Source organism: Ruegeria profundi (assembly GCF_020171505.1).
GTDB lineage: Bacteria > Pseudomonadota > Alphaproteobacteria > Rhodobacterales > Rhodobacteraceae > Ruegeria > Ruegeria profundi.
In genome coordinates this window covers 167,761-223,906 of record NZ_JAIUZS010000007.1, presented here as the reverse complement: position 1 = coordinate 223,906, position 56,146 = coordinate 167,761, and the positions used below count along the sequence as shown (strand labels likewise).

General features: G+C 57.8%; 58 protein-coding genes and 1 tRNA gene (2 of these 59 running past the window's edge). 24 read left to right on the top strand and 35 right to left on the bottom strand.

Features of this window, described 5'->3' with window-relative positions:
* Nucleotides 1–465, top strand: the 3' portion of a protein-coding gene (locus LCM21_RS16670) for a class II fructose-bisphosphate aldolase (RefSeq protein WP_224891603.1). Its footprint begins 375 nt before the window's first position; only the last 465 of its 840 coding nucleotides appear in the window; its start codon lies off the left edge, out of view; its stop codon occupies nt 463–465.
* Nucleotides 466–469: 4 nt separating this feature from the next.
* Here the strand turns inward: LCM21_RS16670 and LCM21_RS16665 are convergent, their stop codons facing one another.
* The 10 genes from LCM21_RS16665 to LCM21_RS16620 all read right to left on the bottom strand — a co-directional run bounded on the left by LCM21_RS16665 (nt 470) and on the right by LCM21_RS16620 (nt 11,046).
* Entirely contained in the window at nt 470–1,249 is a 780-nt protein-coding gene (locus tag LCM21_RS16665) for a TIM barrel protein (protein ID WP_068338308.1), read from the bottom strand.
* Nucleotides 1,250–1,271: 22 nt separating this feature from the next.
* The gene (locus LCM21_RS16660) at nt 1,272–2,030 is read right to left on the bottom strand and encodes an SDR family NAD(P)-dependent oxidoreductase (RefSeq protein WP_224891602.1); all 759 of its coding nucleotides are present in this window, start codon (nt 2,028–2,030) and stop codon (nt 1,272–1,274) included.
* On the bottom strand, nt 2,027–2,833 hold the full coding sequence (iolB, locus tag LCM21_RS16655) for a 5-deoxy-glucuronate isomerase (protein ID WP_224891601.1): 807 nt from the start codon (nt 2,831–2,833) through the stop codon (nt 2,027–2,029). Before iolB ends, LCM21_RS16660 begins: the two co-directional genes overlap by 4 nt.
* A 211-nt stretch (nt 2,834–3,044) precedes the next feature.
* Entirely contained in the window at nt 3,045–3,947 is a 903-nt protein-coding gene (gene iolE, locus LCM21_RS16650) for a myo-inosose-2 dehydratase (protein ID WP_224891600.1), read from the bottom strand.
* Nucleotides 3,944–5,776, bottom strand: coding sequence for a 3D-(3,5/4)-trihydroxycyclohexane-1,2-dione acylhydrolase (decyclizing) (gene iolD / locus LCM21_RS16645; protein WP_224891599.1), 1,833 nt, complete (start codon nt 5,774–5,776; stop codon nt 3,944–3,946). The genes iolE and iolD overlap by 4 nt, the downstream gene beginning before the upstream one ends.
* 88 nt (nt 5,777–5,864) lie before the next feature.
* Nucleotides 5,865–6,683, bottom strand: a complete 819-nt coding sequence (locus tag LCM21_RS16640; RefSeq protein WP_068338300.1) for an ATP-binding cassette domain-containing protein — start codon at nt 6,681–6,683, stop codon at nt 5,865–5,867.
* Between the two features lies 1 nt (nt 6,684).
* Nucleotides 6,685–7,791 carry an ABC transporter permease gene (locus LCM21_RS16635; RefSeq protein ID WP_224891598.1) on the bottom strand — a complete coding sequence of 369 codons (1,107 nt, stop codon included), beginning with the start codon at nt 7,789–7,791 and terminating at the stop codon, nt 6,685–6,687.
* A 66-nt stretch (nt 7,792–7,857) separates the two neighbouring features.
* A complete protein-coding gene (locus LCM21_RS16630; RefSeq protein WP_224891597.1) occupies nt 7,858–8,778 on the bottom strand; it encodes a sugar ABC transporter substrate-binding protein in 921 nt (306 codons plus the stop codon).
* 123 nt (nt 8,779–8,901) lie between these two features.
* The gene (gene iolG, locus LCM21_RS16625) at nt 8,902–9,915 is read right to left on the bottom strand and encodes an inositol 2-dehydrogenase (protein ID WP_224891596.1); all 1,014 of its coding nucleotides are present in this window, start codon (nt 9,913–9,915) and stop codon (nt 8,902–8,904) included.
* A 252-nt stretch (nt 9,916–10,167) separates the two neighbouring features.
* Nucleotides 10,168–11,046 (bottom strand): LysR family transcriptional regulator, encoded by an 879-nt coding sequence (locus LCM21_RS16620; protein ID WP_224891595.1) that lies wholly within the window; start codon nt 11,044–11,046, stop codon nt 10,168–10,170.
* Between the two features lie 162 nt (nt 11,047–11,208).
* On the opposite strand from LCM21_RS16620, the gene LCM21_RS16615 reads away from it, so the two are divergent.
* Together LCM21_RS16615 and LCM21_RS16610 are read left to right on the top strand one after the other, a co-directional pair.
* A complete protein-coding gene (locus LCM21_RS16615) occupies nt 11,209–11,823 on the top strand; it encodes a nitroreductase family protein (protein WP_224891594.1) in 615 nt (204 codons plus the stop codon).
* Between the two features lie 9 nt (nt 11,824–11,832).
* On the top strand, nt 11,833–12,801 hold the full coding sequence (locus LCM21_RS16610; RefSeq protein WP_224891593.1) for a DMT family transporter: 969 nt from the start codon (nt 11,833–11,835) through the stop codon (nt 12,799–12,801).
* A 28-nt stretch (nt 12,802–12,829) separates the two neighbouring features.
* On the opposite strand, the gene LCM21_RS16605 is transcribed toward LCM21_RS16610, so the two are convergent.
* The 3 genes from LCM21_RS16605 to LCM21_RS16595 form a co-directional block, all read right to left on the bottom strand.
* Nucleotides 12,830–12,907 (bottom strand) — tRNA-Arg (locus LCM21_RS16605).
* A gap of 217 nt (nt 12,908–13,124) precedes the next feature.
* Nucleotides 13,125–13,589, bottom strand: coding sequence for a GNAT family N-acetyltransferase (locus LCM21_RS16600; protein WP_224891592.1), 465 nt, complete (start codon nt 13,587–13,589; stop codon nt 13,125–13,127).
* A complete protein-coding gene (locus tag LCM21_RS16595; RefSeq protein WP_068338286.1) occupies nt 13,590–13,901 on the bottom strand; it encodes an ETC complex I subunit in 312 nt (103 codons plus the stop codon). It lies immediately after the preceding gene.
* A 150-nt stretch (nt 13,902–14,051) separates the two neighbouring features.
* Here LCM21_RS16595 and uvrB point away from each other — a divergent pair, with 150 nt between their 5' ends.
* Nucleotides 14,052–16,238 carry an excinuclease ABC subunit UvrB gene (uvrB, locus tag LCM21_RS16590; protein WP_224891591.1) on the top strand — a complete coding sequence of 729 codons (2,187 nt, stop codon included), beginning with the start codon at nt 14,052–14,054 and terminating at the stop codon, nt 16,236–16,238.
* A 4-nt stretch (nt 16,239–16,242) separates the two neighbouring features.
* On the opposite strand, the gene LCM21_RS20890 is transcribed toward uvrB, so the two are convergent.
* From LCM21_RS20890 to LCM21_RS16570, 4 genes are all read right to left on the bottom strand, one after another.
* Entirely contained in the window at nt 16,243–16,689 is a 447-nt protein-coding gene (locus LCM21_RS20890) for an NYN domain-containing protein (protein ID WP_224891632.1), read from the bottom strand.
* A gap of 371 nt (nt 16,690–17,060) precedes the next feature.
* Nucleotides 17,061–17,414 (bottom strand): MmcQ/YjbR family DNA-binding protein, encoded by a 354-nt coding sequence (locus LCM21_RS16580; protein ID WP_224891590.1) that lies wholly within the window; start codon nt 17,412–17,414, stop codon nt 17,061–17,063.
* Nucleotides 17,415–17,462: 48 nt separating this feature from the next.
* The gene (locus tag LCM21_RS16575; RefSeq protein WP_068338279.1) at nt 17,463–17,753 is read right to left on the bottom strand and encodes a hypothetical protein; all 291 of its coding nucleotides are present in this window, start codon (nt 17,751–17,753) and stop codon (nt 17,463–17,465) included.
* Between the two features lie 98 nt (nt 17,754–17,851).
* On the bottom strand, nt 17,852–18,274 hold the full coding sequence (locus LCM21_RS16570; protein ID WP_224891589.1) for an excalibur calcium-binding domain-containing protein: 423 nt from the start codon (nt 18,272–18,274) through the stop codon (nt 17,852–17,854).
* 121 nt (nt 18,275–18,395) lie between these two features.
* On the opposite strand from LCM21_RS16570, the gene LCM21_RS16565 reads away from it, so the two are divergent.
* A complete protein-coding gene (locus LCM21_RS16565; protein WP_224891588.1) occupies nt 18,396–18,899 on the top strand; it encodes a HugZ family pyridoxamine 5'-phosphate oxidase in 504 nt (167 codons plus the stop codon).
* Here the strand turns inward: LCM21_RS16565 and LCM21_RS16560 are convergent.
* Entirely contained in the window at nt 18,884–19,291 is a 408-nt protein-coding gene (locus LCM21_RS16560) for a universal stress protein (protein ID WP_068338372.1), read from the bottom strand. The genes LCM21_RS16565 and LCM21_RS16560 overlap by 16 nt on opposite strands.
* Before the next feature lie 65 nt (nt 19,292–19,356).
* Entirely contained in the window at nt 19,357–19,683 is a 327-nt protein-coding gene (locus tag LCM21_RS16555) for an antibiotic biosynthesis monooxygenase family protein (RefSeq protein ID WP_068338276.1), read from the bottom strand.
* Between the two features lie 179 nt (nt 19,684–19,862).
* Here LCM21_RS16555 and LCM21_RS16550 point away from each other — a divergent pair, with 179 nt between their 5' ends.
* Entirely contained in the window at nt 19,863–20,492 is a 630-nt protein-coding gene (locus LCM21_RS16550; protein WP_224891587.1) for a hypothetical protein, read from the top strand.
* A gap of 44 nt (nt 20,493–20,536) precedes the next feature.
* On the opposite strand, the gene LCM21_RS16545 is transcribed toward LCM21_RS16550, so the two are convergent.
* The 5 genes from LCM21_RS16545 to phhA all read right to left on the bottom strand — a co-directional run bounded on the left by LCM21_RS16545 (nt 20,537) and on the right by phhA (nt 26,276).
* Nucleotides 20,537–22,825: a glycosyl hydrolase family 28-related protein gene (locus tag LCM21_RS16545; RefSeq protein ID WP_224891586.1), complete on the bottom strand. Its 2,289-nt coding sequence runs from the start codon at nt 22,823–22,825 to the stop codon at nt 20,537–20,539.
* Between the two features lie 142 nt (nt 22,826–22,967).
* Nucleotides 22,968–23,369, bottom strand: a complete 402-nt coding sequence (locus LCM21_RS16540) for a DUF4864 domain-containing protein (RefSeq protein ID WP_224891585.1) — start codon at nt 23,367–23,369, stop codon at nt 22,968–22,970.
* Between the two features lie 48 nt (nt 23,370–23,417).
* Entirely contained in the window at nt 23,418–24,992 is a 1,575-nt protein-coding gene (locus tag LCM21_RS16535; RefSeq protein WP_224891584.1) for a lysine--tRNA ligase, read from the bottom strand.
* Between the two features lie 122 nt (nt 24,993–25,114).
* Entirely contained in the window at nt 25,115–25,468 is a 354-nt protein-coding gene (locus LCM21_RS16530) for a 4a-hydroxytetrahydrobiopterin dehydratase (RefSeq protein ID WP_224891583.1), read from the bottom strand.
* Nucleotides 25,469–25,475: 7 nt separating this feature from the next.
* The gene (phhA, locus tag LCM21_RS16525) at nt 25,476–26,276 is read right to left on the bottom strand and encodes a phenylalanine 4-monooxygenase (RefSeq protein ID WP_224891582.1); all 801 of its coding nucleotides are present in this window, start codon (nt 26,274–26,276) and stop codon (nt 25,476–25,478) included.
* 108 nt (nt 26,277–26,384) lie between these two features.
* On the opposite strand from phhA, the gene LCM21_RS16520 reads away from it, so the two are divergent.
* Both LCM21_RS16520 and LCM21_RS16515 read left to right on the top strand, forming a co-directional pair.
* On the top strand, nt 26,385–26,852 hold the full coding sequence (locus tag LCM21_RS16520) for an Lrp/AsnC family transcriptional regulator (RefSeq protein WP_224891581.1): 468 nt from the start codon (nt 26,385–26,387) through the stop codon (nt 26,850–26,852).
* A gap of 83 nt (nt 26,853–26,935) precedes the next feature.
* On the top strand, nt 26,936–27,358 hold the full coding sequence (locus LCM21_RS16515; protein WP_068338262.1) for a tellurite resistance TerB family protein: 423 nt from the start codon (nt 26,936–26,938) through the stop codon (nt 27,356–27,358).
* Nucleotides 27,359–27,360: 2 nt separating this feature from the next.
* On the opposite strand, the gene dacB is transcribed toward LCM21_RS16515, so the two are convergent.
* The 3 genes from dacB to LCM21_RS16500 all read right to left on the bottom strand — a co-directional run bounded on the left by dacB (nt 27,361) and on the right by LCM21_RS16500 (nt 30,029).
* Nucleotides 27,361–28,839, bottom strand: coding sequence for a D-alanyl-D-alanine carboxypeptidase/D-alanyl-D-alanine endopeptidase (gene dacB, locus LCM21_RS16510; RefSeq protein ID WP_224891580.1), 1,479 nt, complete (start codon nt 28,837–28,839; stop codon nt 27,361–27,363).
* A 66-nt stretch (nt 28,840–28,905) separates the two neighbouring features.
* Nucleotides 28,906–29,526: a nicotinate-nucleotide adenylyltransferase gene (locus LCM21_RS16505; RefSeq protein WP_224891631.1), complete on the bottom strand. Its 621-nt coding sequence runs from the start codon at nt 29,524–29,526 to the stop codon at nt 28,906–28,908.
* A 32-nt stretch (nt 29,527–29,558) separates the two neighbouring features.
* Nucleotides 29,559–30,029 (bottom strand): MOSC domain-containing protein, encoded by a 471-nt coding sequence (locus LCM21_RS16500; RefSeq protein ID WP_224891579.1) that lies wholly within the window; start codon nt 30,027–30,029, stop codon nt 29,559–29,561.
* A 137-nt stretch (nt 30,030–30,166) separates the two neighbouring features.
* Here LCM21_RS16500 and ettA point away from each other — a divergent pair, with 137 nt between their 5' ends.
* The 5 genes from ettA (at nt 30,167) to LCM21_RS16475 (ending at nt 34,731) form a co-directional block, all read left to right on the top strand.
* Nucleotides 30,167–31,834, top strand: a complete 1,668-nt coding sequence (gene ettA / locus LCM21_RS16495; RefSeq protein WP_068338255.1) for an energy-dependent translational throttle protein EttA — start codon at nt 30,167–30,169, stop codon at nt 31,832–31,834.
* A 32-nt stretch (nt 31,835–31,866) separates the two neighbouring features.
* Entirely contained in the window at nt 31,867–32,577 is a 711-nt protein-coding gene (locus tag LCM21_RS16490) for a hypothetical protein (RefSeq protein WP_224891578.1), read from the top strand.
* 230 nt (nt 32,578–32,807) lie between these two features.
* Complete coding sequence (locus LCM21_RS16485) at nt 32,808–33,563, top strand: sulfotransferase family protein (RefSeq protein ID WP_224891577.1); 756 nt, start codon at nt 32,808–32,810, stop codon at nt 33,561–33,563.
* Between the two features lie 212 nt (nt 33,564–33,775).
* Entirely contained in the window at nt 33,776–33,982 is a 207-nt protein-coding gene (locus tag LCM21_RS16480) for a cold-shock protein (RefSeq protein WP_068338249.1), read from the top strand.
* Nucleotides 33,983–34,170: 188 nt separating this feature from the next.
* Nucleotides 34,171–34,731 (top strand): L,D-transpeptidase, encoded by a 561-nt coding sequence (locus LCM21_RS16475; protein WP_224891576.1) that lies wholly within the window; start codon nt 34,171–34,173, stop codon nt 34,729–34,731.
* On the opposite strand, the gene LCM21_RS16470 is transcribed toward LCM21_RS16475, so the two are convergent.
* Nucleotides 34,732–35,370, bottom strand: a complete 639-nt coding sequence (locus LCM21_RS16470) for an arylesterase (protein ID WP_224891630.1) — start codon at nt 35,368–35,370, stop codon at nt 34,732–34,734.
* Nucleotides 35,371–35,417: 47 nt separating this feature from the next.
* Between LCM21_RS16470 and LCM21_RS16465 the strand changes: the two genes are divergently transcribed.
* Together LCM21_RS16465 and LCM21_RS16460 are read left to right on the top strand one after the other, a co-directional pair.
* Nucleotides 35,418–36,113 carry an ABC transporter ATP-binding protein gene (locus LCM21_RS16465; protein ID WP_224891575.1) on the top strand — a complete coding sequence of 232 codons (696 nt, stop codon included), beginning with the start codon at nt 35,418–35,420 and terminating at the stop codon, nt 36,111–36,113.
* A complete protein-coding gene (locus tag LCM21_RS16460) occupies nt 36,110–38,638 on the top strand; it encodes an ABC transporter permease (RefSeq protein WP_224891574.1) in 2,529 nt (842 codons plus the stop codon). Before LCM21_RS16465 ends, LCM21_RS16460 begins: the two co-directional genes overlap by 4 nt.
* Here the strand turns inward: LCM21_RS16460 and LCM21_RS16455 are convergent.
* Nucleotides 38,635–39,081: an RrF2 family transcriptional regulator gene (locus LCM21_RS16455; RefSeq protein ID WP_224891573.1), complete on the bottom strand. Its 447-nt coding sequence runs from the start codon at nt 39,079–39,081 to the stop codon at nt 38,635–38,637. The two genes, LCM21_RS16460 and LCM21_RS16455, sit on opposite strands and share 4 nt — an antisense overlap.
* 93 nt (nt 39,082–39,174) lie before the next feature.
* Here LCM21_RS16455 and LCM21_RS16450 point away from each other — a divergent pair, with 93 nt between their 5' ends.
* Nucleotides 39,175–39,744: a gamma-glutamylcyclotransferase family protein gene (locus LCM21_RS16450; RefSeq protein ID WP_224891572.1), complete on the top strand. Its 570-nt coding sequence runs from the start codon at nt 39,175–39,177 to the stop codon at nt 39,742–39,744.
* A gap of 51 nt (nt 39,745–39,795) precedes the next feature.
* Here the strand turns inward: LCM21_RS16450 and gltX are convergent, their stop codons facing one another.
* Entirely contained in the window at nt 39,796–41,121 is a 1,326-nt protein-coding gene (gltX, locus tag LCM21_RS16445) for a glutamate--tRNA ligase (protein WP_224891571.1), read from the bottom strand.
* 190 nt (nt 41,122–41,311) lie between these two features.
* Here gltX and LCM21_RS16440 point away from each other — a divergent pair, with 190 nt between their 5' ends.
* Nucleotides 41,312–42,244 carry an MBL fold metallo-hydrolase gene (locus LCM21_RS16440; protein WP_224891570.1) on the top strand — a complete coding sequence of 311 codons (933 nt, stop codon included), beginning with the start codon at nt 41,312–41,314 and terminating at the stop codon, nt 42,242–42,244.
* A gap of 4 nt (nt 42,245–42,248) precedes the next feature.
* Here LCM21_RS16440 and LCM21_RS16435 read toward each other — a convergent pair whose 3' ends face one another.
* The 3 genes from LCM21_RS16435 to LCM21_RS16425 all read right to left on the bottom strand — a co-directional run bounded on the left by LCM21_RS16435 (nt 42,249) and on the right by LCM21_RS16425 (nt 45,946).
* Nucleotides 42,249–43,577: an NAD(P)/FAD-dependent oxidoreductase gene (locus LCM21_RS16435; protein WP_224891569.1), complete on the bottom strand. Its 1,329-nt coding sequence runs from the start codon at nt 43,575–43,577 to the stop codon at nt 42,249–42,251.
* Nucleotides 43,578–43,736: 159 nt separating this feature from the next.
* Nucleotides 43,737–43,970: a hypothetical protein gene (locus LCM21_RS16430; protein ID WP_068338230.1), complete on the bottom strand. Its 234-nt coding sequence runs from the start codon at nt 43,968–43,970 to the stop codon at nt 43,737–43,739.
* Nucleotides 43,971–44,287: 317 nt separating this feature from the next.
* Nucleotides 44,288–45,946: an NAD+ synthase gene (locus LCM21_RS16425; RefSeq protein ID WP_068338228.1), complete on the bottom strand. Its 1,659-nt coding sequence runs from the start codon at nt 45,944–45,946 to the stop codon at nt 44,288–44,290.
* 146 nt (nt 45,947–46,092) lie between these two features.
* Here LCM21_RS16425 and LCM21_RS16420 point away from each other — a divergent pair, with 146 nt between their 5' ends.
* Nucleotides 46,093–47,529, top strand: coding sequence for an MORN repeat-containing protein (locus LCM21_RS16420; RefSeq protein ID WP_224891568.1), 1,437 nt, complete (start codon nt 46,093–46,095; stop codon nt 47,527–47,529).
* Between the two features lie 4 nt (nt 47,530–47,533).
* On the opposite strand, the gene LCM21_RS16415 is transcribed toward LCM21_RS16420, so the two are convergent.
* Nucleotides 47,534–48,199: an SDR family NAD(P)-dependent oxidoreductase gene (locus tag LCM21_RS16415; RefSeq protein WP_224891567.1), complete on the bottom strand. Its 666-nt coding sequence runs from the start codon at nt 48,197–48,199 to the stop codon at nt 47,534–47,536.
* A 287-nt stretch (nt 48,200–48,486) separates the two neighbouring features.
* Here LCM21_RS16415 and LCM21_RS16410 point away from each other — a divergent pair, with 287 nt between their 5' ends.
* Nucleotides 48,487–50,061 (top strand): 2-isopropylmalate synthase, encoded by a 1,575-nt coding sequence (locus LCM21_RS16410; RefSeq protein ID WP_224891566.1) that lies wholly within the window; start codon nt 48,487–48,489, stop codon nt 50,059–50,061.
* A gap of 135 nt (nt 50,062–50,196) precedes the next feature.
* Here LCM21_RS16410 and LCM21_RS16405 read toward each other — a convergent pair whose 3' ends face one another.
* A complete protein-coding gene (locus LCM21_RS16405; protein ID WP_224891565.1) occupies nt 50,197–50,988 on the bottom strand; it encodes a 23S rRNA (adenine(2030)-N(6))-methyltransferase RlmJ in 792 nt (263 codons plus the stop codon).
* Nucleotides 50,989–51,142: 154 nt separating this feature from the next.
* Here LCM21_RS16405 and LCM21_RS16400 point away from each other — a divergent pair, with 154 nt between their 5' ends.
* The 5 genes in view from LCM21_RS16400 to rodA are tightly spaced (at most 56 nt apart) and all read left to right on the top strand, a layout consistent with a single transcriptional unit that may run on beyond the window.
* The gene (locus LCM21_RS16400; protein WP_039523195.1) at nt 51,143–52,189 is read left to right on the top strand and encodes a rod shape-determining protein; all 1,047 of its coding nucleotides are present in this window, start codon (nt 51,143–51,145) and stop codon (nt 52,187–52,189) included.
* A gap of 56 nt (nt 52,190–52,245) precedes the next feature.
* The gene (gene mreC / locus LCM21_RS16395; protein ID WP_068338220.1) at nt 52,246–53,148 is read left to right on the top strand and encodes a rod shape-determining protein MreC; all 903 of its coding nucleotides are present in this window, start codon (nt 52,246–52,248) and stop codon (nt 53,146–53,148) included.
* A complete protein-coding gene (locus LCM21_RS16390; RefSeq protein WP_224891564.1) occupies nt 53,141–53,671 on the top strand; it encodes a rod shape-determining protein MreD in 531 nt (176 codons plus the stop codon). The genes mreC and LCM21_RS16390 overlap by 8 nt, the downstream gene beginning before the upstream one ends.
* The gene (mrdA, locus tag LCM21_RS16385; protein WP_224891563.1) at nt 53,671–55,620 is read left to right on the top strand and encodes a penicillin-binding protein 2; all 1,950 of its coding nucleotides are present in this window, start codon (nt 53,671–53,673) and stop codon (nt 55,618–55,620) included. Before LCM21_RS16390 ends, mrdA begins: the two co-directional genes overlap by 1 nt.
* Nucleotides 55,617–56,146: the start of a rod shape-determining protein RodA gene (gene rodA, locus LCM21_RS16380; RefSeq protein ID WP_224891562.1), read on the top strand. 610 nt of this gene lie beyond the right edge of the window; only the first 530 of its 1,140 coding nucleotides appear in the window; its start codon is at nt 55,617–55,619; the stop codon falls past the right edge of the window. The genes mrdA and rodA overlap by 4 nt, the downstream gene beginning before the upstream one ends.

Below are 56,146 nucleotides of genomic sequence, written 5' to 3'. Positions count from 1 at the left end.
GCCGCTGAGATTTCATGCGAAGGGGAAATCGGTTTTGTCGGCTATTCCGGGGGCGAAGGGTCTAATGGCACCGATCCAGTCGAAGCCGCTCAATTCTCAAAAGAAACCGGCGTGGATGCGATGGCGATTTCAGTCGGCAACGTCCATTTGCAGCAGAACAAGGAAGGCGGTCTGGATGAAGATCGCATCCGTCAGATCGACGCCATGACCGATGTGCCACTGGTTATCCATGGCGGGTCCGGCGTTCCGGTCGAGCAGCGCAAGCGCCTCGCTCGCGAAACCTCGATCTGCAAGTTCAATATCGGGACCGAGCTGCGTATGGCGTTCGGCAACGCCTTGCGTGACGCCGTCAACCGCGATCCGGAAAGATTTGACCGCGTCTCAATCCTGAAGGAGACCCAAGACCCGGTCGAGGCCGCGGCCCGCACCGTGATCCGGGCGTTCGGGGCACCACCGCAAAAATGAACAGTCAGAGTGTAAACGCATCCCGAAAGGCTGCAAGCGCGGCCTCGGGTTCACCGGAGGCAAACGCCTCCATCGCAACCGGTCCTCGGTATCCCATATCGCTCAGCGCCTGCGCAACACAGGCATAGTTGATTTCACCTGTTCCGGGCTGACACCGGCCCGGGTTGTCGGCAACCTGCACTTCACCGATCCACGGCAGGCACTTTTGACACCAGCGGATCAGGTCGCCCTCTCCGATCTGAGTGTGATACAGGTCCAGGTTGATACGCAATTGTGGGCGGTCGATCACAGAAACCAACGTCAGAACATCATTGGTTGATCCAAAGGGGCAACCCGGGTGATCCAGCATGTTCAAGTTCTCTAAGGTGAAAATGACACCCTCTTCTTCGGCCAGATCGCAGATGCGGTTCAGGGTGTCCTGTGCTTTCAACCACATTGCTCCGGTCACAGTGTCGTGCTGCCAGATCGGAATCCCACCGTCGCCCAATCCAGTCCCATGCAGGTTCAGACGATCCACCCCCAAACGTTTGCCAATCCGGGCCGTTTCCCGAGCGGAACTTAGCAACATACCCGCGCCGTCGTCATCGGCCAGACGGCCCTTGAGATAGCCGTTCATGATCGTGAAGTTCGCGCCAATGCGTTCTAGCTTTTCAAGATCAAGATCCGGCCAGTTCCACAGGCCCACTCCGAACCCCAACTCTGTCAAGCGAGCAACGCGCCACTCCATCGGCTTGTCCAGCCAAAGCATTTCTGCACAGGCCGAGAGTTGAAACGGTAGACGCATACAGCCCCCAAATCTTCGATTTCTAGATTGAGCCACCCTCGACCATGAAATTGCCTGCGCTGCACATCGCGGCATCGTCAGAGGCCAGAAACACCACCATGCGCGCCACATAGACCGGATCGATCGGATCAGGCAGGCACTGGCGATCGATCTGTTTGGCCAAAGCTTCGGGTGTGACCCACAGGTCTTTCTGACGTTTCGTCATGATCCAGCCGGGAACAACGGTATTCACCCGGATACGGTGATCGCCCAGCTCGCGCGCCATGGTGCGGGTCAGTCCGTGAACTGCGGATTTGGCAGTGGCGTAGGCCGGGAACCCGGCGCCCGCCTCCCACCACGAGTTTGATCCCAGGTTGATGATTGAACCGCCGCCGCGTTCAATCATGGCGGGTGCTGTATGCTGGATGGCAAAAAACATGTGGCGGATATTGGTTGCCATCCTTTCGTCCCAATAGTCCGGCGTTACCGTGCGCCAGTCATGTCTGTCGTCATGAGCGGCGTTGTTGACCAGAACATGCGCTGAACCCAGTTCCTTGGTCAGTTGGTCTAATGCCGACCGCAGAGCATCTATGTCGCGCAGGTCGCATTGGGCGAACGCGTGATCGCCGTGAAGATCAGCCAGCAACGTTTGTCCGGCAGTGGCGTTGATGTCCACAAACCCGACCTTTGCCCCCTGCGCAGCAAAGGCACGCACGGTCTTTGCGCCAATGCCACCGGCCCCTCCGGTAATGAAAACGGTTTTTCCCTTCAGGCTGGGGTAAGTCGCAAAGTTTTGGCTCATCCATCACGCTCCATGATCCATTCGACCTCAGGGGCCGCAACAAAGCGCCATTTCCGCAAAGGTCCGGCCATGACGTTCAGGTAGTACATCTCAAACCCGTAGGGTGCGCCGCAAGGGTGATGGCCTTTTGGAACCGTCACAACGTCGCCATCGGACACGGCCATCGTCTCGTCCAATTGTCCATCATCAGTATAGACCCGCTGAATGCCGAACCCATTGGCCGGATTGAGCCGGTGATAATACGTTTCTTCCAGATAGGTAATCCTGGGGAAGTCGTCTTCGTCATGACGGTGACTGGGATAGGACGACCAATGCCCGTTTGGCGTGAATACTTCGGTTACCAGCAGGCTGTCGGCATAGTCTTCCGCTTCCATCGCGATGTTGTTGATGTAGCGTGTGTTCACACCCTTGCCGCGTTCGGTCAGCGTGATCCCCTCGGGGCCGATGCGACGCGCCTTGTGCCCACCTTTGCCGGGGGCGGAACAGACAGCAAGGACGCAATCGGTTTCGGCAACTGCACGCCACTCAGTTCCATTTGGCAGATAAAGGCAATGGGGCGCCGTCTTTTCAAAAACCTTCATCCGATCGCCCAGAATGCCCCAATCCTGCCCAGCGCCAGTGATCTGCGCCTTGCCCTCGACCATGACCAAGATAACCTCGCGGTCTTCGGTGGCTTCGGCGACTGTGTCACCGGCACGCAGGTGATACAGACCGAACCCGACATAGCGCCACCCAGCATTTGCCGGAGTAATGTCGTGCACCTTGCCGTGGCGACCGGTTGGTTTCTTGAGCAGATCTGCCATGTCTACCTCCGTGGGGCGGTCATATCACCTGCCCGGTTCTTGCTTCAGAACATTTGCTTTGAGCGCGAGGTCGAAAGTTTCTGACCGGTCAAGCGCTTGAGTTCCTTTCGATCACAGGCCGCCCGGTTTAGACCGCGGACATATCCAAGCCTGTGGTTCACCATGACATCGCCCTCTCGTGTTGTTGCCGCGCTGCGCTGACCGGACGGCCTTATCCCGCTGCTATCTGCAACCCGGCCGTTCCGCAGACTTTGACGATGTGGTCATAGCCCATTTTGGAGTAGTCGTAGGGCGGTGCCTTGGCCGGATCCTGTTCGGCTTCGACCACGATCCAGCCGTCATAGTCCATCGCTTTCAGCCCATTCGCAACTGCCTGAAAATCGATGCAACCGTCACTGGGCACGGTAAAAGCACCTGCGATAACTGCATCGAGGAAACTGAGGTTGTTCTCGCGGGCGTCCTGCACAATGGCCGGGCGGATATCCTTGAAATGGACGTGATGGACACGATCACCCCAACGGTTCAGGGTCGCCAGAACATCACCGCCGCCGAACAGCAGGTGGCCAGTGTCAAAGCACAGCTTCACCTCTGGTCCCGAACCCTCCATCAGCCAGTTCACATCATCTTCGCTTTCGATGATAGTGCCCATATGATGATGATAGGCCATTGGCATGCCTTGATCGGCCATCCATTTCGCCAGCTCGGTGATCTTGGCGGCATATGCCAACACGTCGTCTTTCGAAAGTTTCGGCCTGTCATTGACCGGAGTCCCAATCTGCCCCTGAACCGTGTTCGAGCATTCGGCATAAACAATGCACGGGCTGTTCAGGGCCACAAATTGTTCGACCTGTCCGCGCACAGCTTCGCGTTCGGTCGCGAAATCATTGACCAGCGATGCACCGGAACACCAGCCGCCGCACAACGCGATATCGTTTCCCTCAAGATAGGCGCGCAGCCCTTCGGTATCGCTGGGCATCCGCTGGCCGCGCTCAACACCGGTATAGCCGATCTCGCGCGCTTCTTTCAGGGCCTGCTCCATAGTAAAGGCCGCCGTAAGATCCGGCAGGTCATCATTCTGCCATGCGATCGGAGAGATTCCGATTTTCACGCTCATTTCGCGTTTCTTTCCTTGAGCGCGACCTCGTAAGTCGCACGTTTTTCGTTTACTTCGGGGCGGGTGCTGACCTCGGGCACAGCCACTTCCCACCACGTGCCGCCAAATTCGGTGGATGGGTACGGGTCAGTATCGATGACCACAACATAGGGGCCATTGATGTCGCCCCGTTTGGCCATTGCGTCTTCAAATTCGGCGATAGAACTGACTTTGACCGAGGTCGCCCCCATCGCCGCCGCGTGGGCCGCAAAGTCGATTGCCGACGGTGTTTGATGCACTGCGTGATCCAGCAGGTTGTTAAACTCTGCCCCGCCAGTGCCCATCTGCAATCGGTTGATGCACCCAAACCCGCGATTGTCGGTAATGACCACGGTGAACGCGATACCCATCATCGCCGCCGTCGCCATTTCCGAATTCGCCATCATATAGGTGCCGTCACCGGTAAAGCAGATCACGTCACGATTCGGCTGAGCCATCTTGATGCCCATCGCGCCCGCGATCTCGTACCCCATGCAGCTAAAGCCGTATTCCATATGATAAGCCCCGGGCCGCGGCGCTTTCCATAGCTTGTGAAGCTCACCGGGCATCGTACCCGCCGCGCACATCACAACCGTATCGTTATTCGAGGCCCGCTGAACCGCGCCTACCACCTGCATGTCGGTTGGTAGCGCGTTGCCCTCGCCGGGTGCGTCGGTCAGTCTGTCGACCTTGCCGAACCAATCGGCCTTCAGGGTGTCGGCAACGGACTGTGCGCGATAGCCCTTCAGACCTGCACTCAATTCCTCAAGCCCCACACGCGCGTCGGATTGCAGCGGCATGGCACCGTGTTTTTCGGCATCGTAGGCGGACGTATTCAGGCAGATCATCTCGCGAACTGGGTTCGAAAACAGGCCCCATGAGCCGGTTGTAAAATCTTGCAATCGTGTGCCCACAGCCAACACCAGATCAGCCTCGGTGCTGACGGTGTTGGCGGGTTCTCCTCCGGTCACACCAATGGGGCCAAGGTTCAACGGATGGTCCCAGGCCAGCGACGACTTACCTGCCTGTGTCTCGGTTATCGGAATGTTGTGCGTTTCGGCAAAGCTTTGCAGCGCATCAGTGGCCCCCGAGTAATGCACTCCGCCCCCCGCCACGATCACGGGGCGCTTGGCTGCCTTGATCGCGGCGACCGCCCGGGCCAGCTCGGCCTCATCCGGGCGGATACGGCGCTGATACCAGACGCGCGGCTCAAAAAAGCTTTCGGGATAATCATAGGCTTCGGCCTGTACGTCCTGACAGAAGGCCAGCGTCACCGGGCCACAATCGGCCGGGTCGGTCATCGTGCGGAAGGCACGCGGCAACGCGGTCAGCAAATGCTCGGGCCGCGAGATACGGTCAAAATACCGGCTGACCGGACGGAAACAGTCGTTTGCGCTGACGGTTCCATCGGTGAAATCCTCGGTCTGCTGCAACACCGGATCGGGTCCACGTGAGGCGAATACATCACCGGGCAAAAGCAGGACAGGCAGACGGTTCACATGGGCCAGCGCGGCAGCGGTAACCATATTGGTGGCACCCGGTCCTATCGACGAGGTCACGGCCATCGCGCGGGTGCGCCGCATCTGCTTGGCATAAGCAATCGCGCAATGCGCCATGGTCTGTTCATTGTGACCGCGGTAAGTGGGCAGGCTGTCTTTTACGGCGTGCAGCGCTTCACCCAACCCGGCCACATTGCCATGACCAAAGATGGCCCAGACGCCTGCGATAAACGGCTCTCCGGCTTCGTTCATCTGCGCACCCAGATAGCGCACCAAAGCCTGCGCTGCGGTCAGTCGGACTGTCTTGCCCATTGTGATCCCTTTCAACACAAGGCCGTTCTGGCCATTCTTGTGATTTTAGTCATTTTTGAACCGAAGAACGGAAAAGGTAGAAACGGAGTTAAACCGTTCCGCCCAGAGACCCTTCCAATTCGGCCATTTCCTGACCGCCTGCCATGAGGTCCTGTAGTTGTTCGGGCGTGATTTCGCCTCGTTTCGCGGTGCCCAAGGTCTTGCCCCTGTTCAAAACAGTGAAACGATCCCCAACCGCCAAGGCGTGCCGTACGTTGTGGCTGATGAAAACAACACCAACGCCCTGACTGCGCACCTTGTCGATGGTTGCCAGAACGTTCGAGGTCTGACGTACCCCAAGGGCCGAAGTCGGTTCATCGAGGATCAGAATCTTGGCACCGAAATACACCGCGCGGGCGATGGCGACCGTCTGACGCTCGCCACCTGATAAGGTGCCGACAGCCTGGTCCGGTCCCCGCAGGTTGATGCCCATGTTCCGCATCTCTTCCATGCAAACCTCATTGGCGGTGTCCACGTCAAAGCGCTTCAACAGCCCCTTTCCCTTGGTCGGCTCGCGACCCATGAAGAAATTGCGCGTCACACTCATCAGCGGGATCATGGCAAGATCCTGGAACACGGTTGCAATGCCCGCCTCCATCGCGTCGCGCGGAGTGTCGAAGTGCAGCGGTTTGCCTTCGAAAAAGATCTCGCCCTTGGTGGGTTTGTGAACCCCTGACATGGTCTTGATGAAGGTCGATTTGCCCGCACCATTGTCGCCCAGCAGGCAATGGCACTCGCCCGGTTTTACGTCAAAGCTGACACCCGCCAGTGCGATGATATTGCCAAAGTGCTTTTCGATGTTTTTCATTTCAACGATGGGGGCTGCGTCGGTCGCATCGCCGTGATGGAACTTGGTATCTTCGGTCATATCAGCGCTCCCCGGTTACGCGCTTACGGATCGCGTTGTTGAACAGAACAGCGATCAGCAGCATCGCACCCAGGAACACCTGGAACCAGTCCTGATCAAAGTCGGTATAGGTCAGGCCGATGACGACCATGCCAAAGATGATCGAGCCAAAGAATGCCCCGATAGCCGAGCCATAGCCGCCGGTCAGCAGACAGCCACCGATCACAGCTGCGATGATCGCTTCGAATTCCTTTTGGAAACCGCGGCGCGCGTCGGTTGACCCCGCGTCCATCACGGTGATGATCGCCACCAATGCGGCGCAGCAAGCCGTTAACATGAACAGCGAGACCTTGACGCGGTTGACCGGCACGCCTGAGTTTGACGCAGCAATCCTGTCGCCACCTGAGGCAAAGATCCAGTTCCCCGCAGGGGTACGCAGCAGAACATAAGTGGCGGCTAGCGCCAGCGCGATAAACCACAGAATTTCGACCGGGATTCCCGGCACTTTCGGCGCACCGCTTTTGAACGTATCGATCAGGCCATTGGCCGCCAGCCAACTGAACAGGCCTCCAAACGCTTCGCCGGCAAAAAACGGTGCCAGCCAGTCATTTTCGGTGGCATCGCGCACTCCACGCAATTGGGTTGAGCCACCGGTTGCCATTTTCAAACCAACCAGAGACAGGCCGCGCAGGATAAAAAGAAACGCCAGCGTCACAATAAATGACGGAAGACCAGATCGGATCACAATGTTGCCGTTGACCGCGCCGACCATGGCCGCAAAAACAAAAGTCATCGGGATGGCAGCCATCAGCGGCAATTGCCAGGTGACCACGCAAACACCGAAGAACAGGCCAGAGAATGCCACCATCGACCCAATCGACAGGTCGAATTCTCCGCCGATCATCAGCAGCGCGGCCCCAATGGCCAGAATACCAAGCTGAGCGGCAGGCGTCATGAAATTCATCACACCGGCGAGGGTAAACATGGACGCATCGGCGGTGATTGCGAAGAAGATGAACACCAGGATTACACCGGCCATTGCGCCGAGTTCGGGGCGTTTCATCAATTTGGTCAGAAACGGTTCGCTCTTGACCCTTTCGTCAGCTGCGACGGGCGCTGATTGGCTCATGCTCTCCTCCCACTTAGGTTGAAACGGCGCAAGCCACGCCGTTTCCATTGTCACAGACCAAAAGGCTTAGCGGATGCCTTGCGCTGACAGGTCAATCACCTGCGCAGCCTTTTCCTGAGTGACCAGGTTTGGACCCGAGGGCACATTGCCGCCGGGCATAAGACCGTACTTGGCGTGCAGCCCCATGAAGTTCACCGCAAGGTAGCCTTGCAGATACTGTTGCTGGTCAATCGCAAAAGCCGCATCGCCATCCGCAATCGACTGCAGGAAGTTTGCTGACAGGTCAAAAGAAGCGACGTTCACCTCGCGGCCCGATCCTTTGACAGCCGCGACAGCAGGCTCACCCGCCGAACTGGCACCCAGCGCCATCACGGTGTCCACGGCCTCGTTCGAAGCCAAAGCTGCGGAGACCTTGGATTCGATTTCCGATGGGTCGTTTGACGTTGGAAGCACCTCAACCTCTCCGCCAAACCCTTCAGCGAAGCCTTCACAACGCAAGTCCAGCGCGACGTTGCCTACTTCGTGGTTGACGCAGATCGCTGTTGTGCCGCCCATCGCGGCCAGCGCCTCGCCAGCGGCCTTGCCAGCATCGAATTCGTCCTGGCCAACATGCAGCAACGCACCCAACTCCTTGGACACGTCAGACCCCGAGTTGATCGAGATCACCGGAATTCCGGCCGCGACCGCGCGTTCAATTGACGGCCCCAGCGCGTCTGCATCCGGGATCGAAACGATAAGTCCATCGGGTTCCTGGTTCACGGCAGCGTCGATCAGCTGCGACATGGCCACCATGTCAAAAGTTTCAGGCGCGCGATATTCCACGTTCACGCCGACATCCTTGCCGGCCTGCTCGACCCCGTTCTTGACGACGTTCCAAAACGCGTCATTTGCCTGACCGTGCGACACAACCACGATTTCCTGCGCGTATGCCGGCGCGGCCAGAGCCAGAGCACCGGCAGCCAGTGCGCCTTTTACGAACTTATTCATTTGGTTTCCTCCCATAAGAACAGTCTGTCTTTTTTGTGGGGCGTCAGCCCCAATCATTCGGACGAACCGAATCTCCTCTGCTCCGGAAGCTGGCGGAGCTTGCCTCAGTTTCCGGATATCCCATCATTTTGCAACCGGTTTCAATATCTCCTCCATGGCAACCGGCCGACCTGATTGCATAGAACGGGTCGCGGCCTCAGCCATGGCAAGGCCGGCTACGCCATCCTCAAGCGTCACGGGCATCGCCGAACCCGCCTGAACGGCCTGCACAAAAGCATCCCATTCTGCGCGATAGGCGGGCATATAGCGTTCTAAGAAAAAGTAGGTTGGCTTCGCTGCCGTGACGCCATCAGCGGTGGATTTTACAACCGCGTGTTCCAGAATATTCTGCGCTTGAAGCAGGCCGCCCGATCCCAACATCTCAATCCGCTGATCATAGCCATACACCGCGCGACGCGAGTTCTTGATTACCGCAATCTGACCGTCGGCGTATGTCATGGTGACAACAGCAGTGTCCACGTCACCAGCGCGCCCGATTTCGGGGTCGACAAGCGACGAACCAACGGCGGAAATCTGTACGGGCAAGCGACCCATAAGATAGTTCGCCATGTCAAAATCATGGATCATCATATCCCTGAACAGCCCGCCGGAGACCTCAATATAACTGACCGGAGGGGGCGCGGGATCGAAAGAGGTGATCGAAAGCATCTCGGGCGTGCCGATCTCACCCTGATCCACGGCGGCTTTCAGCGTCGAAAAGCTGGGATCAAAACGGCGGTTAAATCCCACCATCACCGGCTGATCAGTGTTTGACACTGCCGCTTGACATGCAAGCGCCCGCTCAAGATTCAGGTCAATGGGCTTTTCACACAGAACGGCCTTTCCGGCCCGTGTTGCGGCCTCGATCAGGTCAGAATGTGTGTCTGTCGGCGTCGCAATCAGGACGGCATCAATCGACGGATCGGCAATGATGTCATCAGAGGTACTTACCCAGCCACCCTGTTCGGCAACCAGGCTTTCAGCCGCATCCGAGATCGCATCAGAGACTGCGCAAAGCCGACTTTGAGGATGCGCAGAAATGGTCTGTGCGTGCACCCGGCCAATCCGCCCCGCGCCAAGCAGTCCAATTCTGAGCATGCGATCCTCCTGATTCTTCGATTGAATACACCATGGGTACTTTTGCAACCGGTTGCAAGATTTTTCCTAAGCTGGCTAAACAACATCGCAAAAACCGCGCGGACACAGCAACAAAACCGGAATGAACTGAGGTCAATTGCGGACCCGTTCCGCTAAAGCGTGATTAGCCCTGCGCCATACCCAACGCATGCAAAAGATGCGGTTATTCCGCATCACGTGGTGGCAAGCCAATCGACCAGATTGCGCCTTGGATCACGCACTCATCTCATCGACCAGAAAGTCGAGAAATACCCGAACCTTCGAGACTATAAAGCGCCTTGAGGGGTATACCGCATAGAGCGACGTTTCATTCGGTGTCCAGTCTTGCAAAACCGGGCAAAGCCGTCCTGCGGCAATATCCTGTGCGATATACATTCGGGGAATGACGCTGATGCCGAACCCCGCACACAAAGCGTCGCGGACGGCAAGGCTGGAGGAAACCTTGTAGCGCCCGCTTATGGGCACGCTCGCCGTTCGTTTACCATTGCGAAAGGTCCATTTCGTAGCATGATCTGACAAGCTGAATTGAATGCAATTGTGCTGTGCCAGGTCCTCGGGCTGCTGGGGCCGACCATGCGTTTCCAAATACGATGGAGCCGCGCAAAGCACATGATCCATTGTGGCCAACTTGCGTGCGATAAGGCCCGAATCTTCCAGGTTGTCGCTGCCGCGCAGAGCAATGTCGAAGCCTTCTTCAACAAGGTTCACCCGACGGTCATCAAGCCTCAAATCCAACGAAATCTCAGGATAGCGGAGCAGAAATTTCGGAATTGCGTCCGATAGGCAGACAAGCGTGACTGTCATCGGGGCACTGACGCGCAACAATCCCGTGGGCGTGTTCTGCGCGGCCTGAAGCATGCCGTCTGCTTCCGCGAGGTCGTCGAGTGCCTGCACCACGCGCTCAAAGTAAAGGGTTCCGGCCTCAGTCAGACTCATACGCCGTGTGGTGCGGTTGATGAGGCGGACGGAAAGATGCGCCTCCAACTCGCTTACATTTTTACTGATCGCAGCGGGCGACAAGCCCAACTGCCGGGAAGCCGCTGCAAAGCTGCCAAGCTCAACCACGTTTCGAAAGACGGTCAGTGCGGTCATACGATCCATCGTCATTCACTAACAGTGAATGATGCTTTCACCAAACACTGCATTCTCCACTCGGCGCAACGAGCGTATTTTTGATCATGACGGTGGCGGGGCATTTCAACCGCATACCACACGCCGAACAATCAACACCCGAAGCATTAAGGAGAGTTTTGAATGCAAGCCGCAAGAACCCCTCATCACCCCGTTGAACCTATTTTCCTGTCGCGCTGGTCGCCGCGGTCCTACGACGCCTCTGCAATGCCCGAACAGGACCTTTTGACCATTCTCGAAGCAGGCCGTTGGGCGCCGTCCGCCTATAACGTGCAGCCGTGGCGGTTTCTCTATGCCCATCGGCAAGACGCGCACTGGTCGACCTTCATCTCGCTGCTTGATCCGTTCAATCAGCAATGGGCGGCAGAGGCTTCGGCGCTGGTCTTTCTGGTGTCGGATACCGTGATGCCCGGCGACGAAACCCGGCCTGATGCGGTCTCGCATTATAACAGCTTCGATTCAGGCGCTGCCTGGGCGCAGATCGCGCTTCAGACTACGGCACTTGGATATGCAGCTCATGCGATGGCGGGTCTTGCCTTTGATCGCGCGTCCGAGGTGCTGGAACTGCCGGACCGATTCAAGGTGGAAATCGGGATCGCAATCGGGCGTCAAACCGATGCCAGCCGCCTTCCCGAAGACCTGCAAACTCGTGAGGCCCCCAGCGACCGGATGCCACTGGAACAAATTTCATTTTCGGGCCCATTCCCAAGCCGGTTCAACCCGATAGCAGCGGAGTAGGAGGTTGAAATGCCGACGCAATTGAGTAACCCCGTCTCAAAATCCAGAACCGGCCTTGACCTGCCGGTTCACGGATTGATGCTGGTGGCGACATTTCTGGTCGCCACGTCTTTTCCGGTCGCGTCGGCCATCACCGCCGGTCTCGACAGCGTTGTGCTAACGCTGATCCGGTTTACCCTTGCGACCCTGTTGTTTGCGCCACTTGTTGTCTGGCGCTACGGGCTTGTGCTGCCGACGCTGCGCGATTTGCTGCGGTACGGAGTGCTGAGCCTTTTGATGGTTGCGTTTTTCTGGTGCATGTTCGCCGCGTTGCGCACGACCACACCGCTGAATACAGCGGCGATTTTTGCCTTGCACCCGATCATCACGGCCACCATGGCTGCGATCCTTTTGCGCGAGAAGATGTCGCTTTCGGCGCGCGTGGCCTTACCCATCGGAGCCGTCGGCGCGATCTGGGTCATTTTTCGGGGGGACCCGCACGCTTTCCTCGCGCTTGAAGTCGGCCAGGGTGATTTGGTGTTCCTGGCAGGTACATTCGCGCTCGCGGCATACAGTACACTGGTGAAAGTACTGCACCGAGGTGAGCCGATGGCCCGGATGACCTTTTGGATTCTGGCGACTGGCGCTGTCTGGTTGCTGTTGCTGTCCCTTCCTCGACTGGCCGAGGTGCAATGGTCTTCGATCCCGACGCAGGTATTTACCGGAATCGCTTACCTGTCGGTGTTCACTACGATTGTAACGTTCTTCATACTTCAGTGGAGCACCACACGGATCGGGCCAACGCGTGTGGCGTCTTACACCTTCCTAAACCCGGCCCTTGTTCTGTTTATCGGACTGGCTTTGGGGGAAAACTTGCCGCCAATGGCGACATGGCCCGGTGTTATGCTCGCGATTGTTGCAACACTTGTTCTGCAAGCGAACCTGAAAGCCCGCAGCGATGACGCAAAACCTGTAAGGCACCCAAACCAACAAACCTGAACCTGTCGGGATGAAATGACCAGAGAAGTGGCGAGCCGTGGAGGACTCGAACCCCCGACCTGAGAATTAGAAGTTCCCTGCTCTAATCCAGCTGAGCTAACGGCCCACTCGTATTCGCGCTATATCAGGCAATTGTTATGGATTGTCAACTTGGTGAAGAGCAGGGAAACCTTGGTGATTTGTCACCGTTTGACTTAAGCAATCGATACCGGTGATAAGGTCTTTTTGGAGCGCAGGTTAGCAAAAATACGACCCCGGGTATGTGCAACCAGAACCCCACGGTCTGAAGTCCAAAGCCGATATGGGGCGCTTGATCTTCGATCCTAAAGAGCCAACCGCATAAAAGCGCTGTTCGGATCTTCCTCGTACCCGATGATCGGACCGCAGTAAGCGTAGCCCAATCCTTCATACAGTTTCAGTGCGGCATCGTATTCCGGAAGATGGGCCGCGCCGGTTTCCAGGACCAAGGCTGAAACACCCTCAGATCGCGCTTGATCTGCCAGGTGTTTCATCATCTGCCTTGCCAGACCGCGCCCGCGCATCTGCGTCAGAATATGTACCGACTTTATCTCGGCCGTACCGTCCGGCAGTGCCTTGAGCGCACCGCATCCAACTGGCTGACCATCGTGGTAGATCGCCCAGACCCTAACATCAGGACCGGCCAACGCCAGCGCATCCATCGTGTGATTGCTTTCTGCAGGCCCCGCCGTCTGGCTATGGGCAAAATGGGCCGTGATCACCGGGCGCAACGCGTCAGAGGTCGGGTCAACGCGCCTTATCTCGATCATTCAGTGCGTCCAGGCACCACGCCGGTCAGGAGCAAAGTTTTCGCCATACCCACGGGCGCGCAGGTTTGGTTTGCGCTTGTGCGGCTCGCTGACCTGCACCTCAATCCCGTTATCCTTGGCGTAGTCCAGCGCCTCTTCCTTGGTGTCAAACTTCAGGCGCACTTGGGTTTGCGTGTCACTGGACGAGGTCCACCCCATAAGCGGATCAACCTCACGCGCCGAAGCAGGGGCATATTCCAGAACCCACTTGCGGGTTTTGGCCATCCCCGAGGTCATCGCATTCCTGGCAGGCTTGTAGATCCGTGCGCGCATGTCGCCTCTCCGTACTCACTTGGCTATTGCTGTATATGCGCCAGACACGCGGCGCGGACAAGTCCGCAATTGTCGCAATTTCGATGATTGGAGATGCCCCCTTGAACAAGAACAAAAACAGACCAAAATCAGGCGCGAAAGGAATCCCCTATGGCATACGCTCATTCCGACAAGACCCAGCTGACCGCCGATGACGTTCGCGCCCGCCTGAAGCTGGAAGGCGGCAAGTCATTCGTGATGCACACCGAGTTCAACCCGGCAGGCGATCAGCCGACAGCGATCAAGGAACTGGCCGGCGGTGTTCTGGACGGTGAGCGTGATCAGGTGCTTCTGGGCGCGACCGGGACGGGCAAAACATTCACCATGGCCAAGGTGATAGAGGAAACACAGCGCCCCGCTATCATTCTTGCGCCCAACAAGACACTCGCGGCGCAGTTATACGGCGAATTCAAGGGCTTCTTTCCCGAAAACTCGGTCGAATACTTTGTTTCATACTATGACTATTACCAGCCCGAGGCTTACGTGCCGCGGTCCGACACGTACATAGAAAAAGAATCCCAGATCAACGAACAGATCGACCGGATGCGCCACTCGGCCACCCGCGCGCTGTTGGAACGCGATGACGTGATCATCGTGGCCTCGGTCTCGTGCATCTACGGCATCGGCTCGGTCGAAACCTACGGCGCGATGACGCAGGATCTGAAGGTCGGAAAGGAGTATGACCAGCGACAGGTGATGGCCGATCTGGTCGCGCAGCAATACCGCCGCAACGATCAAGCGTTCCAGCGCGGTTCGTTCCGGGTGCGGGGCGATTCACTGGAAATCTGGCCTGCCCACCTTGAGGATCGCGCGTGGAAGCTGTCCTTCTTCGGCGAAGAATTGGAACAGATCACCGAATTCGACCCGCTGACCGGCGAGAAAACCGACACGATGGAGCAGATCCGCGTCTACGCCAATTCCCACTACGTAACGCCAAAGCCAACGATGCAACAGGCGATCATCGGGATCAAAAAGGAACTGCGCATCCGGCTCGACCAACTGGTCGGCGAGGGCAAACTGCTTGAAGCGCAACGTCTGGAACAACGCACCAATTTCGATCTGGAAATGCTTGAGGCCACCGGCGTATGTAACGGGATCGAGAATTACTCGCGTTATCTGACGGGTCGCGCGCCGGGTGAGCCGCCCCCGACCCTGTTCGAATTCATCCCCGACAACGCCATCGTGTTTGCAGATGAATCCCACGTCAGCGTCCCGCAGATCGGCGGCATGTACCGGGGCGACTATCGGCGTAAATTCACACTGGCCGAACACGGGTTCCGTCTGCCCTCCTGCATGGACAACCGCCCCCTCAAGTTCGAGGAATGGGATGCGATGCGCCCGCAATCCGTCTTCGTCTCGGCCACCCCTGCCGCGTGGGAGCTGGACCAATCCGGCGGTGTTTTCACTGAACAGGTGATCCGACCCACCGGCCTGCTGGACCCCGAGGTTGAAATCCGCCCCGTCTCGATGCAGGTGGACGATCTGCTGGACGAGGTGCGCAGGGTCGCCGCCAATGGCTATCGCACGCTGGTCACGACGCTGACCAAACGCATGGCCGAAGACCTGACCGAATACCTGCACGAACAGGGCATCAAAGTCCGCTACATGCACTCGGACATCGACACGATTGAGCGCATAGAAATCCTGCGCGACCTGCGATTGGGCGCATTTGACGTACTGGTCGGCATTAACCTGTTGCGCGAGGGGCTCGATATCCCCGAATGCGGGCTGGTCGCCATTCTGGACGCGGATAAAGAGGGCTTTTTGCGATCCGAAACCTCGCTGATCCAGACCATCGGCCGTGCCGCGCGCAACGCCGATGGTCGGGTCATCATGTATGCCGATAAGATCACCGGTTCGATGGAGCGCGCGCTGAACGAAACCAACCGCCGCCGCGCCAAGCAGATCGCCTATAACGAGGAACACGGCATCACGCCCGCAACGGTGAAAAAGAATGTCGAGGATGTTCTGGCCGGTCTTTACGAAGGCGACGTGGACATGAACCGCGTCACCGCCACGATCGACAAGCCGATGCACGGAGCGAATCTTGAGGCCCATCTGGACGGGTTGCGCGAACAAATGCGCAAAGCCGCCGAGAACCTTGAGTTCGAAGAGGCCGCCAATATCCGGGATGAAATCAAACGTCTCGAAGCAGTCGACCTCGCCGTCGCCGACGACCCAATGGCGCGTCAATGGGCGGTCGAGAAAGCCTCGGAAGACGCGGTGAAATCACGCGGACGGTCAACGGCTGGGAGGCCGGGGCAGCGGGGTGGGAATGTGAAGCGGAGGAAGCGATAGCACTCTATCTTAAGCAGACTTGATTGTTTTTTATTCTCCCCCGCAAAAACGCGTCCTGCTTTGTAACTCTGGGAAAATGCTCTTGCCAGTCTCTAAAGCGATCATTTGTGACGATAAGTGCCCTCAACCTTTCCGCATCGCTGATCAAGAGCGGATCGGCAGGTGTTCCTTTTGGCGAAACTGTAATTCGACGCGCCGGATATCGAAGAGCTTTTGATAGACTGGCGGAATTCATGTATCGGCCAGAGACCAAGTAACCGACGTTTGCATCGAACCACAGTACTGGCTCAAAACCATCTAGAACCAATTTTTGAATGACCAATCTGACCGAGTGCAAATTAGGTTCGTCTTTGTCCCAATACAGCACATTCGATCCGTCAACTATAACCCAGTTTGTTCGTTTGCGGAGTTTGAATCTCAGTAGCAAAATTGAAGCTACGACGGTTCCCATTGAACCCAACAGCAGTGGCAGTGTCAAATTCGGGCCGAAAGTCACTACAGACCAAAATGTGAGACTTGCTGAAATAAGCAGAAGAAGAGATGATCCAATCATTCTTAGGTTGATAGCAAATTTACAAGACTCTGCAATACAACGATTCTACCGCTTCTGTAGCCCAATCACACCTCAAACCTGCAGCTCTGCATTCCCCCTTTCCATAAAAAATCATAGATCGCATTCCCGTACGGTTTCCATGACGAATCTGGACAACCTTCTCAGCACGCATGAAGCCCAAGGCTCAATAATCCGAGAACGCAGCACACACGTAGTGCCGGCGGAAGATTTACGCGACGCGAAGCACCCAGCACCTAGTATCACCCACCCTAAACCCCCAGCTCTGTCCTCATCTTCTTGGTCAGCTTGGCCACGACCAGATCATAAGACGTCAGGATATGTTCGCGCAGGGACGCGTCGCTCATCCCGCGTTCTTCGTAGACCTGTAGCCATTTCATCCCCCGTGAGGCCAGATAGGGGGCGGGGCGGATGCCGGGTTCATCCTGAAGCACCTCGAAGGCCAGATCGGTGGCTTTGAACGTGAAGGCATCGCGCCCCTCGTTCCAACCGCAGATAGCAAACACCTTGCTGCCCACTTTCCACACATCCGCATTACCCCATTGCACCACGTGAGACGTGGCTTTGAGGCTGGCGCAAAAACTGTTGAACTCATCGCGTGTCATCGCCCAAAGATTGGCGATTGATCGAAATAAGGCAAGCTGTGTCGGGCTTTATCCCTTGTCCCAATGGACAACTACGTCAAACCCGGCAGGCGATGGCGGGCCTTCGAGGAACTCAGCAAAATGGCCCCACAGCTCGGCCACTTTTGGCGCGTTTGCGTTCGATTTCTCCTCGCTTTGCACGACAGCAACAACAAAACCGGTGCCGTCTTCATTCATGACATTGGTAAAGCTGTGCATACCGTCCATGCCCATGATCTGATCTTTCAATTCGTTCATTTTAGCCTCGGCAGCATTGCGCATGCCGGGCTTCATTTTGAACTGAGTAATGCGTGCAAACATGTCTTTCCTCCCTGTCAGGGCGAAACCCCCAATGACGGCCAAAACGGCGCGTCAGGTGCAGTGTAACATACCCTCGGGGATTCTCTCAAAGTTCGGGATCAGGGCCGCACGAACTTGGCGGTTCCGACCCTGCGTGCTGCGGGTGCCTCGGTGTGCTGCGGCGGCGCGCTTGGTTCGAAAACCACGCTGCGGGTGTCGCAGGCCACGCCATCGCCATCCGGGTCATTGCGCTTGTGATAGCCTGGCCCACCGGCCACAAAGGGTCCTGGCACGATGTTTTCGACCGCGTTACATCCAGCTAAGGCAATCAGGTGCAGCAACGCCTCATCATGTTCGAATTCCGAGGTCCGCAGATAAACACCGACCGCGATGCCGATAGTGGTCACAGGCAGCATAAGAACCATGAGCATGATTCTAATCGGCGACAGGGCACGCTTGCGCAAGGCCTCTGCCCGTCGCTGGCGTCGCGAAACTTTCAGGGCGGGGGTGTCCATGTTTTCTATGCGCGTCTTGTAGGACATGGCATTCTGTTAAACCGAGTTTGTGGCGAAACCGAGACGTAAGACCGGCCGGAAACCAGCCCTCGCACAGACCCACGGATGCGGCTATCGTTTGAGCTCTGGAAACAGCGAGACAGAAGACATGAGCCGAACCGACCCCTTCCGCCCGGTCGACGATATTGCCCGTACGTTAGCCCGCGAGTTGATCGATGGCGCGTGCCATGCCGCCCTTGCTACCTTGCGACCGGACCTTGGGCTGCCTTCGGTATCGCGCATCGCGCTGGCCACGGATGAATCAGGCGGACCGGTGACGCTGATCTCGACTCTGGCGGATCATACCCAGGCGCTGCGCACCAACCCGGCCTGTGCGCTGCTGGTCGGGGACCCCGGCAAAACCGGTGATCCCCTGACCCATCCTCGGTTGACGCTGCACGCCACAGCCCGTTTCATTTCACGCGAAAGCACTGACCACACTGCTTTGCGGTCGCGATATCTGACCTTGCGGCCGAAAGCGAAACTCTATGTCGATTTCGCCGATTTCGGTTTTGTTCGGTTCGACATCTCAGATGCCTTGCTAAATGGTGGATTCGGCAAAGCGTGGCGGCTTACCCAAGCAGATCTGTGGCGCGATCAGCGCACCACGTGAACCGCGCAGGCGGCATGACGCACCACATGGTTGGTGGTCGACCCCAGCAGAAGGTCCTGCATGCCCGGCCGATGTGACGCCATGATAATCAGGTCCGGTTTGTGAGTTTCCGCCCAGTCCAGAATGGTGCGTCCGGAATGCCCCTCAACCACCTCACCGGTTGCATTGGGCAGTTTGGCCGCCAGGTCATCCAACTCGACCTTCAGGGCCTTGCGGGCCTCGGACAAGTATTCGGGTGGCATATACGAAATCGCATAGCTTGGTATGTGTTCGACCACATGCAATAGCGTGACCCTTGCATCTGGCGTCGAGAGCAGTTCAGCCAGTTTTAGCGGTCCGGAAATGTCCCGTTCAGCATCAAAGGATATGGGGACAAGAATATTGTGGTACATGGCGCGCGCCTCCGTTTTCGTTTCTGCAACCTGGATGGCGCGGCGCGCCAAGTCATTGATCTAGGTCAGAAACTGCCGAATGTTTCAGCCACATCATACATGACCGGCTCAAAGCTTTTGCACAGCTCGTTGATCTTGCGGTTGCGATCCCGCATTTCAGGAGTGCGCAGCATAGCCAGAAAATCTTCGCGCCGGGTCCATTGCGAATAGTTGGCAATTCGCGTCTGTGCATCATTGACGTGCAGACCAGCGGCAACGAACCCTGGCTGTTTCGAAATGAACTCGGAATAGGCATCGGTCAGCGCCTCAAGCAGGTCTTGGCAGGTGCCCGGAGTCATTTCAAAAGTGGTGATGACCGTCTGGACGCTCGCATTCTCGGAAATTTTCGGCATCTGGATACTCCCTTATCTATCCCAAGACTAACACAGTAATTGGTAAGGTCTTGCGTTTCGCTGGATGACACTGCCACTTTTGTTGGTTTCCAAGAAATAAACAAAATACTAACCATCCGTTAACCACACTGGCCGATGCTCTGCGCATGTGCCGAGTCGTTTTTCTTTTTTTACTCCTAATGGCTGCAGCCCCGGCTTGGTCCGGCGCTTGGCTACGTGAAAAGGATGCTGCATTCACTGCGGCCTCGGTTACGGCTTTCAAAGACCCTGATGGCAGCTACAATTACAAAACCGCGCTGTATGCCGAATATGGGCTTAGGCCAAAGGTGACAATCGGTTTGGATTTGGAACAAAACCGGGACTACTTTGGCCACGCGCTTGTATTCGCGCGTGTTCCGGTTGCTGATTTCGATGACTGGGGGCGGTTTGCAGCAGAGTTCGGCGCTGGCGCGCACTACAGGCTGCTTGGGTCCTGGGCGATGTACAAATTGACCCTGTCTTACGGCAAAGGGTTCCAGACCGGGTTGGGCAACGGATGGTTGGCGGTTGACGCGGCATGGGAGAACCGCACGCATGATGCAGTGTTCCGCAAGCTCGACATTACCACTGGCCTGTCCGGGGACAGGCTGCTTAATCCCATGATGCAAATTGAAACGAGCTACACGCCTGAAAGCTCACTGTTTTGGACTGTTCGGCCTTCGGTCCTGATTCGTGGGCGAGACAACGGAAGGACCTGGGTGCTGGGCTTTGAACGCAATAAGGCACGCAACGACACGGGTGTTAAATTTGCACTCTGGAACACTTTCTGAAGTCAGCGAAGTGGCCGCCCGTGCGGGGGCGGCCACAAAAGGCATTAGCTTTCCATACGAATGAGGGTTGAGACTTCCCCACTAACAGCCTCGGGCCACCGCAGGTTGATGGCGTCTCTCGACGCACCTTGCTCCAGCTCAACATACGGGGTCGCATAGGTCGTCAGACCAAATACGTTTTTCAGCGGCCCCAGTGCGGTGACAGCATCGCAGCTGCGTGCGTAGCCACCAAATGGCAACTCTCCCACAGTCTGAATTGACCAAGCCTGCGATGCGGAACCTTGCGAATACGTCACCCGCAAGGGATTCGCGACTTTTTGGTCCACCCCGTGAAATGTATTGTTTTCGAACATGACATTCCGATGCGCATAGCTGTTCAGGCTGGCAAAAGAGGTATCCACCTGATCTACCCGATTGATGCTTCCGCTTGTGGACCGAAATTTGTTCCCTGTGACAACAACACCATTCAAGAAATGCCCCGCGCCATGCGGGCGGATGGTGATGTAGCTGAACCAGGGCGCAACTTCACTGGAATAGAAAATATTGTCGGTGATTGCCACCGAACTGAACGAAAACCCAGCTCGGTAGACAGGATCTGCATCCCTTTCGTTAGTCCACTGGATAAAGCAGTTGTCGATGTAATTCCCCGAGATGGTCGAGCTGTTATACGTGCCGATCATGATCAATCCGGGACTGCGAACGCCTTGCGGAATGCTGTCACCCTGAAAAAAGTGATTGCCAAGGATCATGTTGTTCGTACCACCGAGAACGGCAAAATGCAGGAACCGCACGGCCCTATTGTGGCGCAGCTTTACATCATTGGCCGTGGCATTCAGTGCGATGGACTTGCGATCCGAAACATTGAAAGATTCCTCGGTGGACAGGAACTGGCAAGTGTCGATCAACATTCCCTGACATCCCGTCCCGATCGAGGTGATCCCGCGGTCTTTGGGGCGGCTGATAAAACAGTTCGCCAACGCGAAGGTGCTGCCCGACGGAGCCAAACGGATGGCGCTGCTGCGGCCGTTGCACTGGAACTCGATCTGTTCCATTCCGAATTTGCGCAGGGTGCTGAAACCACTGAAATCCAGCAAATATTTGAACGATAAAAAGGTGAAGGTCTGCGTTCCGGCAGCATCATAGATAGGCGCGTTCAGCGTAATCTCACCCGCGCCCTCATTCTTCGAGCGGACATAAATCTCGCGCCCGACGCCGCTGCCCTGCACAAGCGAACCGACCGGGATGTTGGCAACATTGGCCACGTTCACCAGACGCGTGGGGTCGTTGGGGTTGTATGTTGCGACCGAGGTGAAAGTCTCGGTATCCCAGGCCGAGCTGTTTTGGACGTCGAATTGTCCATTGCGGATCACACGGCGGGTTGAGAAACCGGATTGCCGGTTCGGAACCGCAGCAGCCATATCAATCGGTTCGGTGACCGACACCTTGCGCCCACCCATATCCAATGACTCATGGTCCGAATTGTTCAGCAACGCCTGAAACGCTTTTTTAAACGCCAGCATTTCGTTGCCAAAAGCATTGATGTAGGTTGGCAGGTCAAAGCTTTTGGTCAAAAGCAGCATCTTATCGTCCGGCATCGTAACTGTGCCCTCGAAATCAATCTCAGATGCCATTGAGGTGTTCTGCGCCAGAAAATAGGTCCCTTCGGGAACAAACACCCGACGACCGTTGGCCGCCTGATCCGCAGCTTCGAACGCGGCGGAGTCATCTGTTACCCCATCCCCAACAGCACCAAAATCACGGACGTCCACCAGGCTGATCAGGTTTCGCAGAAACACGCCGGTGACGTCTGTGATCTCAATATCATCGACACGCACCACGGCTCCGTTCGCGCCGTCAATGTCGATACCGAAATGGCCGTACAGCGCCTCAACGCCCCAAGGCATGTCGACACCGGGCCGTTGGCCTGTACCGACAATTGCGGTGATTTCATGCACGGTGCCGTAACCGGATAGCTGCGTTGCCGGTCCCTGCTCAACAACACCGGTGACCTGCACATCTCCGGCACCGCCGGCCCACGCGGCGATGCGCACGTCGGGCAGCGGGCCGCTTATGGCTTTGACGCGTGCTTTGATCTGCAGGTAGCAGCCCGGCAATAACGGGGTCTGGCCCATGTAGCGCAAACGCTGCGTTGCGTTGACTTTCAAGATTTCGAGGCACCCGCCAAAATCCGCATCAGCGGGTACAAAAACGCCGGTTCCCGACCCGTCATAGGTCGGAGAACCCGGCGTTCCATCGCCACTGGACCACACATTCAGGCCATTCGCGAAAGCAGGCGGCATGAACACGATGCCGTCGGTGATTGCCTTATTCATAGAAATCCCTTTCCCAGTTGCGCCAGCGGCGGCCCGCCACGCGCATGAACCCAGTGTCCGGGGCGACACGTCCCGAACGCAAAAGCCTGAGTACTGAAAAGGGATTAACCGCCGATCATGTCACCGTGACGGTGATGTTGCGTCAGGCCGCAGGGTCGGAATTGCCCAAAAGCTGTACGCCGTTGATTTTCCACCCATTCTCAAGCGGAACCATTTGGTAATCGAGAATATGCACCTGGCCATCAATGTCGGTGATCATGACCTTTTGCCATAGCGATCCGGCCACGTCTCGCAGCTCCAGAAACCGCACTTCGGACGGACGCCAGACCATCGGATATCCACGCTTCACCATCACGCCGAAATTCTCGGGCGTCTGGAACAGGCGCTGGATACCGGGGCTGGCATAGGTAAAGGCTGTGGCAAAGTCATCAGCCTCAAACGCCTGAATTTGGGCTGCGATGTTTTTTTCGATCTCATCGCTCTGGGCGAGTGCCCCCGACGCCAGACCGGCACAAAACGAAATAGCAAGCAATAAACGACGCATGGGGCTACCTCCTGAACCAAGAGTAGCCCCACGTGATGTCAGGTCAAATCAGACCAGTTCACCGGCCAATGCCTTGTTGATCAGGTTGATCGTTTCGCTCACGCCGTATAGCGCGATGAATCCACCAAATCGCGGCCCCTGCGAGGCACCCAGCAGCACTTCATACAGCGCCGTGAACCAACCGCGCATCGGATCGAACCGCTCGCGCCCGATCGAGTAGACCACCGATTGCAGCGCCTCGTCTTCGATAGGCCCGTCATAGGACTCCAAAGCAGCCTTCAACGCCTCAAGCGCCTCACGCTCCTGATCCGTAGGCGCACGGTGCTGACGCGTTGGCTTGACGAAATCGTTGAAATAGCGCACCGCGAACCCGGCTGCCTGATCGAGGTCGGGATGACTCTCGGCTGTGGCCTCGGGCGCATAGCGGCGGATAAAGCCCCAAAGCGCCTCTTTGTCCTCGGCACCAGAAACCGACGCAAGGTTCAGTAGCATCGCGAAGGGCACGATCAAGGTCGACTCTGGAACATCACCGCCATGGATGTGCCAGACCGGGTTGTTCAACTGAGCCTTCAGGTCTTGCCCCGGATACGCACGCAACTGCTGGTGATACTCGTCATAGGCTTTCGGGATCACATCAAAATGCATCCGCTTGGCCGTCTTGGGCTTTTGATACATGAAATAGGCCAACGACTCGGTCGGCGCATAGGTCAGCCATTCGTCAATCGACACACCATTGCCAGAGGACTTGGATATCTTCTGACCGTTCTCATCAAGGAAAAGCTCATACGAGAAATGCTCGGGCGCCCGCCCGCCCAACGCGCGACAGATCCCATCGTAAATCTTTTCGTTGGTCGCGTGCTCCTTGCCATACATCTCGAAATCGACGCCCAAAGCCGCCCAACGCGCACCAAAGTCCGGCTTCCACTGAAGCTTGACGTTGCCACCGGTGACGGGAACGGTCCATTCCTTGCCATCCTCGTCATCGAAGGTAACAGTATAGGTCTCGGCACAGACCTTTTTCATGGGCACGTACAGAACCCTGCCCGTTTCCGGATGGATTGGCAGGAAGATCGAATATGTTTGCTGCCGCTCTTCCCGCAGGCTTTTCAGCATGATGGCCATCACGTCATCATATTTCTCGACAGCGCGCTTCAGGATTTCGTCGAACTGACCGGACTCGTAGAACTCTTTGGCCGAGTAAAACTCATACTCGAAACCAAACGTGTCCAGGAACCGGCGCAGCATCGCGTTGTTATGCTCACCAAAGCTGGGATATTCGCCAAACGGATCAGGGACCGAGGTCAACGGGCGCTGCAGATGTTCTTCCAGCTTCTCGGGATTGGGCACGTTGCTGGGAACCTTGCGCATACCGTCCAGATCGTCCGAGAAACAGATCAGCTTGGTCGGAATGTCGGACAGTGCCTCAAACGCGCGCTTGACCATCGTGGTCCGCGCCACCTCACCGAACGTTCCGATATGCGGCAATCCCGACGGGCCGTACCCTGTTTCAAACAGCACGTATCCCTTTTCCGGAGCACCTTTCTGATAGCGTTTGAGCAACCGGCGCGCCTCTTCAAAAGGCCAGGCCTTGGACGACATCGCGGTTTCGCGCAGTTCAGACATATTTATTTGCTCCATCGGGAAAAACAGCGTCAGCCGCCGCATGCAACCGACCGGCCCCTCCTATTGTGCCGGTGCAGCATGAGTCAATAAAGCCCGCTGTTTTTCGTGATGGAACGGCTATTTTACGCAGTCATCTGGTCCAGTTTCGCAGCCCAGATAAAGTCATTCTCACTCAGGCCACCGATTTCATGCGTGGTCAGCTTGACGTCAACATAGCCCCAGCCAAAAGTTACATCCGGGTGATGCCCCTGCTGATCTGCCAGCCACGCGTAGAGATTGGCCAGATAGGTCGCCTTGGCGAACCCTTTGAATTTGTAATGACGGCTCAGCTCTTTGGTTTCGGCGTCCAGTCTCCAATCAGGCGCGAGTTTGGCCATATGCGTTTCGGCCTCGGCTTGGGTCAAAGCCGGAACGCCACCGGAACAGGGCACACAGGTTCGGTCGGACAGGCTGCTGGTCTCTGCTGATTGTGGCATTACGGCTTCACTCCGCTGCGGTTGACTTGGGTGGGAACTTGTTTGGCAGCAATCCAAGGGATTGCGCCTGATGTACATCTGCCAGCAAGTCACGCTCGGCGGCTGCAAACAGCTCCTCGGGTGAGTTTAACACGAAGTAACCCATCTGATGCATGTCGATCCGATACGGCGTGCGCAGAATAGTCAGAACATCGAACGGGTCGCGGTCGGGAATATCGCTTTCTACGGCGTAGACAAGTTCCGTAGGCGATGACGCAAGCCCCGACCCCAGCGCCTTGATCTCACCATCCTGACGGCGCAGCCCGAATTCGATTGAGAACCAGTAAAGCCGGATCAACCAGGCATAGTCTTTTTCGCGGGCCTGTACGCCCGCCTTTCCGATCGCATGGCTGAACGCTGCAAAACGTGGGTCGCTAAGCAATGGGGTGTGGCCGAAAATCTCATGAAAGATGTCGGGCTCTTCGATGTAATCGAAATCCTCACGCGACCGGATGAAGGACGCGGCGGGGAACACCCTGTCCGCCAGCATACCAAAGAAGGTCTTGAACCCGATCAGCGCCGGAACGGGCTGCACCCGCCAACCCGTCAGGTCCAAAAGCCGTTCCGAGATGTCCGCACAAGACGGCACGCGGGTTTTTGGCAAGTCCAGCCGACCCAGCCCGGCAAGATAGTCGCGGGCCATGTAACGCTGCACATTCTCTTGCTGCGCGGCGTAAAGATCAGCCCAAACGGCGTCTTCCTCGGCTGTATAGGTGATGTGGCCGCGTGCATCGGCCACTTTGGAAACATACTTGGTCGACTTTGGCATCACTTTTCCTCCGGTCAGAAAGTGTAGCCAGGAAACCCGGTGGTTTTCGTTTGAAACCTCAAAGAAGTTAGGTCATTTTGACATATATATTTCGCGGGGTCAGATTAAATGAAACAAAATCTCCAATCCGCTGATATTGCCATCCTGCGCCAGCTTCAGATTGATGGCCGATTGTCGATGCAAGAGCTTGCGGACCGTACCGGCCTATCTGCCTCGCAATGCTGGCGTCGCGTGCGCGATCTCGAAGCGTCTGGTGTGGTGTCCGGGTATACTGCGCAGGTACGAGCCAAATCCGTAGGTCTCGACGCCATCGCATATGTCCATGTCGCGCTGCGCGATCACCAAGAGGAAAGCATCACGTCGTTTCAGCGGCTTGTTGAAACAGAACCGCAGATCGTCGAATGCGCCTCAATCACCGGCGATCATGATTTCATTCTGAAGGTTTATGCCAAAACACCCGAAAACCTGGAACACTTCATCATGCAGCGGCTGCTGAAATCCGGCTTGGTGCGCGATACCCGCAGCAATTTCGTGCTGCGCCAGACCAAAACGAGGGGACCGTTGCCGATTCTCTGACCGGGTCGAGGGCAAAATCCGTTGAACCTGCCTTTCAGTCCACCTATCGTGCGGGTGCAGAAAAGCCCAAGCAGGACGACACCATGACCCAACAAGTAGCTCACCCAATGTCCCCACAGGATTGCCTTGTTGCGATCATGGTCGCGATCTCTGCGTCAGATGAAACGATCCGGACGGCCGAATTGGTCAAGATCGAAGGCGCAGTCAACATGCTGCCGGTTTTCGCGGAATATGATGCTGACCGTACGCGGCGCGTATCCCAAGTCGTGTTCGACCTTTTCGAACAGGAAGACGGGCTCGACGCCCTGTTTGGCCTGATCCGCGACAACCTGCCGGACCGGCTGCATGAAACGGCCTATGCGCTGGCCTGTGATGTCGCCGCGGCGGATGGGTCCCTGGCCGAGACCGAGCTTCGCCTGCTGGAAGAAATCCGCTATGAGTTGAACATCGATCGCCTGCACGCAGCGGCCATTGAACGCGGTGCCCGGGCGCGCCACACGACCTGAGCTTAACTGCCCTGCAGCGATCCCCACCGTTCGATCAAGGCACGTTGCAGCTTGCGGGACCTGCGGTTCCAGCTGCGGGCGCCGTCGGGTCGTTCGCGCAGCGCGCGGGGGATCGTCGCACGGTGGCCGACATCGGCGGTAAAGATTGCAAACGCCAGTTCCGATCCATCCGGAGCTGTCATGAACCCGCCCAGCCCTGACACGAAATTCAGTGTTCCGGTTTTGGCATCCACCTTGATTGGATGATCCCTGACCGGACGACCCTGACTGTCGACTAGGGCGAACTTCTTCAGCAGCGGTCGCAGTACGCCGTCCTTTCGGGCAGCGACCAAAGCTGTCACCAGATCTTCCGGTGCCACGCGGGACGCATCACCCAACCCCGAATGATCCACCATCGCAATCCCGGTCGCGCCGTAAGTTTCATTAGCCCATCGATTCATCTCGGCCGCCGAATCCGCCAGGCCTTGAATGTCCACCCCGCGCGCTCTGGACGCCGCCATGCCCACCATTTCTGCGGTGATATTGGTTGAGTATTTCAGCATCCCCCGCAGGATGCTTTCCAACGGATCACTCCGGTGGACAACCAAAACCTGCCCCTGGGGCGTTTCCCGCGTGATTTGAACACGCCCAAGAACAATCCCGTTAGACCGAGCCAGCGTCCGGAACACATCTCCTGAATAAAGCGCAGGTTTGCGGACAGGTAGCCAACGCGCGCCACCATTGCCCAACGCAGCGCGGGCGACTGTCCAGCGATCCTGCCGCGCGCTTGGCTGATAGGTGTAGATAGGCAAGTTACGTTTCTCAACACGCATCGCGGCCGTATCAACGGACGGTCTGTAGCGGGCAGTTCGGGCGTCCATGGTCACATCATACCCGTTGCCGGCCCGCTTCCACTCAAAATGGACACGGTTGAAATTCAGCGAAATGCCACTGATCGACGGGCTGTATCCCAGATGATCCGGCTGCCCCGGATCAATGCTGAACACATAGGGCAAAGCGCCGTCATACACCTTGAACGCCCCGCGCACCTCGGTAATGCCGGCTTCACGCAGGTTCGCGGCCATGTTGGCAAGGACATCGGTGTCCAATAACGGGTCCGCGCCACCCACCAGGATCAGATCCCCCTTCAACACCCCATTTTCAATGGGACCATCAGCCATCAAAGCGGTTTCAAATCGGTGGTCCGCACCCAGAACATCCAACGCATACAGCGCGGTCAAAGCTTTACCGACACTCGCGGGTGGCAAGCCCTGATTACCGCCAAACGCCTCAAGCTGTGCGCCGGTTTCTACATCGGCCACGGCAAAGACAACCTCGCCTCGTAACCTTGCGGCCTGTATAAGGCGCTCTGCCCCACTGGGCAGGTCGCCCCGCATCTGTGGCCGTAAGGAATGCACAGGTGCATCGGCCAAAGCCTGACCCGACAGGACAGAGACCCCAAGACCTGTAAGAAACAGACGTCGCGAAATACGTTCAACCATGGGTCAATTAAAATCCCAGAGATCACAGGCGCACAACCATTGAATAAGATTATGCGCCGATAGGGGCTATTCGGGCAACACCCTGCCGCTCCAATCGCCGCGACTTCTGATCTCGGTCGAGCTGACATTGATCATCGGTGCGTTGATAAAACACCACGCCGGAGCCTGCGCCCGCCCCAGCAAGTGCCGCGCCTGCCCGTCGATGCGATACTTTGCGTAAATCCGCGCTGCCGGAGACATCCTTGCGGAAATCCTGTCTCCCGGTCGCGCGACTACGCCCACGGGAACGCTGTCCATGATCAAACGCCAGTCTTTCCATTTGTGGAACTGCGCCAGATTGTCAGCCCCCATAAGCCACACGAATTTCACGTGTGGGTAAAGGCGTCGTAACGCCGCCAGCGTGTCAGCGGTTGCCCGTGTCCCGGTTAAGGCCTCCAGGTCAGTGACTTCAACGCGCGGATGCCTCATCACCGTCTTGGCCGCATTGACCCGTCGCGCCAGCGGTGCCGGCCCACGTTCCTTCAAAGGATTGCCCGGCGACACCAGCCACCATACCCGATCCAGTCCAAACGCCTTCATCGCCTCAAGCGTGACATGCACATGCCCCGGATGCGGCGGATCAAATGACCCGCCGAACAATCCCACCACCTGCCCGGACCGCGCATATGGAATAGAGCTTCGCAACATCCCTTGCTGTTGTTCAGAACTGCGGGTCGTTGTCAATCAACAGGTTGCACCTTATCGCCTAGCTTGACCCGCCCGGGCCGCACCACTTCGGCGCACCATCCCCCGTGCCCACGGACGGCGGAATAGGCGCCCTTTCCCAGCGCCTCTTCCATCCGGCTGCAGGGCGCGCAGATGACGGTAAAGCGCAAAACCGCCTCGCCCACCCGTACCTCGCGCCCCTTGAGCGCCGACAGATTAATCCCCGATACCACCAGATTGCGCCGCAGAATGTCCGGCGCGACCGGCCCTTGCCCCAGATACGAGCCAATCGCTGAAAGATGCTCTTGCTGGATCAGCGTCACCGCCCGCTTGCCCGCGCGGCCCCGGTCGCCATCAAGCCCATTTGCAGTAAGGGCAAGCTCTTCCACTACAGTCATGGGCGCGCGCCGATCCGGCCGCACACCGATCCATTCGATCCGTCCAGGCTGTGCCCAACCTGCGATCAATTCAGCCAATTCCGACAAATCACCCCCCTATTCCGTGTCGCCAACCTAGCCGACACGTGTGAGCGGTAAAAATCACAAAACCTCCAGCTTGCCCCGCCCGCCCGGCTTGGATATCTAGCGTTGCAACCTGAATTCCCCGACCCAAAGGACGCGACATGGCCGCCTATCAATATGTCTACCACATGCAGGGTGTCTCGAAGACCTATCCCGGTGGCAAGAAGTGCTTTGAAAACATCCACCTGAGCTTTCTGCCCGGCGTGAAAATTGGCGTTGTCGGCGTCAACGGCGCGGGTAAGTCGACCCTGATGAAGATCATGGCGGGCCTCGACACCGACTACACGGGTGAGGCATGGGCGGCTGAGGGCGCAAAGGTCGGCTATCTGCCGCAGGAACCGCAGCTGGATGAATCCCTCACCGTTCGTGAAAATGTCATGCTGGGCGTGGCCGGGAAAAAGGCCAAGGTTGATCGCTTCAACGAAATCGCCATGGAGATCGCCGAGAATTATTCGGACGAGCTGATGGAGGAAATGACCACCCTGCAGGACGCGATCGACGCCGAGAACCTCTGGGACCTCGACAGCCAGATCGACGTCTCGATGGAGGCGCTGCGCTGTCCGCCCGACGACGCTAATGTCGAAACGCTGTCAGGCGGTGAAAAACGCCGCGTTGCGCTCTGCAAGCTGCTGCTGGAAGCGCCCGATATGCTGCTGCTCGACGAACCGACCAACCACCTGGACGCCGAGACCATCGCCTGGCTGCAACAGCACCTGATCGACTACAAGGGCACCATCCTGATCGTCACCCACGACCGCTATTTCCTGGATGACATCACCGGCTGGATTCTGGAGCTCGACCGTGGCCGCGGCATTCCTTATGAGGGCAACTATTCCTCATGGCTGGAACAAAAGGCCAAACGGCTGGAGCAGGAAGCGCGCGAGGACAAGTCCAAGCAGAAGACCCTGCAGCGCGAACTGGAATGGATGCGCCAAGGTCAAAAGGCCCGTCAGGCCAAATCCAAAGCCCGGATCAACGCCTATAACGATCTGGCCGAACAGTCCGAGCGGGAAAAGCTGACCCGCGCCCAGATCGTCATACCCAACGGCCAGCGCCTTGGCGGAAAGGTGATCGAGGTCGAAGGCCTGTCGAAACACATGGGCGACAAGCAACTGATCGAAGGGCTGGACTTCGCCCTGCCCCCCGGCGGCATTGTCGGTGTCATCGGCCCCAACGGTGCAGGTAAATCGACCCTGTTCAAGATGCTGACCGGTCAGGAACAACCCGACAGCGGCACCATTACGCTGGGCGACACTGTGCAGCTTTCTTATGTCGACCAGTCGCGCGACGACCTCAAGGACAACGACACCGTGTGGGAGGCGATCACAGGCGGCGCCGAGGTCATCCAACTGGGCGATGCACAGGTCAATTCCCGCGCTTATTGCTCATCCTTCAACTTCAAGGGCGGCGACCAGCAGAAGAAGGTCTCGCTGCTATCAGGTGGTGAGCGTAACCGCGTCCACATGGCCCGCCTGCTGAAAGAGGGCGGCAACGTGCTGCTGCTCGACGAACCAACCAATGATCTGGACGTCGAAACTCTACGCGCACTGGAAGACGCCCTCGTCGATTTCGCCGGCTGCGCCGTGGTCATCAGCCACGACCGCTTTTTCCTCGACCGGATTTGCACGCATATTCTGGCCTTTGAGGGCGACGCGCATGTTGAGTGGTTCGAGGGCAATTTCGAAGATTACGAAGAGGACAAGAAGCGCAGGCTCGGCCCGGACGCACTGGAGCCCAAGCGGTTGAAGCACAAGAAGTTTGCGCGGTGATCGGCTTTATCAAAGCCCGCAGGGAAAAATGGATGCGGAGCGTCCGAAAAAGGCTCGCGCCGCTGCAATTGCGGCGTCTGCTGCAAAATGCCCCGGAAAACTGTGTCATTGTCGCAAGCAATGGCCGGTCAGGCAGCACGATGACTTTCCTGGCTCTTTTAAAATCATTGAAAAAAATCAAGCCCAGAGCCGTGAAACACTCGAGCTTTGTCGCCCGCATGAATGACGCGACATTTCGTGCACCCTGCGTATACAAAACACATGACTTCCCACAGTCCTTGTCCTCTTGGCCGGAAAACACACGTGTCGTGTTCTGCTTTGGACCGGCCAAGGATTCCGCGTTTTCCGTCCATGCCGCGATGGAAGGATATGGTCCAGACTGGATCGAATCGCACTTCTATCACCTGCACGCCAATGGAACCTACGACGAACTGTTCGAGCGCGACGTGCTTCAGCAGGCGCGTCAAATCAAGGAATGGGTGACTTTCGAAGACGTTCCTGTTTTGTGTGTCCACTATGACGCGATTTGGGAATACCAGGATACCATCTCGCGCTTTACCGGGCTGGATTTCAAACCGCCTGAACGACGGGACCGCGCACCCAAGGACATTCCGGCTGACCTGAAGGCAAAAGCAGATCGTGTATATGACCCGATCGACGAGGTGATCGATCAGTTACCGCGCTGTTTTATTGCGTCCAAACGATACAGAACAACGGTTCAAGATCTGCCGGTATCCGATTAAACGCCATTGCATGCGGCTTCCTGTCCTCGCGCTGAGCCCCCAAAAATGCGCGCGCGACGGTCTTTGGCTTGATCCGAAACGCGCCTGAAACACGCCGGGTATCACGCGTTGCGCCGCCCCCCCCTTTTTGTTTTTGCCACAGCTTGCAAGCTTGGCAACGCGACCAAACTGTTTCAGTGTGCGTCTGTTGGCCAACACCACCGCAGACAGACAGCCAAAGGATCAAATTTGTGAGAGTACTTTTCTCCAAGGGCCTTGTTTTCATATCCAAACCGCGATGTGGCTCTACATCTATTCGTAAACATCTTTGGCCCTACATTTCCAAGAAACACGGGGACTTTGCAGTCGACGTAGCCGGTCAGGTCAAAAATTTTCACCCCCACGATACGGCGCCCTATGTCAAAGCTAAGCTGGCAGAGCTGTACCCCCATCACCCAAAGCTCAAATTTTTCATGACCACCCGACATCCCGCCGACATGCTGTGGTCCTATTATCGGTTTTTCCAACCAGACTCCGACAGCAACTACAACTACCAGCCCACGTGGGATGAGAACTCCAAGATGGACTTCGAACACTGGATTCAATTCGGCTCGGTAGGCATGGACCCGGCTTGGCAAGAGCTTGCACCCAGTTGGATTTCTACCGACAACCTGTCCCCACTCAGCCTTGAAGCCCACGTCTTTGATCGCGCGGGCAACAACCATATCAACCGTCTGTTTCGGCTAGAAAATACAGAACAGTTGAACCGGTGGTTGTCACGTCAAATGGACGACCGAAGATTTCCTGCTTTAGCCGAAGCGATACAAACTCGTAGTTTGAAAGCGCTTTCTCGCGCCAGAAAAAATCAAAAACAGCTTCCGCATGTCAACCAGTCGGAAGGAGCTGAAAAAACAGAGAAGGACAAAAAACCACTGGTCCTTTCGGAAAACAGCCTAAGAGCGATCCGAAAGATGTTCCCGATGGAAAGCAAGATGTACAATATCTGAACCAGCCCTGCTACGATCGGCTGTTTGTTGCCCAGACTGCACTTCCGATAGACGCCACTTGCCCTGCGCCTTTACCAATGGCATAAGAACTGCGCTTACGTTTTTCTACTTCGACCTACTGTCTCCTTTATCGGCGCTCAGTCATTCGATCCAGACGACGACGCCGGGCTGCCGCAACCCCGTGGGCAGCATTAAAACAGGAGAAAACGGATATGCCCGCAGGCACCGTTAAATGGTTCAACACAACCAAAGGCTTTGGCTTCATCGCACCCGAAGAAGGTGGCAAGGACGTGTTTGTGCACATCTCAGCCGTCGAGCGTTCGGGCCTGACCGGTCTGGCCGACAACCAAAAAGTCACGTTCGAGCTGCGCTCGGGTCGTGACGGCCGCGAAAGCGCTGACAACATCGAGCTTGTATAAGCAGCTCTAAGGGCAGAGCATTCCTCTGCCCTATCCTGCCCTGACAGTTTCACTGCATCGTTTTGCTGCCCGCAAGTGTGGCCGCGAGATGACATCAAATGCAGGTTACTTACTGCAGCGATTGACCAAATCGGCTATCCTCTCGACATTATGTCTAGGTTTATTCAGTTTTGTCGAAGAGAGCTGCCATGTTCACGCGTCGTACATTCCTGACAGCATCTGCCGCTGCCGTCCTTGTGCCCGGCATTGCAACGGCAAAGAACCAAGCTGTCGAATACGATCCCACGCCGCAATACGTGCGGATCAAGAAAGACTTTCTGCCGGGCCAGTTGCTTGTGGTGCCACGGTCCTTCTACCTTTACTTCGTGACCGAGCCACGCAAGGCGATCCGCTACGGGTGTGGTGTCGGCAAAGCCGGGCTCGAGTTCACGGGCACCGCCACGATTGACGTCAAGAAAGAGTGGCCAACATGGCGCCCCACCGACGAGATGATCGAGCGTGAACCCATCACCTATGCCCGTTTCAAGGATAACGACTATGTGCAGCCCGGCGGAAGCGACAACCCGCTCGGCGCACGGGCGCTGTATTTGTTCCAGAACGGGATCGACACTTATTTCCGCATTCATGGCACAACTCAGCCGCAAACCATTGGGCGCGCTGCGTCAAACGGCTGTATCCGGATGCTGAATTCGCATGTGATAGATCTGTATGCGCGCGTGCCGATCGGCACCGTGGTCACGGTCGTCTGATCACTTCTGTGTAGTGCGCGCAAGGTCCAGCACATAGGGGCCAAGGGTTTCTACGATCAAGGCCACGCCTTGGGCGTTTGGATGAATACCATCCGGTTGCATGAATTTCCGGGCGGCATCCGGATCGCCTTCGGCAGTCAATCCGGTGAAGAAACTTGGGGCATAGCCTGTTTCATAGGCTTCAGCCAATTCTGGGTACATCGCGTCAAACGCCTCTTTGTAATCGACCCCATAGTTTCCAGGTGCCTGCATCCCGATCAGCAAAACCTCGACATCTGACGCATCGGCGGCCTGGATAATTGCCTCGAGATTGGCGCGCGACACCGCCGGGTCGATCCCCCGCAGCAAGTCGTTTCCACCCAGCGCAACGATCATTCCATCGACCTCGGACGTCAGGGTCCAGCCTACCCGCGCTGCGCCGCCTGCAGTCGTATCGCCCGACACCCCTGCATTGATCAAGCGCACATCTTCACCCTGCGCCTGCAACCATCGCTCCAACTGAGGCACAAATCCGTCCTGTTGCGGCAGCCCGTACCCTTGTGTCAGCGAATCTCCCAAAGCGGCGATAACGACCTGCTCGGCTGTGGCTGCGATGCCGCAGCACATAAACAGCACCGACATCAAAGCCTTGCGCAACATCAGAACTGCTCCATATCCCAAGTGATCACTCCCATTTGGACAGACTTATGACAACACCCGTTCTTTCGCTTCAAAATGCCGCTTTGTCGCTGGATGGCAATGCCGGGCGGGTGAATATCCTGCACGATATCACTTTGACGGTATCGCAAGGCGAAACACTGGGGCTGGTCGGGCCTTCGGGGTCAGGCAAATCCTCGCTGCTCATGCTGCTGGGCGGGTTGGAAAGGGCTACGGCTGGCGTGATCACCGCACTGGGCCACAACCTGACCGATATGGACGAAGACGCGCTGGCCCGCTTGCGACGCGACGCGATGGGGGTCGTTTTCCAAAATTTCCACCTGATCCCGACGATGACGGCACTTGAAAACGTGGCTACGCCGCTGGAACTGGCCGGACATCGCGATGCGTTTGATCGGGCAGGCGCAGAGCTTGAAGCCGTTGGTCTGTCGCATCGCCGCGATCACTATCCGGCGCAACTTTCGGGGGGCGAACAACAACGGGTGGCCCTGGCGCGGGCATCCGCGCCGCGGCCTCAGATTTTGCTGGCCGATGAACCAACCGGCAATCTGGACGAGACAACCGGTGCCGCCATCGTTGATTTGCTGTTCGATCTGCGCGACAGGCACGGGGCTACTTTAGTTGTGGTCACACATAGCCACAGTTTGGCACGCAAATGCGGCCGGGTCGTTCGGCTAAGAGACGGAACCATTGCCGAAGACATCCAGCAAGAGGCCGCAGAATGAGCCTGCGGCTGGCGGCTCGTCTGGCGCGCCGCGAACTGCGGGGCGGCCTACCGGGCTTTCGGGTGTTTCTGGCTTGCCTGGCGCTTGGTGTTGCCGCCATTGCTGCCGTCGGATCGGTGCGTCAAGCCATCCAGACCGGCCTGACCCAGGAAGGTGCGGCATTGCTGGGTGGCGACGCCCAAATGGAGTTCACGTACCGCTTCGCCAGTCAGGAAGAACGCGACTGGATGTCTCGGACCGCGACGGAAGTCTCCGAGGTGGTCGATTTCCGGTCGATGGCAGTGGTGCGGCGGGGCGAGGAACCCGAGCGCGCGCTAACACAGGTAAAATCAGTGGATGCGGCCTATCCATTGTTGGGCCTCCCCCGGCTTGATCCGGAACAGCCCTTATCCACCGCTTTGGATGGCGCGCAGGACTTACCCGGCGCAGTCATGGACCCGGTGCTGATGGATCGGCTGGGCTTGTCCGTCGGAGACCGCTTTGCCCTTGGCACACAGGATTTCGTGCTGATGGCTGCCCTGATCCACGAACCGGACGGTGCGGCAGATGGATTTGCCCTTGGGCCGCGCACACTGGTTCGGACCGAAGACCTGCGGGCATCTGGCCTGTTGGCGCCGGGAACGTTGTTTTCCACTAAGTACCGTCTGGCACTGCCACCTGACACCAACTTGGACAACCTGTCAGCCGCCGCGCGGCAGAGTTTCGACGGCACCGGCATGCGCTGGACCGACGCGCGCAATGGTGCACCGGGGATTGCCGAGTTTGTCGCCCGCCTAAGCGCTTTCCTGATTCTTGTGGGGCTATCCGGGCTTGCAGTTGGGGGTATTGGTGTTTCAGCCGCCGTCCGGGCCTATCTGGCGCAAAAGACCGAAACCATCGCGACGCTAAGGACTCTGGGGGCAGATCGCGCAACGATCTTTCAAACCTACATGATACAGATCGGCGTCCTGTCTGGCATCGGCATCTTTTTGGGACTTGTATTGGGTGGTGTGCTTCCTGTTCTGCTGGCCCCGCTGATTGAGGCTCAATTGCCGGTGCCTGCAGTTTTTGCGCTTTATCTCCGTCCCTTGGCCGAGGCCGCACTTTACGGAGCGTTGACAGCTTTTCTGTTCACGCTCTGGCCCCTTGCCCGCACGGAAGAGGTACGCGCAGCGACACTGTTCCGGGATGCGCTATCTTCGGCGCGCACCCTTCCCCGCATACAGTTCGTGTTGGCAACCGGCATCGGGCTGGCGCTTCTGGTCGCATCAGCAGCATGGTTCAGCGGCTCGACCCGCTTGACACTCTGGACCGGCGGAGGGCTGGTGGGAGCGCTACTTCTCTTGGCCTTGTCTGCCGTTGCGATCCGCAAGCTGGCCCGCGTCAGCGCCACCCCGGCGCGCGGGCGTCCCGCCCTGCGGTGGGCTTTGTCCGCTATCTCGGATCCGCGTGAAGGGGCGGCTTCGGTCGTGTTGTCTCTGGGCTTGGGGCTTTCGGTTTTGGCCGCTGTTGGCCAGATCGACGGCACATTGCGTAACGCGATTTCGGGCAATTTGCCGGATGTGGCGCCGTCGTATTTCTTTGTCGATATCCAAAAGGACCAGATGCCCGGCTTTACCGAACGGCTGGACTCTGATCCCGCCGTCAGCCGTATCGAAAGCGCGCCGATGCTGCGCGGGATCATCACGCAGATCAACGGCCAGCCCGCGCGCGAGGTGGCGGGTGATCATTGGGTGCTGGATGGCGACAGGGGCGTGACCTACTCAGCCGCTCCGCCAAACAACACCCGGATCACGGCAGGGGAATGGTGGGTTGACGACTACGCGGGCGTGCCACAAGTCAGTTTCGCGGCAGAAGAGGCCGAAGAAATGGGTCTGTCCCTTGGCGATGAATTGACCGTGAACATCCTGGGCCGGGATATCACCGCGCAGATCACCTCGCTGCGCGAAGTTGATTTTTCAACCGCTGGCATGGGCTTCATCATGTCGATGAATCCGTCAGCCTTGGCGGGTGCACCGCACAGTTTTATCGCCACTGTCTATGCTGAGGAAAATTCTGAGGCCGCCATCCTGCGCGATCTGGCCGGGCAGTTTCCGAACATCACTGCCATCCGGGTGCGTGATGCGATTGACCGCGTTTCTGGTCTTCTGTCCGGATTGGCGGCAGCGACCTCTTACGGAGCAGGCATTTCGTTGCTGACCGGATTCTTGGTACTGATCGGAGCCGCCGCCGCAGGAGAAAGCGCACGTCGCTATGAATCCGCGATCCTCAAGACGCTAGGCGCAGACCGAACGCGTATCCTGTTCAGCTTTGCGCTGCGCTCGGTCCTTCTTGGCGCGGCAGCAGGCGGCGTTGCCCTGCTGACTGGTATAATCGGAGGTTGGGCCGTTGCCACCTATATCTTTGACACCGGGTTCGTTGTCATCTGGTCTTCGGCACTGGGCATTGTCCTTGCCGGCATCGCCGTGACGCTGGCCGCAGGCATTCTGTTTGCCCTGCGCCCCCTGGCGGTTCGCCCGGCCCGTATCCTACGCGCCACGGACTAGCGGACGCAGGCCACCGGTTGCAGGATCTGCAACAGCCGGTCATTGTCACAGACCAGCGCGTCCAGCGTAATTTCGTCCAGCGAGGCATAAAAGACTTCGGCAGCATCCCGCAGTGCCACGCGCAAACGGCAAGCATCCGTCAACGGACAGGTGTTGTCCGCATCGGCAAAACATTCTGCAATCGGCAGGTTCCCTTCGACATGACGGAACACCGACCCGATACGAATCTGATCAGCAGGGCGTGCCAAAGACATGCCGCCGTTACGGCCGCGTTGGGTGCTAAGGTAGTTCAGCTGGCTTAGCTGGTTGATCACCTGCGCCAGATGGTTTTCCGAGATATTGCAGACATCCGCGATCTCGGCCTTTGTCACCAACCGATCCGGATGCGCAGCACAATACATCAACAGCCGCACTGCAATATTTGTCCGCTTGGTAATACGCATGATGCCCTCCCTCACTTCAGCGTAAGACCTTATTGCATGTCTGATAAAAAAGCGGTTTGACATACATCAATCGCAATTGAAGGACATGAGCCCATGGCTGACCCTTATTTCTTTGGCTACGGCAGCCTTGTGAACCTCTCGACCCATGATTTCCCCGATCCGTGCCTAGCCCGTTTAAAAGGATGGCGGCGCGCATGGCGCCACACGGATCTACGCCCGGTGGCCTTCCTGACCGCAGTCCCGGACCCGGATTGTGAAATCGAAGGGATGATCGCCCATGTCCCCGGAAACGACTGGGCTGCTTTGGATGAACGGGAATGGGCCTATGATCGGGTGCCCGCCACGCAGTCGGTCACGCATCCCCTGACCCACAACGTTGAGATCGCCGTTTACGCAGTGCCGCACGAACGCCAAAACGACCCGACCAACCGCCATCCGCTGTTGCTCAGCTATATCGACGTCGTGGTGCAGGGATATCTGCGCGCCTTCGGAGAAGAGGGCGCAGATCGGTTCTTTGCCTCGACCGATGGGTGGGAGGCCCCGATCCTAAATGACCGAGCCGAACCGCGATACACACGCCACCAGCGGCTGAAATCACACGAGACCGAGTTTGTAGACGACCGCCTGCACCGCCTTGCAGTCCGGTTCGTTCAGACTGTGTAAAAAAGGCAGGACCCTTTGGCCCTGCCTATCACGCATTCAAAAACGCCGTGATCAACCGCGCGCGCGGATCACCTGAAGCAGTGGCAGCAGAGTTGCCATTTCCGGCCCGCGTTCCATGCCAGTCAGCGCCTTGCGGAGTGGCATGAACAGCGCTTTTCCCTTGCGGCCGGTGGCCTCTTTCACCGCTTTCGTCCAAGTGCCCCAGGTTTCTGCATCGAACGGAGCCTCCGGCAGCAAAGCGACGGCCTCAGCGATAAACTCGCGATCTTCATCGGCGATCAGAGGCTCGGCCCCGTCGCGGCACAGCTCCCACCAGCCTTTAAGGTCACCCAGAGTGGTGATGTTCTCACGCGCCATGGCCCAAAAGTCCTCGGCCAGCTCGTCCGGCACACCAGCCTTTGAAACCGCGTCGGCAACGTCCGCCAGCGGCAGGGATTGCAGATGCTTTGCCGTCAACGGGAAAAGGTCCTGCACGTCGAACTTTGTTGGTGCGGCACCGAACCGGCTGACGTCAAAGCCGTCGATCAATTCGGCCATGTCCGAGCGCAGCTCGACCGAGTCCGACGAGCCCAGACGCGCCATCAGGCTCAGCAAGGCCATCGGCTGAACGCCCTGTTCGCGCAGGTCGCGCAGGGCCAAGGTGCCCAAACGTTTCGACAGCGCCTCACCCTGCGGGCCGGTGAGCAGCGAATGGTGTGCGAAACGCGGGCAGTTTCCGCCCAGCGCCTCGATGATCTGTATCTGCGTCGCGGTATTGGTCACATGGTCTGAGCCGCGCACAACATCGGTCACGCCCATCTCGGTGTCGTCCACGACCGAGGCAATCGTATAAAGAACCTGACCATCACCGCGGATCAAAACCGGGTCAGAGACCGAAGCCGCATCAATCGAAATATCCCCCAGGATACCGTCAGTCCACTCGATCCGTTCATGATCCAGCTTGAAACGCCACACACCATTGCCACGCTCGGCGCGCAGGGCTTCTTTCTCGGCCTCCGACAGGTTCAACGCGGCACGGTCATAGACCGGCGGCTTACCCATGTTCAGCTGCTTTTTCCGCTTGAGGTCCAATTCGGTCGGCGTCTCAAATGCCTCATAGAACCGGCCCATTTCGCGCAGCTTGTCGGCCGCCTCGGCGTACCGGTCAAGACGCTCTGACTGACGCTCCACCCGGTCCCAATGCAGGCCCAGCCACTCCAGATCCTGCTTGATCGCGTCGACATATTCTTCTTTCGACCGCTCAGGATCGGTATCGTCGATACGCAGGATGAACGTGCCACCCGCCTTGCGGGCGATCAGATAGTTCATGAGGGCGGTGCGCAGGTTGCCCACATGGATAAAGCCGGTGGGCGAAGGGGCGAAACGGGTCGTGGTCATGGAGCTCTCCTGTTGGCGCGGCTCTTGTCACAGGATTGACCAATTGTCCAGTAAAGGCGTTCAGGTTGGCAGCACGAGCAAATACAAACACGCTTTGTTCATTAACGCAGACCGGATCGCCTGCTTATAATCTGGCAAGAGACTTGCGCCGACCTACCTCACCCAAAATACACTGACAGGGAGAAGCAAAATGACCATCAAACTAACCCGTCGCGCGGCCCTTGGTTCCGCAGCAGCCTTGCCGTTTGCCGCAGCGGCGTCACCGTTGTTGGCCGAAGGCGTTGAGACCAAAGCCAATTCGACCATCGCCAAATCCTTTAAATTGGGGGAGTTTACCGTCACGACGCTGCTTGATGGTAGCCTGCCCCGCGACGGCGCCAAGGACATCTTTGGCGGCGGCGCATCGGATGAGGATTTTGCCAGGGTCTCAGCCGAAAACTTCATCTCGCCTGATGTGGCGCAGTTTTTCTTTACCCCAACGCTGGTCAATACCGGGTCAGAGCTTGTTTTGTTCGACACCGGCCTCGGACAAGGCGGTATTCAGGCCGCGCTGGCCGATGCCGGCGTAACCCCAGATCAGATCGACGTCGTTGTCATCACCCATATGCACCCCGACCATATCGGCGGGATGACAACCAATGACGCGCCGACCTTCCCCAATGCCCGCTATGTCACGGCATCGCCCGAGTATGACTTCTGGTCTGCACAAGACGCTGGCAATCGCGTCGGTGATCTGGTCGCTGCCAAAGTGACCCCGCTGGCCGAGAAGATGAGCTTTCTCGGGGACGGTGGCGAGGTGACTTCAGGCATCACTGCGGTCGCCGCATACGGGCACACGCCGGGGCATACGGTTTACCATCTGGAAAGCAACGGCCAGCGCCTTGTACTGACAGCGGATCTGGCGAACCATTATGTCTGGTCCTTCGCTCACCCGGAATGGGAGGTGGTCTTTGACATGGACAAAGCGGCGGCCACCGCATCGCGCCGCAACGTGCTTGGGATGCTGGCCGCCGACAAGGTGCCGATGATCGGCTATCACATGCCTTTCCCGGCGGCAGGCTTTGTTGAAACCCGTGGGGACGGGTTCCGCTTTGTTCCGGTCAGCTATCAGATGATGGGCTGATCTTTCAGTACCCGGGGTCCGGTCGCACTTTGGAGCCATCCGTGAAACGGGACAGGCGAAAAGCGGCCGGATCGACACACGGCGTGGTATCCGCGACCAGATCGGCCATCAGGCGACCCGCTGCCGGACCGATACCAAACCCATGACCCGAAAATCCGGTGGCGATGTACATGCCCGGCATATCATCGACGCCCGAGATCACCGGGACTGCATCCGGGGTCACATCAATCATACCCGCCCAGCTTTGAATGATTTCGGCTTTCTCCAGCGATGGAAACCCTTTGCGCGCTTTTGCCCAGGCGCGCCGCAGCACCTTGGCGGACGGTTCTGGATCAAGAATCCGACATTTCTCGAACGGAGTTACATCGGTGGGCAGCCAGCTTCGATCCTCGCGCGCTTCGACGCGCCAACGGTGCGACAGACGAAACCGCAAGGATCGCCACTCCTGCGCAAAGGCGGGTAGGAATTGCCTGACCAGCCGAAAACTATCAGGCACGATGTCGACGGTATTCTCGTGCCCAGACGCGATTGAGTATCCTCCATCCGCGCGTTTTCGCAGGGCAAACGCATCAGCCCAAAGCGCAGTGTCCGGCCCATCAACCGGCGAAGTCCGCAGGACCGTGTTCAGAACCTTAAGCTGCGGCAGCTCAATCCCGGCGTTTCCAGCAAAAAGCCGGGACCAGGCACCACCGGCCAGAACCGCATAGTTACATGCAACACGACCGCGCTCGGTAAAGACACCAGAGATATGGTTGCCGTCAAACTCGACACTTCGCACAGCGCAATTGGTCATCAGCACGGTGCCCCTGTCCCGCGCGGCTTCGGCGATCGCGGGGGCCGCCCATTGCGGCTCGGCCCGCCCGTCATGCGGCATGTAGAGGGCGCAGTCAAAATCCGTTTGATTGCCGGGTAAAAGCGCGTTCAAATCCGCCCTGTCCACCAACGTCGCACCAGTCTGTAACCCGTCGACGTGCTGCAGCCAGCGTTCCAGTTGACCTCGGCTTCGCTTGCCGGATACGCCGAAAAGGATACCAGACCGCGTATACCCAGTCTTCCGGCCGATGCGCTGATCCAGCCCCTGCCACAGGCGCAGCGCCTCGACCATAAGCGGGATTTCCCTTGGGTCGCGCATTCCAAGCCGTACCCATCCCCAGTTGCGCGCGCTTTGCTCACCTGCGATCTGGCCTTTTTCACATAGCAGCACGGATGCGCCACGTTCAGACAATTCAAGGGCTGTCGACGCGCCTACGATACCGCCGCCAATGACGACGACGTCCACGGCTTTGGGCAGGTGCAAATCGGGTTCTACATGGGTTGGCTTTGGGCCGGGCATCAACTGCTCTTACGTCATGGCTCGAACCGCCATGAAGGCGCGAAGCGCTTCCATAGGCAACATGCCTTATGCCGCAGGATCAAAGAATTTTTTTAAGCTGTGGCGAACACGCCAAAGGGCGCGACATTGCGCGCCGATACACCCCGAATAAACCGAAGCTTAAGCTGCGCCGCGCAGCTCGGCCAATTTCTGAAGTATTGCCGCCCCTAGACCGGTTTCTTTGGGTTCTGCTTTCTCATCTATTTCCGCCTGCTTGGGCAGTTCAGGAAAGCTGAGCTGTGCTTTCGCGGGTTCAGCCTCGGGCTCGGGGTCTTCGGGCTCTTCCTCACGCAGAAGATCCGAAATCGCAGCATCCACCTTCGCCTCGTCCAGAGCCTTTCCCTCGGTCTCCATGGACTTGTACCTTAAAGGCGGGTGAAGCGACTTGTCGTACCTTTCATACATAATACCACCAAATCGTTAACTCATACGTCACACACATTACGCACCGTGATCCGGAACAATCGGAATTGGGGTACGCCGCCCACGGTTGGGGCGTCAATCAAGCAAAAATGTGGCAAAAAAATGTCGTGATTTCAAGACGTCAGCCTTAGGAAAGGCTCGAAAACACGAACACTACCACTCGATTACGAAACAGTGTTTATTGATCCAATGGCATTATTTCCGATCAGGAAACCCTGAATTGCCCTCTCAGAGCACGTCCATGCGCGTCAGCCCTGGTCGCGCCAACGGTTCACAATCGGATACCTGCGATCCAGCCAAAATGCGCGATGGGTCAGACGTGTTCCGGGGGCAGACTGAAAGCGTTTGTATTCGCTGATAAAGATCAGATGTTCGACCCGCCGCGCGTCAGCCTCATCGAAACCGGCGGCCACGCAGTCGGAAATCGAACCTTCCTGATCGATCAGAATATCAAGAATCGCGTCCAGAACCGGGTAATCGGGCAGGCTGTCGCTGTCTTTCTGATCTTCACGCAGCTCGGCACTGGGGGGTTTGTCGATGACTGAGGGACGGATAACCTCGCCCGCAGGACCCATCATCCAGTCGCGGTGGTTCGCGTTGCGCCATCGGCAGGTTTCGAACACGCGGGTTTTATACAGATCCTTGATCGGATTATATCCGCCGTTCATGTCACCATAAATTGTGGCATAGCCCACAGCGACTTCGGATTTGTTACCCGTGGTCAACAGCATCTCGCCAAACTTGTTCGAGATTGCCATCAGTAACAGGCCACGCAATCGTGACTGGATGTTCTCTTCGGTCACGTCAGGTTCGTGGCTGTCAAAAAGTGAGGCCAAAGTGTCCGTCACCGCCGCCCGGCTGTCTGAAATCGGCACATAGTCATAATGAACGCCCAGCGCCTTCGCGACCGCTTCGGCATCGTCCAAAGAGGCTTGGCTGGTGTATTCAGACGGCAGCATCACGCAGCGGACATTCTCAGCCCCGATGGCATCAACCGCGATGGTCGCAACCAAGGCAGAATCCACACCGCCCGAAAGCCCCAGCAGCGCCTTCTTGAACCCGGTTTTGCCCATATAGTCGCGTAAGGCCTGCACCATTGCGCGATAGTCCTGCTCCCATTCATCGGGCTGCGGCGCAATTTCGGCAGGCAGGATACGCCAGCCATCATCGCCGCGCTCAAGATCTATGTGGCTGTTCGCTTCGTCAAAGATGGGCATGCGAAATGCCAGTTCGCCCCCTGGGTTCAGGCCGAACGTCCCGCCATCAAAAACCTGGTCATCCTGGCCGCCCACCATATTCAGGTAAATCAGCGGCAGACCAGTTTCGACGACACGCGCCACCATTTGATTAATCCGCACATCGTATTTGTTGCGGAAATAGGGCGAGCCATTGGGGATCAACAGGAATTCCGCCCCTGTTTCCTCAAGGGTTTCGGTCACATCCGAATGCCAGCCATCTTCGCAAATCGGACTGCCAATGCGTGTATTCCCAACGGCATAGGGGCCGCCCAAAGGCCCGGAGTCAAAAAGGCGCACCTCATCAAACACGGTTTCGTTGGGCAGGTGGTGTTTCAGAACCTTGCTGCTGATCCGACCGCCCTTGAGGATCAGGTAGGCATTGTAAAGGCTACCATTCTCGACCCACGGGCCGCCAATCGCAACAGCCGGGCCGTCAGCGCAGTCTTTGGCCAGGGCTTCGACCCGGGCCATCGCGGCCGCGTGGAATGCGGGCTTCATGACCAGATCCTGCGTATTATAGCCCGTGATGAACATTTCGGGCAAAGCCACCAGGTCGGCCCCGGCCTTGCGCCCCTGCTCCCACGCGGCGAACGCCTTGTTGGCATTTCCGTCAATATCCCCCACGGTGGGGTTTAATTGCGCCAGAGTGATGCGGAAGCGGTCGGCCATTGTGCTCTCATGATCTCGTCAGTCTTACTGCCATGTAGCAGATCGTTGCGCGAGTAAAAGGCAAATGGTGCAAAACTCGTTGCTCTGACCCCAACGGTACCTTAGTTTTGGTCGAAAGGATGAAAACCTGGCAGGCAGGACCAATCATGAACACTTTCCGCATTTCCATTGCCGCGTCAGCGATCGCTCTGATGGCCACCGGCGCCACCGCGCAAGACGGTCAGGTGATCACCAAAGATGATGAGGTCGGCGGCGTCTACGAGGGCACCTTCGAAAACGGGCTGCGCCACGGCACCGGAACCTATCGCCTGCCGAACGGGTTCGAATACACCGGCGAATGGGCCGAGGGTGAGATTCAGGGTCAGGGGATTGCCCGCTATGTAAACGGGTCTGTCTACGAAGGGACGTTTGCCAATGGCCAGCCCGAAGGGCTTGGCAAAATCATCTATGCCGACGGTGGCAGCTATGAAGGCGAGTGGTCCGATGGCACCATAAACGGTCAGGGCGTAGCGATCTATGCCAATGGTGCACGCTATGAAGGCGGCTTCCAGAACGCCAGGTATCACGGATCGGGCGTTCTGACCGACCCAAGCGGCTATAGCTATGACGGGGAGTGGGTCGACGGCGTCAAACAGGGCAAGGGCAAGATCACCTATGCCGAAGGCGGCGTTTACGAGGGCGACATAAAGGACGGTCAACGCCACGGCCAGGGCAGCCTGACCCTGCCTGACGGCATGACCTATGTGGGCGACTGGTCTGAAGATCGCATAACCGGGGCCGGACGCCTGTCTTACGTGAATGGCGATGTCTACGAAGGAACGCTTGTCGAAGGGCGCCGTCAGGGCAAGGGCAAGGTCATCTATGCAAACGGCGACGTCTACGAAGGCGACTATGCAGACGACCTGCGCCACGGTCAGGGCACCTATACCGGGACCGACGGGTATGTATACACCGGCGAGTGGACCAATGGTCTGATCGAAGGTCTGGGCGAAGTGACCTATCCCGACGGCTCGATCTATGTTGGGGATTTCAGGGCCGACCTGGCCGAAGGCAATGGCCGCATCACCTATACGGACGGATCAACTTATGAAGGAGAGTGGATCGCCGGGGTCATCGAGGGCCAGGGTGTATCGACCTATCCCAATGGCACTGTCTACAAAGGTGAATTCAGGAATGCCAAGAACCACGGCAAAGGTGTTCTGACCTCAGCCAACGGCTATATCTATGACGGCGACTGGGTTGATGGCCTGCGTCAGGGAACCGGTATGGCGACCTATCCCGATGGCACGGTTTACACCGGTGAATTCAACGACGGACAGCGACACGGGCAGGGTGAGATCGTCATGGCGAACGGCTTCAGCTATACTGGCCAGTGGACCGAAGGCAAAATCACCGGCGATGGCGTCGCGACTTACCCAAGCGGAGACGTGTACGAAGGCAGCTTTGTCGATGCCAAGCGTCAGGGCAATGGCACCATGCGCTATGCCAATGGCGAAGTCGAAACCGGTGTTTGGGAAAACGGTGCGCTTGCGACGTCGACAGATGAGACACCCGAGGTGGCGCCTGCGGACTCGGACGGCTGAGCCATCACCAAGGCACGGGTTTTCCCGCCCAATCGAAAAACGCTCCGGTATCCGTCGGGGTCAGGTGTTCCGTGACATTCAGGAGGTTTGCTGCGGCTTCATCCGGCTCAACCGCAGGGTGGCGACCAAGGTATTTGCGAGTGAACTCGGTTTTTACCGTACCGGGATGAAGGGCGACACAAATCGCCTGTTTATGCGTCCGTGCCAGTTCGATAGAAGCGGTGTGAACAATCTGGTTCACGGCGGCCTTTGCCGCACGATAGCTGACCCATCCGCCCAGACGGTTGTCTCCAATCGAGCCGACCCGTGCTGAAAGCACCGCGAAAACCGCGCGACGGTCACGCGGCAACAGGCGCGCTGCGTGGCGCAGCACAAGCGCAGGCCCAACAGCGTTGAGTGCGAATTGATCCATCATCGCCTGCGCTGACAGGGTTTTGAATGTCTTTTCCGGTTCTGACCCGTTGATTTCCAGCGCGCCCGAGGCAACGAAGATCAGGTCAAAGGGACCGGGGATTTCCTCCAAGATGTGATGAACGCGGTCAGGGTCAGTCAGGTCAAACCCATCTGTCGAGCGTGACAAGGCCGTCACAGCTACCCCCCGCCCGGTCAGCTGCTGGCAGACCGCCTGCCCGATTCCCCCCGATGCGCCTATGATCAGTGCTTTCTCCATGGTGCATCACCTAGCCGTCTGCGCGGAAGGATCAATGTGGCGTATAAAAGAATCCCAGTTGCCGCCTTTACGCTGCAAATGGGTCTTTTCATTCCAGGCAGGCGATGTATACACTCTGCCCATGATCAACCGCGCAGATATTCTTGTTGTCGACACCGCCCGTAGCGGTGCGTCACTGCGTGGCCTACTGATCCTAATCCGCCTCTGAGCGTGCCAACCGGCGCGCCCGCTCAGAGGAGGACGCCCGCGCGCCATAGGCTTTAGGACAGAAGAAGAAAGAGATTCCCATGACAAACGTGACCGACCAAGACCGTGTCTTGATCTTTGACACCACTTTGCGCGACGGCGAGCAAAGCCCAGGCGCCACCATGACCCATGACGAAAAGCTCGAGATCGCCGAACTGCTGGACGAGATGGGCGTGGACATCATCGAAGCCGGTTTTCCCATCGCGTCCGAAGGTGATTTCAAGGCGGTGTCCGAAATTGCCCAGCGGTCGAAAAACAGCCGCATCTGCGGTCTGGCGCGCGCCAATTTCGCCGATATCGACCGCTGCTGGGAGGCTGTGAAACACGCCGAAAAGAACCGTATTCACACCTTCATCGGCACCTCGCCACTGCACCGCGCGATCCCGAACCTGACGCAGGACGAAATGGCCGATAAGATTCATGAAACGGTCAGCCACGCCCGCAACCTGTGTGAAAACGTACAATGGTCGCCGATGGATGCGACCCGGACGGAATGGGATTACCTGTGCCGCGTGATTGAGATTGCCATCAAGGCCGGTGCAACGACGATCAACATCCCCGATACAGTGGGTTACACCGCTCCGGTGGAATCCGCTGATCTGATCAAACGCCTGATCGAAACGGTCCCGGGCGCGGATGAAGTGATCTTTGCTACCCATTGCCACAACGATCTTGGCATGGCGACCGCGAACTCTCTGGCTGCTGTCGCGGGCGGCGCGCGGCAGATCGAGTGCACGATCAACGGTCTGGGTGAACGCGCGGGCAACACCGCGTTGGAAGAGGTGGTGATGGCACTGCGCACCCGCAATGACATCATGCCGTGGAAGACGGGCATTGACACGACCAAGATCATGCACATCTCGCGCCGCGTCGCGACCGTGTCCGGCTTTAATGTGCAGTTCAACAAAGCCATCGTCGGCAAGAACGCCTTTGCCCATGAAAGCGGCATCCATCAGGATGGCATGCTGAAGAACCGCGAAAACTTCGAAATCATGCGCCCCGAGGATATCGGTCTGTCTGGCACATCCTTGCCATTGGGCAAGCATTCGGGCCGCGCGGCATTGCGCGACAAGCTGGAAACGCTTGGGTATGAGATCGGGGACAACCAGCTCAAGGATATTTTCGTGCGGTTCAAGGATCTGGCCGACCGAAAGAAAGAGGTCTTTGACGACGACCTCATCGCGCTGATGACGCTGGACGATGACGAAGCGAACGACCACCTGCAACTGGTTTCCATGAAGGTCACTTGCGGCACCGGTGGGAAAGCCGAAGCAACCGTTGAACTGGAGGTAGATGGCAAGGACGTCATCGCAACCGAACACGGCGACGGCCCGGTTGACGCGACATTCAAGGCAGTTCGCGCGATTTATCCCAACAAGGCCCATTTGCAGCTGTACCAGGTGCATGCCGTAACCGAGGGTACAGACGCACAGGCCACCGTTTCCGTGCGTCTGGAAGAAGATGGTATGATCGCCACCGGTCAATCGGCCAACACAGATACGGTCGTCGCTTCGGCCAAAGCATACATCCACGCCCTAAACCGCCTGATCGTACGCCGCGAAAAAACCGGCCCCGGCTCAGACGCGCGCGAGATAAGCTACAAGGACCTGACCTAGACGCGCAGGGCAAAGGCTCCTGCCCCTTCTTAGGTTTTGGGCCCGGCAGCGCGCCATGGCGCGCTGCCGGGCCCAACGTGTTTTTGCGCATCTATGATGCGCATGAACAGGACGGGAGCAAACTGTGGTTTCGAGTTAGTTTCTGAGCGTCTCGAACAAGCGTGTCAGGCGGGTTGCCTCGTTTTCGATTCCAAAGGGGGCATTGACAATGAACATACCCGAGCCAACCATGCCATGCCCCTCGCGCACTGGATCAAACCGAACCTCGTGACAGACGGATTTTGGCAGGTTCTGCGACTTGAGTGCCGAAATCATGGCGCTGTGGCGGTCATCCCGTAGAACAGGATACCACAACACGATTACACCGACATTCCATTTGCGGTGCAGTTTGGAGATAACTCCGGGCAGGCGATCATATTCAGACTTCACCTCATAGCTCGGATCAATCATCAGAACCCCGCGTCGCGGTGTTGGTGGTAACAAAGACTGTGCGAGTTCAAAGCCGTCCTGACGATAAACCTTGGCACCATACGGAGACATCATCGTCGCCAACGCAGCGTGTTCCTGCGGGTGCAACTCGGCAAGGTGCAGACTATCCTGATCCCGCAGAATACTGGCAGCAATCATGGGTGAGCCAGGATAGGCCTCAGCCCCGTGCCGCTTTTGAACCGCTCGGATTGCGCGTTCCAAAGGGTGATCCGCGTAAAACCAACCTGCCTGCCGTACGCGCTGAATACCCGCCGCCGCCTCGCCTGTACGCAGCGCCTCAGGCGCGTTCAATTCGTACAACCCCCGTCCAGAATGCGTTTCCATGTAGGTAAGTGGCTTGTCCTTTTGGGTCAGATAAGCAAGCACCCATGCCAATAATGCGTGCTTTTGCACATCAGCCAGATTTCCAGCGTGGTAAATATGTTGATATGAGAGCATATTGCCTTCTAAAGTCCCACTTAATAAGGCGGAAAGGTGCTGATCGTCGCGGAATCAGCCCTTTTACCGGACGTGCTGGCACCCTATAAGTCATCCGTCCCGGAACCGTCGAGTCGCGGGCAGTAGAAAAACGACATACAGGATCAGGGGAATCATGGGGATCTTTGGCAATCTGGGCGGCCTGTTCACAGCGGACATGGCTATCGACCTTGGGACAGCGAACACGCTGGTTTATGTCAAAGGGCGCGGCGTCATCCTGTCTGAACCCTCTGTGGTTGCGTACCACGTAAAAGACGGCGTCAAAAAAGTGCTGGCCGTGGGCGAGGACGCCAAGCTGATGCTGGGCCGGACTCCCGGCTCGATCGAGGCGATCCGCCCGATGCGCGAAGGTGTTATTGCAGATTTCGACACTGCCGAAGAGATGATCAAACACTTTATCCGCAAAGTGCATAAACGCTCGACCTTCTCGAAACCCAAAATCATCGTCTGCGTCCCGCACGGCGCGACACCCGTTGAAAAACGCGCAATTCGCCAATCAGTTCTGTCCGCAGGCGCCCGGCGCGCGGGCCTGATTGCAGAACCAATTGCAGCGGCCATTGGCGCCGGCATGCCAATCACCGATCCGACCGGCAACATGGTCGTTGATATCGGCGGCGGTACGACTGAGGTGGCTGTTCTATCGCTGGGTGACATTGTCTACGCGCGTTCGGTCCGCGTCGGTGGCGACCGCATGGACGAGGCCATCATCTCGTACCTGCGTCGCCAGCAGAACTTGCTGGTGGGTGAATCGACCGCCGAGCGTATCAAAACCACCATCGGCACCGCCCGTATGCCCGACGATGGCCGGGGCCAGTCGATGCATATCCGGGGCCGTGACCTTTTGAATGGCGTACCCAAAGAAATCGAAATCAGCCAGGCACAAGTCGCAGAGGCTCTGTCTGAGCCCGTCCAGCAGATTTGCGAGGCTGTGATGACCGCGCTGGAAACCACTCCGCCCGATCTGGCCGCTGACATTGTCGACCGCGGTGTGATGCTGACCGGTGGCGGCGCGCTGCTGGGCGATCTTGACCTTGCGCTGCGCGAGCAGACAGGTCTGGCCGTGTCGATTGCCGACGAAAGCCTGAACTGTGTGGCTTTGGGTACCGGCAAGGCGCTGGAATACGAAAAACAACTGCGCCACGCGATTGACTACGAAAGCTAAGGCGCGCACCCTTTCGGGGTAACAACTCGGGCAAGAGCAGCACGGGAAGGAGTCCTGTGGCAAAGGACCGATCACAGCGCGACGAATACACAACCCCCCTCCGCCGTTTGCTTGTGGGGATTGTGGTGCTGTGCCTGCTTGGCATCTTTCTGGTCTGGCGCATCGACAGCCCCCGCGTGGAAAGGTTCCGTGCGCAGGTCGTGGACCGGGTGGTTCCTTCGATGGAATGGGCGATGGTTCCGGTCACCGCCGTGGTCAATCTCGCCCGCGATTTCCAAAGCTATCAACGCCTGAGCGAACAGAACCAGGAATTGCGTAGCGAATTGCGCCTGATGCGCGCCTGGAAAGAGGCCGCGCTGCAATTAGAGCAGGAAAATGCCCGGCTGCTGGACCTGAACAACGTACGTCTTGATCCCCGCCTGACCTATATCACCGGTGTTGTGATGGCCGACAGCGGATCACCTTTCCGGCAATCGGTTCTGCTGAACGTGGGCGAGCGTGACGGCATCACCGATGGGTGGGCCACGATGGACGGGATCGGCGTCGTCGGACGGATTTCTGGTGTGGGTCCGGACACAGCAAGGGTGATCCTGCTGACCGACGCCTCAAGCGCGATTCCGGCCACCATACAGCCCTCTGGCCAAACCGCGCTGATCACCGGCGATAACACGCCCGCACCCGCCGTTGAGTTCCTTGAGAACCGGGAACTCGTGCGCCCGGGCGACCGTGTGGTGACCTCGGGCGATGGCGGAGTTTTCCCAGGCGGCCTGCTGATCGGTCAGATCACTGCCGACCCCGGGGGCCGCCTGCGGGTGCGCCTTTCGGCAGATTTCGAACGGCTCGAGTTCCTTCGGGTGTTACGGTACAAATCTGCCCCCCCGATCCGCGATCCCGGAGATATTGTTGGCCCCGGAACCCCCGAAACGGCACTTAACCCGGCGGAGGTCGGGGATGGATAGCCCAACCTCTCAGCTTTGGTCCAAACGGGTGCTGTATCTTTTTCTGGCGATGTTGATCCTGTTTCTTCACCTTCTTCCGCTGGATACGAAACCGGACCGCTGGCCGTTTCCTGACTTTCTGATCGCGCTGACCTTCGCATGGGTGCTGCGACGGCCTGAATATGTTCCGACGCTTCTTGTGGCCTTTGTGATGCTGATGGCAGACCTGTTGCTGCAACGCCCACCCGGACTATTGGCGGCGCTGGTCGTACTGGGCGCGTCCTACCTGCGTTCGGCTGCGCATGGCATGCGCGATTTGGGGTTTGTTGGTGAATGCTCGACTGTCGCAGTGGTTGTCACAGCGGTATTCATGCTGAATCGTGTGATTCTTGCTATCCTATCTGTGCAACAGGCAGCATTTGGCCCGCTGGTGATACAACTGGTTCTGACAATCGCAGTTTATCCGCTGATCGTTCTGCTCAGCCAGAACATCTTTGGTGTACGGCGTGCCTCTGTATCCAATAACAGTATAGTGGGGGCGTGATGAAACAGCGCAAACCCAAAGCCCAAGGTCTCGCTTACAAACGCCTGCCCCGACGGGCGCTGATCCTTGGCGGGCTACAGGCCGCGTTTATTGGCGGGTTGGCGGCCCGGATGCGGTTCATGCAAGTCGAGCAGGCCGATGAATACCGCCTTCTGGCCGAGGAAAACCGGATCAACATCCGCTTGATCCCGCCAACCCGTGGCCGGATTTACGACCGGAACGGCGAGATTATTGGCCAGAACTCCCCCTCTTACCGCATTGTCATGGTGCGCGAGGACGCCGGAGATGTCGATCAGGTGATTGCCAAACTCTCGGAACTGATCCCTCTTACCTCAGATGAAATAGAGCGCGCCAAGGCAGAGATGCGGCGCTCGGCGCCTTTTCTGCCTGTTACACTGGCTGATCAGGTCACCTGGGCCGATATATCCAAAGTCGCCGTCAACGCCCCAGCCCTGCCCGGCGTGATCCCCGAAGTCGGTCAAACCCGGCAATATCCCCGCTATGAAGATTTCGCCCATGTGGTCGGTTATGTCGGCCCGGTCAGTGACTATGATCTTAGCCAGATCGCAGACCCCGAACCGGTGCTGCGCATTCCCCGGTTCCAGATCGGCAAGGTGGGGCTCGAGGCCAAGCAAGAGGGCGCTCTGCGCGGCAAAGCCGGAGCCAAGCGTGTCGAGGTCAACGCCACTGGCCGCGTTATGCGTGAGTTGGACCGGCAAGAAGGCGAGGCTGGTGCTGATCTGCAGCTCTCGGTCGATGCCGACTTGCAACAATATGCGCAGGCCCGGCTGGCCGGAGAAAGCGCCGCCGCCGTTGTCATCGACTGCGAGAACGGTGATATCCGGGCCATAAGTTCGGCCCCCAGTTTCGACCCGAATCTTTTCGTGCGCGGCATTTCGGTGGCCGATTATCGGGCGCTGACACAGGACAATTACCGCCCACTGGCAAACAAGTCTGTTCAGGGCACGTACCCGCCCGGATCAACCTTCAAGATGATTACCGCCATGGCTGCGCTTGAGGCCGGAGTGGTCGGGCCTTCAAACACTGTCTACTGCCCTGGTCACCTTAAAGTCGGCAGCCGCCGCTTTCATTGCTGGAAACGTGGCGGGCACGGAACGGTCGATCTGAATCTGTCACTGAAACGCAGTTGCGACGTCTACTACTACGACGTGGCGCTGCGCACCGGAATCGACAAGATTTCCGAGATGGCCCGCATTTTTGGTCTGGGTGTCAAACACGATATCCCTATGTCCGCAGTCGCCGCTGGTCTGGCCCCGAATCAAGAGTGGAAGGAGCGTGTTCACGGGCAAAGCTGGCTGAATGGCGACACGGCAAATGCGTCGATCGGTCAGGGGTTCATGCTGGCTTCACCACTGCAACTGGCGGTCATGACGGCACGAATCGCCACGGGGCGGGCTGTAAATCCGCGTTTGGTGCGATCGGTAAACGGGGTTGAACAACCCTCTGGCGCAGGTGAGCCGCTGGCCGTCAGCCCGACCAATCTGGAATTCATTCGCAAGGCCATGTTCGCGGTTTCAAACGACCGCGGAGGTACGGCCTATCGCAGCCGTATCATCGCCGATGACCTGCGCATGGCAGGCAAGACCGGCACCAGTCAGGTCCGAAATATCACCAAGGCCGAACGGGCCGCCGGTGTGATCCGCAACGAGGATCTGCCATGGGAGCGCCGCGACCACGCGCTGTTTGTCAGCTTTGCCCCATATGACAATCCGAAATTTGCCGTGGCGGTCGTGGTCGAGCACGGCGGTGGCGGGTCCAAAGCGGCGGCCCCCGTGGCCCGCGATATCATGCTGCAAGCGTTATATAACGGAACGCCCCCGCTTGAAGCCTACCCGGTAGCTGACCGCGAAAAGATCAAGGAACAGCAAAAGAGGCTGGAAGGTGACCGTCGCCCCAAAGCGCGTCCGACCGAGAAGGACCGCGCATGAGCTATCTTGAATACGCCGTCAAATCCACGCCATCGGGGTTTCGCAAGTTCCTGTATATGAACTGGCCGCTGACCCTGTTGCTGATCAGCGTGGCCAGTGCAGGGTTCCTGATGCTGTATTCCGTGGCCGGTGGGTCGTGGACCCCGTGGGCCGAGCCGCAGATGGAGCGATTTGGTCTGGGCCTCGCGGTCATGTTCATCGTTGCGCTGGTCCCGATCTGGTTCTGGCGGAATATGTCGGTGCTGGCCTATCTGATCTCAATCGCCCTGCTGGTTTTTGTTGAGTTCTTCGGAACTGTCGGCATGGGTGCGCAACGGTGGATCGACCTTGGTTTCATGCGGCTACAACCTTCCGAGGTCATGAAAGTTGCTCTCGTCATGGTTCTGGCTGCCTACTACGACTGGTTGCCATCCCATAAAACGTCGCGCCCATTGTGGGTTCTGATCCCCGTCGTCCTGGTCCTGATCCCGACTTTCTTTGTTCTGAAACAGCCCGACCTTGGCACGTCGATCCTGCTGCTGGTAGC

Coding starts and splice junctions, on each gene's coding strand:
- LCM21_RS16665 (WP_068338308.1), bottom strand. CDS start 1,249: ATGCGTCTACCGTTTCAACTCTCGGCCTGTGCAGAAATGCTTTGGCTG.
- LCM21_RS16660 (WP_224891602.1), bottom strand. CDS start 2,030: ATGAGCCAAAACTTTGCGACTTACCCCAGCCTGAAGGGAAAAACCGTT.
- iolB (WP_224891601.1), bottom strand. CDS start 2,833: ATGGCAGATCTGCTCAAGAAACCAACCGGTCGCCACGGCAAGGTGCAC.
- iolE (WP_224891600.1), bottom strand. CDS start 3,947: ATGAGCGTGAAAATCGGAATCTCTCCGATCGCATGGCAGAATGATGAC.
- iolD (WP_224891599.1), bottom strand. CDS start 5,776: ATGGGCAAGACAGTCCGACTGACCGCAGCGCAGGCTTTGGTGCGCTAT.
- LCM21_RS16640 (WP_068338300.1), bottom strand. CDS start 6,683: ATGACCGAAGATACCAAGTTCCATCACGGCGATGCGACCGACGCAGCC.
- LCM21_RS16635 (WP_224891598.1), bottom strand. CDS start 7,791: ATGAGCCAATCAGCGCCCGTCGCAGCTGACGAAAGGGTCAAGAGCGAA.
- LCM21_RS16630 (WP_224891597.1), bottom strand. CDS start 8,778: ATGAATAAGTTCGTAAAAGGCGCACTGGCTGCCGGTGCTCTGGCTCTG.
- iolG (WP_224891596.1), bottom strand. CDS start 9,915: ATGCTCAGAATTGGACTGCTTGGCGCGGGGCGGATTGGCCGGGTGCAC.
- LCM21_RS16620 (WP_224891595.1), bottom strand. CDS start 11,046: ATGACCGCACTGACCGTCTTTCGAAACGTGGTTGAGCTTGGCAGCTTT.
- LCM21_RS16615 (WP_224891594.1), top strand. CDS start 11,209: ATGCAAGCCGCAAGAACCCCTCATCACCCCGTTGAACCTATTTTCCTG.
- LCM21_RS16610 (WP_224891593.1), top strand. CDS start 11,833: ATGCCGACGCAATTGAGTAACCCCGTCTCAAAATCCAGAACCGGCCTT.
- LCM21_RS16600 (WP_224891592.1), bottom strand. CDS start 13,589: ATGATCGAGATAAGGCGCGTTGACCCGACCTCTGACGCGTTGCGCCCG.
- LCM21_RS16595 (WP_068338286.1), bottom strand. CDS start 13,901: ATGCGCGCACGGATCTACAAGCCTGCCAGGAATGCGATGACCTCGGGG.
- uvrB (WP_224891591.1), top strand. CDS start 14,052: ATGGCATACGCTCATTCCGACAAGACCCAGCTGACCGCCGATGACGTT.
- LCM21_RS20890 (WP_224891632.1), bottom strand. CDS start 16,689: ATGGGAACCGTCGTAGCTTCAATTTTGCTACTGAGATTCAAACTCCGC.
- LCM21_RS16580 (WP_224891590.1), bottom strand. CDS start 17,414: ATGACACGCGATGAGTTCAACAGTTTTTGCGCCAGCCTCAAAGCCACG.
- LCM21_RS16575 (WP_068338279.1), bottom strand. CDS start 17,753: ATGTTTGCACGCATTACTCAGTTCAAAATGAAGCCCGGCATGCGCAAT.
- LCM21_RS16570 (WP_224891589.1), bottom strand. CDS start 18,274: ATGTCCTACAAGACGCGCATAGAAAACATGGACACCCCCGCCCTGAAA.
- LCM21_RS16565 (WP_224891588.1), top strand. CDS start 18,396: ATGAGCCGAACCGACCCCTTCCGCCCGGTCGACGATATTGCCCGTACG.
- LCM21_RS16560 (WP_068338372.1), bottom strand. CDS start 19,291: ATGTACCACAATATTCTTGTCCCCATATCCTTTGATGCTGAACGGGAC.
- LCM21_RS16555 (WP_068338276.1), bottom strand. CDS start 19,683: ATGCCGAAAATTTCCGAGAATGCGAGCGTCCAGACGGTCATCACCACT.
- LCM21_RS16550 (WP_224891587.1), top strand. CDS start 19,863: ATGGCTGCAGCCCCGGCTTGGTCCGGCGCTTGGCTACGTGAAAAGGAT.
- LCM21_RS16545 (WP_224891586.1), bottom strand. CDS start 22,825: ATGAATAAGGCAATCACCGACGGCATCGTGTTCATGCCGCCTGCTTTC.
- LCM21_RS16540 (WP_224891585.1), bottom strand. CDS start 23,369: ATGCGTCGTTTATTGCTTGCTATTTCGTTTTGTGCCGGTCTGGCGTCG.
- LCM21_RS16535 (WP_224891584.1), bottom strand. CDS start 24,992: ATGTCTGAACTGCGCGAAACCGCGATGTCGTCCAAGGCCTGGCCTTTT.
- LCM21_RS16530 (WP_224891583.1), bottom strand. CDS start 25,468: ATGCCACAATCAGCAGAGACCAGCAGCCTGTCCGACCGAACCTGTGTG.
- phhA (WP_224891582.1), bottom strand. CDS start 26,276: ATGCCAAAGTCGACCAAGTATGTTTCCAAAGTGGCCGATGCACGCGGC.
- LCM21_RS16520 (WP_224891581.1), top strand. CDS start 26,385: ATGAAACAAAATCTCCAATCCGCTGATATTGCCATCCTGCGCCAGCTT.
- LCM21_RS16515 (WP_068338262.1), top strand. CDS start 26,936: ATGACCCAACAAGTAGCTCACCCAATGTCCCCACAGGATTGCCTTGTT.
- dacB (WP_224891580.1), bottom strand. CDS start 28,839: ATGGTTGAACGTATTTCGCGACGTCTGTTTCTTACAGGTCTTGGGGTC.
- LCM21_RS16505 (WP_224891631.1), bottom strand. CDS start 29,526: ATGTTGCGAAGCTCTATTCCATATGCGCGGTCCGGGCAGGTGGTGGGA.
- ettA (WP_068338255.1), top strand. CDS start 30,167: ATGGCCGCCTATCAATATGTCTACCACATGCAGGGTGTCTCGAAGACC.
- LCM21_RS16490 (WP_224891578.1), top strand. CDS start 31,867: ATGCGGAGCGTCCGAAAAAGGCTCGCGCCGCTGCAATTGCGGCGTCTG.
- LCM21_RS16480 (WP_068338249.1), top strand. CDS start 33,776: ATGCCCGCAGGCACCGTTAAATGGTTCAACACAACCAAAGGCTTTGGC.
- LCM21_RS16475 (WP_224891576.1), top strand. CDS start 34,171: ATGTTCACGCGTCGTACATTCCTGACAGCATCTGCCGCTGCCGTCCTT.
- LCM21_RS16470 (WP_224891630.1), bottom strand. CDS start 35,370: ATGTTGCGCAAGGCTTTGATGTCGGTGCTGTTTATGTGCTGCGGCATC.
- LCM21_RS16465 (WP_224891575.1), top strand. CDS start 35,418: ATGACAACACCCGTTCTTTCGCTTCAAAATGCCGCTTTGTCGCTGGAT.
- LCM21_RS16460 (WP_224891574.1), top strand. CDS start 36,110: ATGAGCCTGCGGCTGGCGGCTCGTCTGGCGCGCCGCGAACTGCGGGGC.
- LCM21_RS16455 (WP_224891573.1), bottom strand. CDS start 39,081: ATGCGTATTACCAAGCGGACAAATATTGCAGTGCGGCTGTTGATGTAT.
- LCM21_RS16450 (WP_224891572.1), top strand. CDS start 39,175: ATGGCTGACCCTTATTTCTTTGGCTACGGCAGCCTTGTGAACCTCTCG.
- gltX (WP_224891571.1), bottom strand. CDS start 41,121: ATGACCACGACCCGTTTCGCCCCTTCGCCCACCGGCTTTATCCATGTG.
- LCM21_RS16440 (WP_224891570.1), top strand. CDS start 41,312: ATGACCATCAAACTAACCCGTCGCGCGGCCCTTGGTTCCGCAGCAGCC.
- LCM21_RS16435 (WP_224891569.1), bottom strand. CDS start 43,577: ATGCCCGGCCCAAAGCCAACCCATGTAGAACCCGATTTGCACCTGCCC.
- LCM21_RS16430 (WP_068338230.1), bottom strand. CDS start 43,970: ATGGAGACCGAGGGAAAGGCTCTGGACGAGGCGAAGGTGGATGCTGCG.
- LCM21_RS16425 (WP_068338228.1), bottom strand. CDS start 45,946: ATGGCCGACCGCTTCCGCATCACTCTGGCGCAATTAAACCCCACCGTG.
- LCM21_RS16420 (WP_224891568.1), top strand. CDS start 46,093: ATGAACACTTTCCGCATTTCCATTGCCGCGTCAGCGATCGCTCTGATG.
- LCM21_RS16415 (WP_224891567.1), bottom strand. CDS start 48,199: ATGGAGAAAGCACTGATCATAGGCGCATCGGGGGGAATCGGGCAGGCG.
- LCM21_RS16410 (WP_224891566.1), top strand. CDS start 48,487: ATGACAAACGTGACCGACCAAGACCGTGTCTTGATCTTTGACACCACT.
- LCM21_RS16405 (WP_224891565.1), bottom strand. CDS start 50,988: ATGCTCTCATATCAACATATTTACCACGCTGGAAATCTGGCTGATGTG.
- LCM21_RS16400 (WP_039523195.1), top strand. CDS start 51,143: ATGGGGATCTTTGGCAATCTGGGCGGCCTGTTCACAGCGGACATGGCT.
- LCM21_RS16390 (WP_224891564.1), top strand. CDS start 53,141: ATGGATAGCCCAACCTCTCAGCTTTGGTCCAAACGGGTGCTGTATCTT.
- mrdA (WP_224891563.1), top strand. CDS start 53,671: ATGAAACAGCGCAAACCCAAAGCCCAAGGTCTCGCTTACAAACGCCTG.